Origin of the sequence: Aureimonas sp. AU40 (assembly GCF_001463785.1) — a bacterium.
Classification (GTDB): Bacteria; Pseudomonadota; Alphaproteobacteria; order Rhizobiales; family Rhizobiaceae; genus Aureimonas.
In genome coordinates, this window is record NZ_BBWL01000027.1 from 1 (window position 1) to 55690 (window position 55690).

At 67.2% G+C, this 55690-nt stretch carries 53 protein-coding genes and 2 tRNA genes (1 of these 55 cut by a window edge); 34 read left to right on the top strand and 21 right to left on the bottom strand.

Features of this window, described 5'->3' with window-relative positions:
* From ybgF to serA, 8 genes are all read left to right on the top strand, one after another.
* A partial coding sequence (gene ybgF / locus AUL32_RS08450) for a tol-pal system protein YbgF (RefSeq protein WP_082659421.1) occupies positions 1-600 on the top strand: 600 nt, incomplete at its 5' end.
* Positions 600-2045, top strand: coding sequence for a tRNA lysidine(34) synthetase TilS (gene tilS, locus AUL32_RS08455; protein ID WP_062113678.1), 1446 nt, complete (start codon positions 600-602; stop codon positions 2043-2045). The genes ybgF and tilS, both read left to right, overlap by 1 nt.
* Positions 2045-3982, top strand: a complete 1938-nt coding sequence (ftsH, locus tag AUL32_RS08460) for an ATP-dependent zinc metalloprotease FtsH (RefSeq protein ID WP_061977869.1) — start codon at positions 2045-2047, stop codon at positions 3980-3982. The genes tilS and ftsH overlap by 1 nt, the downstream gene beginning before the upstream one ends.
* Before the next feature lie 222 nt (positions 3983-4204).
* Positions 4205-5554, top strand: a complete 1350-nt coding sequence (glmM, locus tag AUL32_RS08465; RefSeq protein WP_062113681.1) for a phosphoglucosamine mutase — start codon at positions 4205-4207, stop codon at positions 5552-5554.
* Between the two features lie 216 nt (positions 5555-5770).
* Positions 5771-6568, top strand: coding sequence for an outer membrane protein (locus AUL32_RS08470; RefSeq protein ID WP_062113683.1), 798 nt, complete (start codon positions 5771-5773; stop codon positions 6566-6568).
* Positions 6569-6786: 218 nt separating this feature from the next.
* Positions 6787-7572 carry an outer membrane protein gene (locus tag AUL32_RS08475; RefSeq protein ID WP_062113685.1) on the top strand — a complete coding sequence of 262 codons (786 nt, stop codon included), beginning with the start codon at positions 6787-6789 and terminating at the stop codon, positions 7570-7572.
* Positions 7573-7773: 201 nt separating this feature from the next.
* Positions 7774-8949, top strand: coding sequence for a phosphoserine transaminase (locus AUL32_RS08480; RefSeq protein WP_061976713.1), 1176 nt, complete (start codon positions 7774-7776; stop codon positions 8947-8949).
* 203 nt (positions 8950-9152) lie between these two features.
* Entirely contained in the window at positions 9153-10745 is a 1593-nt protein-coding gene (gene serA, locus AUL32_RS08485; protein ID WP_062113687.1) for a phosphoglycerate dehydrogenase, read from the top strand.
* 73 nt (positions 10746-10818) lie between these two features.
* On the opposite strand, the gene AUL32_RS08490 is transcribed toward serA, so the two are convergent.
* Complete coding sequence (locus AUL32_RS08490; RefSeq protein ID WP_062113689.1) at positions 10819-11742, bottom strand: DMT family transporter; 924 nt, start codon at positions 11740-11742, stop codon at positions 10819-10821.
* 311 nt (positions 11743-12053) lie between these two features.
* On the opposite strand from AUL32_RS08490, the gene AUL32_RS08495 reads away from it, so the two are divergent.
* Positions 12054-13346: an adenylosuccinate synthase gene (locus tag AUL32_RS08495; RefSeq protein ID WP_062113691.1), complete on the top strand. Its 1293-nt coding sequence runs from the start codon at positions 12054-12056 to the stop codon at positions 13344-13346.
* Positions 13347-13587: 241 nt separating this feature from the next.
* Positions 13588-15612: a hypothetical protein gene (locus AUL32_RS08500; RefSeq protein WP_062113693.1), complete on the top strand. Its 2025-nt coding sequence runs from the start codon at positions 13588-13590 to the stop codon at positions 15610-15612.
* Between the two features lie 237 nt (positions 15613-15849).
* Here AUL32_RS08500 and recQ read toward each other — a convergent pair whose 3' ends face one another.
* From recQ to AUL32_RS08515, 3 genes are all read right to left on the bottom strand, one after another.
* On the bottom strand, positions 15850-17727 hold the full coding sequence (gene recQ, locus AUL32_RS08505; protein WP_062113696.1) for a DNA helicase RecQ: 1878 nt from the start codon (positions 17725-17727) through the stop codon (positions 15850-15852).
* Between the two features lie 145 nt (positions 17728-17872).
* Positions 17873-18784, bottom strand: coding sequence for an RNA polymerase sigma factor RpoH (gene rpoH, locus AUL32_RS08510; protein ID WP_061976707.1), 912 nt, complete (start codon positions 18782-18784; stop codon positions 17873-17875).
* 234 nt (positions 18785-19018) lie between these two features.
* Entirely contained in the window at positions 19019-20086 is a 1068-nt protein-coding gene (locus tag AUL32_RS08515) for an RluA family pseudouridine synthase (RefSeq protein WP_061976706.1), read from the bottom strand.
* Between AUL32_RS08515 and AUL32_RS08520 the strand changes: the two genes are divergently transcribed.
* The 4 genes from AUL32_RS08520 to AUL32_RS08535 all read left to right on the top strand — a co-directional run bounded on the left by AUL32_RS08520 (position 20085) and on the right by AUL32_RS08535 (position 22340).
* Positions 20085-20450 carry a DUF6476 family protein gene (locus AUL32_RS08520; RefSeq protein WP_062113698.1) on the top strand — a complete coding sequence of 122 codons (366 nt, stop codon included), beginning with the start codon at positions 20085-20087 and terminating at the stop codon, positions 20448-20450. The two genes, AUL32_RS08515 and AUL32_RS08520, sit on opposite strands and share 2 nt — an antisense overlap.
* 50 nt (positions 20451-20500) lie before the next feature.
* A tRNA-Glu gene (locus tag AUL32_RS08525) sits at positions 20501-20575 on the top strand.
* A 743-nt stretch (positions 20576-21318) separates the two neighbouring features.
* On the top strand, positions 21319-21768 hold the full coding sequence (locus AUL32_RS08530; RefSeq protein WP_082659423.1) for a YbaN family protein: 450 nt from the start codon (positions 21319-21321) through the stop codon (positions 21766-21768).
* Positions 21769-21950: 182 nt separating this feature from the next.
* Entirely contained in the window at positions 21951-22340 is a 390-nt protein-coding gene (locus AUL32_RS08535) for a response regulator (RefSeq protein ID WP_061976704.1), read from the top strand.
* On the opposite strand, the gene AUL32_RS08540 is transcribed toward AUL32_RS08535, so the two are convergent.
* Complete coding sequence (locus AUL32_RS08540; RefSeq protein WP_062113702.1) at positions 22323-22856, bottom strand: metallophosphoesterase family protein; 534 nt, start codon at positions 22854-22856, stop codon at positions 22323-22325. The two genes, AUL32_RS08535 and AUL32_RS08540, sit on opposite strands and share 18 nt — an antisense overlap.
* Positions 22853-23575, bottom strand: coding sequence for a DUF2161 domain-containing phosphodiesterase (locus tag AUL32_RS08545; RefSeq protein ID WP_244497746.1), 723 nt, complete (start codon positions 23573-23575; stop codon positions 22853-22855). The genes AUL32_RS08540 and AUL32_RS08545 overlap by 4 nt, the downstream gene beginning before the upstream one ends.
* Positions 23576-23738: 163 nt before the next feature.
* Here AUL32_RS08545 and AUL32_RS08550 point away from each other — a divergent pair, with 163 nt between their 5' ends.
* Positions 23739-24560 carry a TrmH family RNA methyltransferase gene (locus tag AUL32_RS08550; protein WP_062113704.1) on the top strand — a complete coding sequence of 274 codons (822 nt, stop codon included), beginning with the start codon at positions 23739-23741 and terminating at the stop codon, positions 24558-24560.
* Here the strand turns inward: AUL32_RS08550 and AUL32_RS08555 are convergent.
* Complete coding sequence (locus tag AUL32_RS08555) at positions 24499-25596, bottom strand: hypothetical protein (RefSeq protein ID WP_062113706.1); 1098 nt, start codon at positions 25594-25596, stop codon at positions 24499-24501. The genes AUL32_RS08550 and AUL32_RS08555 overlap by 62 nt on opposite strands.
* Positions 25597-25801: 205 nt before the next feature.
* On the bottom strand, positions 25802-26398 hold the full coding sequence (locus AUL32_RS08560) for a DUF1134 domain-containing protein (protein WP_062113708.1): 597 nt from the start codon (positions 26396-26398) through the stop codon (positions 25802-25804).
* Between the two features lie 299 nt (positions 26399-26697).
* Between AUL32_RS08560 and chpT the strand changes: the two genes are divergently transcribed.
* Both chpT and AUL32_RS08570 read left to right on the top strand, forming a co-directional pair.
* Positions 26698-27333 (top strand): histidine phosphotransferase ChpT, encoded by a 636-nt coding sequence (chpT, locus tag AUL32_RS08565; protein WP_061976699.1) that lies wholly within the window; start codon positions 26698-26700, stop codon positions 27331-27333.
* 112 nt (positions 27334-27445) lie between these two features.
* Positions 27446-27817 (top strand): response regulator, encoded by a 372-nt coding sequence (locus AUL32_RS08570; RefSeq protein ID WP_062113711.1) that lies wholly within the window; start codon positions 27446-27448, stop codon positions 27815-27817.
* 168 nt (positions 27818-27985) lie between these two features.
* Here AUL32_RS08570 and ctrA read toward each other — a convergent pair whose 3' ends face one another.
* Positions 27986-28681 (bottom strand): response regulator transcription factor CtrA, encoded by a 696-nt coding sequence (gene ctrA, locus AUL32_RS08575; protein WP_019996509.1) that lies wholly within the window; start codon positions 28679-28681, stop codon positions 27986-27988.
* Positions 28682-29056: 375 nt separating this feature from the next.
* Between ctrA and AUL32_RS08580 the strand changes: the two genes are divergently transcribed.
* Positions 29057-29419: a flagellar FliJ family protein gene (locus tag AUL32_RS08580; RefSeq protein ID WP_061976697.1), complete on the top strand. Its 363-nt coding sequence runs from the start codon at positions 29057-29059 to the stop codon at positions 29417-29419.
* A 285-nt stretch (positions 29420-29704) separates the two neighbouring features.
* Here the strand turns inward: AUL32_RS08580 and sciP are convergent, their stop codons facing one another.
* Positions 29705-29995 (bottom strand): CtrA inhibitor SciP, encoded by a 291-nt coding sequence (gene sciP / locus AUL32_RS08585; protein WP_026358527.1) that lies wholly within the window; start codon positions 29993-29995, stop codon positions 29705-29707.
* Positions 29996-30249: 254 nt separating this feature from the next.
* Here sciP and mnmA point away from each other — a divergent pair, with 254 nt between their 5' ends.
* The gene (gene mnmA / locus AUL32_RS08590; protein WP_062113712.1) at positions 30250-31404 is read left to right on the top strand and encodes a tRNA 2-thiouridine(34) synthase MnmA; all 1155 of its coding nucleotides are present in this window, start codon (positions 30250-30252) and stop codon (positions 31402-31404) included.
* 15 nt (positions 31405-31419) lie between these two features.
* Here the strand turns inward: mnmA and AUL32_RS08595 are convergent, their stop codons facing one another.
* Positions 31420-32370, bottom strand: a complete 951-nt coding sequence (locus AUL32_RS08595; protein WP_062113799.1) for a Gfo/Idh/MocA family protein — start codon at positions 32368-32370, stop codon at positions 31420-31422.
* Between the two features lie 173 nt (positions 32371-32543).
* Positions 32544-32620 (bottom strand) — tRNA-Met (locus tag AUL32_RS08600).
* A 251-nt stretch (positions 32621-32871) separates the two neighbouring features.
* On the opposite strand from AUL32_RS08600, the gene AUL32_RS08605 reads away from it, so the two are divergent.
* The 7 genes from AUL32_RS08605 (at position 32872) to AUL32_RS08635 (ending at position 40962) form a co-directional block, all read left to right on the top strand.
* Positions 32872-33471, top strand: coding sequence for a DNA-3-methyladenine glycosylase (locus AUL32_RS08605; protein WP_062113714.1), 600 nt, complete (start codon positions 32872-32874; stop codon positions 33469-33471).
* Positions 33472-33882: 411 nt separating this feature from the next.
* A complete protein-coding gene (locus tag AUL32_RS08610; protein ID WP_062113717.1) occupies positions 33883-34845 on the top strand; it encodes a DMT family transporter in 963 nt (320 codons plus the stop codon).
* A 112-nt stretch (positions 34846-34957) separates the two neighbouring features.
* The gene (locus AUL32_RS08615) at positions 34958-35809 is read left to right on the top strand and encodes a DUF2793 domain-containing protein (protein ID WP_062113718.1); all 852 of its coding nucleotides are present in this window, start codon (positions 34958-34960) and stop codon (positions 35807-35809) included.
* Between the two features lie 116 nt (positions 35810-35925).
* Positions 35926-37074, top strand: a complete 1149-nt coding sequence (locus AUL32_RS08620) for an anhydro-N-acetylmuramic acid kinase (protein ID WP_062113720.1) — start codon at positions 35926-35928, stop codon at positions 37072-37074.
* A gap of 158 nt (positions 37075-37232) precedes the next feature.
* Positions 37233-37736: a 2Fe-2S iron-sulfur cluster-binding protein gene (locus tag AUL32_RS08625; protein ID WP_082659425.1), complete on the top strand. Its 504-nt coding sequence runs from the start codon at positions 37233-37235 to the stop codon at positions 37734-37736.
* Positions 37733-38716 (top strand): FAD binding domain-containing protein, encoded by a 984-nt coding sequence (locus AUL32_RS08630; RefSeq protein ID WP_062113721.1) that lies wholly within the window; start codon positions 37733-37735, stop codon positions 38714-38716. Before AUL32_RS08625 ends, AUL32_RS08630 begins: the two co-directional genes overlap by 4 nt.
* Positions 38716-40962: a xanthine dehydrogenase family protein molybdopterin-binding subunit gene (locus tag AUL32_RS08635; RefSeq protein ID WP_062113722.1), complete on the top strand. Its 2247-nt coding sequence runs from the start codon at positions 38716-38718 to the stop codon at positions 40960-40962. Before AUL32_RS08630 ends, AUL32_RS08635 begins: the two co-directional genes overlap by 1 nt.
* A 60-nt stretch (positions 40963-41022) precedes the next feature.
* Here AUL32_RS08635 and AUL32_RS08640 read toward each other — a convergent pair whose 3' ends face one another.
* Entirely contained in the window at positions 41023-41994 is a 972-nt protein-coding gene (locus AUL32_RS08640; protein ID WP_062113723.1) for a sugar kinase, read from the bottom strand.
* Positions 41994-42920: a ribokinase gene (locus AUL32_RS08645; protein WP_062113725.1), complete on the bottom strand. Its 927-nt coding sequence runs from the start codon at positions 42918-42920 to the stop codon at positions 41994-41996. The genes AUL32_RS08640 and AUL32_RS08645 overlap by 1 nt, the downstream gene beginning before the upstream one ends.
* 200 nt (positions 42921-43120) lie before the next feature.
* Between AUL32_RS08645 and AUL32_RS08650 the strand changes: the two genes are divergently transcribed.
* The 3 genes from AUL32_RS08650 (at position 43121) to AUL32_RS08660 (ending at position 45415) form a co-directional block, all read left to right on the top strand.
* Positions 43121-44188, top strand: coding sequence for an NAD(P)-dependent alcohol dehydrogenase (locus tag AUL32_RS08650; RefSeq protein WP_062113728.1), 1068 nt, complete (start codon positions 43121-43123; stop codon positions 44186-44188).
* A gap of 84 nt (positions 44189-44272) precedes the next feature.
* Complete coding sequence (locus AUL32_RS08655; RefSeq protein ID WP_062113730.1) at positions 44273-44956, top strand: dihydrofolate reductase family protein; 684 nt, start codon at positions 44273-44275, stop codon at positions 44954-44956.
* 66 nt (positions 44957-45022) lie between these two features.
* A complete protein-coding gene (locus tag AUL32_RS08660; RefSeq protein WP_062113732.1) occupies positions 45023-45415 on the top strand; it encodes a winged helix-turn-helix domain-containing protein in 393 nt (130 codons plus the stop codon).
* Here AUL32_RS08660 and AUL32_RS08665 read toward each other — a convergent pair.
* The gene (locus tag AUL32_RS08665) at positions 45378-45848 is read right to left on the bottom strand and encodes a hypothetical protein (RefSeq protein WP_062113734.1); all 471 of its coding nucleotides are present in this window, start codon (positions 45846-45848) and stop codon (positions 45378-45380) included. The genes AUL32_RS08660 and AUL32_RS08665 overlap by 38 nt on opposite strands.
* Before the next feature lie 221 nt (positions 45849-46069).
* Between AUL32_RS08665 and AUL32_RS08670 the strand changes: the two genes are divergently transcribed.
* Complete coding sequence (locus tag AUL32_RS08670) at positions 46070-46474, top strand: helix-turn-helix domain-containing protein (RefSeq protein WP_061976683.1); 405 nt, start codon at positions 46070-46072, stop codon at positions 46472-46474.
* Positions 46475-46476: 2 nt separating this feature from the next.
* A complete protein-coding gene (locus AUL32_RS08675; protein WP_062113737.1) occupies positions 46477-46947 on the top strand; it encodes a DUF6456 domain-containing protein in 471 nt (156 codons plus the stop codon).
* Here the strand turns inward: AUL32_RS08675 and AUL32_RS08680 are convergent, their stop codons facing one another.
* Both AUL32_RS08680 and AUL32_RS08685 read right to left on the bottom strand, forming a co-directional pair.
* Positions 46948-47379 carry a SufE family protein gene (locus tag AUL32_RS08680; RefSeq protein WP_061976681.1) on the bottom strand — a complete coding sequence of 144 codons (432 nt, stop codon included), beginning with the start codon at positions 47377-47379 and terminating at the stop codon, positions 46948-46950.
* Positions 47380-47442: 63 nt separating this feature from the next.
* Positions 47443-48189: a DUF5330 domain-containing protein gene (locus AUL32_RS08685; RefSeq protein ID WP_062113742.1), complete on the bottom strand. Its 747-nt coding sequence runs from the start codon at positions 48187-48189 to the stop codon at positions 47443-47445.
* Positions 48190-48642: 453 nt separating this feature from the next.
* Between AUL32_RS08685 and AUL32_RS08690 the strand changes: the two genes are divergently transcribed.
* From AUL32_RS08690 to AUL32_RS08700, 3 genes are read left to right on the top strand one after another with little or no spacing between them, the layout of a single operon-like run.
* A complete protein-coding gene (locus AUL32_RS08690; RefSeq protein WP_244497753.1) occupies positions 48643-50280 on the top strand; it encodes a sensor histidine kinase in 1638 nt (545 codons plus the stop codon).
* Positions 50222-51073 carry a peptidoglycan-binding domain-containing protein gene (locus AUL32_RS08695; RefSeq protein WP_062113744.1) on the top strand — a complete coding sequence of 284 codons (852 nt, stop codon included), beginning with the start codon at positions 50222-50224 and terminating at the stop codon, positions 51071-51073. Before AUL32_RS08690 ends, AUL32_RS08695 begins: the two co-directional genes overlap by 59 nt.
* Before the next feature lie 10 nt (positions 51074-51083).
* Positions 51084-51431, top strand: coding sequence for a DUF1491 family protein (locus tag AUL32_RS08700; RefSeq protein ID WP_062113747.1), 348 nt, complete (start codon positions 51084-51086; stop codon positions 51429-51431).
* 381 nt (positions 51432-51812) lie between these two features.
* Here the strand turns inward: AUL32_RS08700 and AUL32_RS08705 are convergent, their stop codons facing one another.
* The 4 genes from AUL32_RS08705 to AUL32_RS08725 all read right to left on the bottom strand — a co-directional run.
* Positions 51813-52928, bottom strand: a complete 1116-nt coding sequence (locus tag AUL32_RS08705) for a hypothetical protein (RefSeq protein WP_062113749.1) — start codon at positions 52926-52928, stop codon at positions 51813-51815.
* 732 nt (positions 52929-53660) lie between these two features.
* Positions 53661-54254 (bottom strand): DUF1254 domain-containing protein, encoded by a 594-nt coding sequence (locus AUL32_RS08715; RefSeq protein ID WP_062113754.1) that lies wholly within the window; start codon positions 54252-54254, stop codon positions 53661-53663.
* Positions 54247-54834, bottom strand: coding sequence for a DUF1214 domain-containing protein (locus AUL32_RS08720; RefSeq protein WP_062113757.1), 588 nt, complete (start codon positions 54832-54834; stop codon positions 54247-54249). Before AUL32_RS08720 ends, AUL32_RS08715 begins: the two co-directional genes overlap by 8 nt.
* Before the next feature lie 61 nt (positions 54835-54895).
* On the bottom strand, positions 54896-55690 hold the 3' portion of the coding sequence (locus tag AUL32_RS08725) for a transglycosylase domain-containing protein (protein WP_062113760.1). It continues 1380 nt past the right edge of the window; only the last 795 of its 2175 coding nucleotides appear in the window; its start codon lies off the right edge, out of view; its stop codon occupies positions 54896-54898.

Sequence of the window (55690 nt, forward strand, 5' to 3'; positions counted from 1 at the left end):
GCCGCTCCGGCAGCCGCTTCGCCGCCTGCCGCCCGCGTCGCCTCCGCCGCGCCCGCCACGATGAGCGACGCCGCCGCGCGCCCGACCCCGGCCTCGACCCCCGCGCCGGGCGGCGACGAGATCGGCGCCCTGATCGGAACGGGCCTTGGCGCTTCGCCGGCCAAGCCCGCAGCCCCGGCGCAGGACCCCATGCAAGTCGCCTCGATCAAGGCCAAGGGCCCGGGCGATCTCTACGGGCTCGGCTACAATTACATGCTGTCGGGCGACTATGCGCAGGCCGAGCAGACCTTCCGCCAATACACGCAGACCTACCCCAATTCGAGCGACGCGCCGGACGCCCAGTACTGGCTCGGCGAAAGCCTCTATGCCCAGTCGAAATATCGCGAAGCAGCGGAGGTCTTCCTGAACGCGCAGAAGGCGCATCCCCAGGTGCCCAAGGCGCCCGAGATGATGCTGAAGCTCGGCATGTCGCTGGTTCATCTCGACAATCGCGAGACGGCCTGCATCACCTATGCCGAGATCAACCGGCGCTACCCCAACATGAGCGCCAATGTGAAGCGCAAGGTGCAGACCGAGGAAAAGACGGCCCGCTGCGGCTGATGGACGAGACGCCGGACCGGACAGGACCGGTCGACCCGCCGGGGCCATCGGCCCGGCTGCTTCACGAGGCGCTGACGCGCCTGCCGGCGGACCGCGCAAGCGCAGGCCTGCTTCTCGCCGTCTCGGGCGGACCCGATTCGCTGGCCTTGCTCCTGGCTGCCGCCGAACTGCACGCCGCCGGCCGGCTCGCCCAAGTCCATGTCGCGACCGTGGACCATGCGCTGCGTCCCGAAAGCGCGGCGGAAGCCGCAGAAGTCGCTCGCATGTCCGATGCGCTCGGCCTTTCCCACACTGTGCTCACGTGGCACCGGGACAGCCCGCTTGCCGGCAATCTGCCGGCCGAAGCCCGAGCGGCGCGCTACGCCCTTCTGGCGCGCGAGGCGCGGCGGGTCGGTGCCGGGGCGCTGCTCACCGCCCATCATCTCGACGACCAGATCGAAACCCATCTTCTCGCCAAGGCGCGAGGCGCGGCTGGCCCGGCGCTCGCCGCCATGCGGCCCTGGCGCGATCTCGAGCCGGGCCTTGTGCTCGTCCGCCCCTTCCTGAGCGTGCGAAAGGCCGCTTTGGTGGAAGCCGTTAGCGGACAAGGCATCGCGGCCGTGGACGATCCCAGCAATCGCGACCTGCGGTTTGCCCGCGCGCGGCTGCGCGAAGAGCTTTCCTCGCACGCCGATCAAACCCATCTGCTCCAAGCATTGGAAGACGCTGAAGCGCAACGCGCCCTTGAAGACGCGGCGCTGGCCGAGCGGATCGAGCGCTTAGCCTTGGCCGGGCATCTCTCGGTCTCGACGCTCGGCGAAGTCGAGCTCAGTCGCTCCGAACCCATCGACGTCAGCCTCCTGTCGCGGGCAGTCACGGCTACGGGCGGAGGTGCCTATCCCCCGGCACGCGGTGCGCTGGAGTCATTGGCCCATCGCGTGAGGAACGAGAGCGACGGCACGGCGACGCTGGGCGGAGCGCAGGTCACGTGGAGCAAGACGAGCCTTCACCTTCGCCGGGAATATGGGCGCAGCGGACCGCCGGACCTCGTCTGGCCGACCTGGGCAAGCCAGGCCTGTTTCGACGCGCGATTCGACGTCGAAGCCGGCGCTGAACCTATCGCGCGCCTCGTGGCCTATGGCCGATGGGGGAGGGGGCCGCTCCGCCATCGCACTCTTCCCGTTGGTGTGAACGAGGCGGGCGCCCTTGTCGCGGCCCATCCCGCGCTCCGCTGGAAACCGGGCGAAACCCCGTCGCCGCTAGCGGTTTGCAGCCGCGTCGGCTGGCGGCTTTGCGCCGATTTGGCGACCGAGGCGCGGACCGTGTTAACCGGCCGGCCCCAAAATGCCGCAAATCGCGGTGAACCTGTTGGCAAGGGGGTGGCGGACACCTACATTCGAGGGCAAGTCGAAGCCGCCTGCGTTGCGAGACGCGAGGTCGCCAGGGCGCATTTCCAGGACGGATGATGAACCAGAACTTCCGCAATTTCGCCGTTTGGGCGATCATCGCGCTGCTGCTGATCGCGTTGTTTCAGCTCTTCTCGAACGGATCGCAGACCGCGAATTCGCGCGAGGTGCCGTATTCGCAGTTCCTGTCCGACGTGGATTCCGGTCGCGTGCGCTCCGTGACCATCCAGGGCCAGCGGATTTCGGGCTCCTATACCGACGGTGCCAGCCCGTTCCAGACCTATTCGCCGGGCGACCCGCAGCTCGTCAGCCGTCTTGAGCAGCGCAACGTCCAGATCAACGCGAGCCCGCCTTCGGACAACGTCAATCCGATCTGGTCGATCCTCGTATCCTTCGGCCCCATCCTCCTGATCCTCGGCGTCTGGATCTTCCTGATGCGCCAGATGCAAGGCGGCGCGGGCGGCAAGGCGATGGGCTTCGGCAAGTCCAAGGCCAAGCTCCTGACCGAGGCGCACGGCCGCGTCACCTTCGCCGACGTGGCGGGCGTGGACGAGGCCAAGCAGGACCTCGAAGAAATCGTTGAGTTCCTGCGCGAGCCGCAGAAGTTCCAGCGCCTCGGCGGCAAGATTCCGCGCGGCGTCCTCCTCGTCGGCCCTCCGGGCACGGGCAAGACGCTGACGGCCCGAGCCGTTGCGGGCGAGGCGAACGTTCCCTTCTTCACCATTTCGGGTTCGGACTTCGTCGAGATGTTCGTCGGCGTCGGCGCCAGCCGCGTGCGCGACATGTTCGAGCAGGCCAAGAAGAACGCGCCCTGCATCATCTTCATCGACGAAATCGACGCGGTCGGCCGTCATCGCGGCGCCGGACTCGGCGGCGGCAATGACGAGCGCGAGCAGACGCTGAATCAGCTTCTGGTGGAGATGGACGGGTTCGAGGCGAACGAGGGCATCATCCTCATCGCGGCCACCAACCGGCCAGACGTGCTTGACCCCGCGCTTCTGCGTCCGGGCCGCTTCGACCGTCAGGTCATGGTTCCGAACCCCGATGTCGGCGGGCGCGAGAAGATCCTCAAGGTCCATGTGCGCAACGTACCGCTGGCCCCGAATGTCGATCTCAAGACGATCGCGCGCGGCACGCCGGGTTTTTCCGGCGCCGATCTCGCCAATCTCGTGAATGAGGCCGCGCTGATGGCGGCGCGCCGCTCCAAGCGCCTCGTCACCATGCTGGAATTCGAGGACGCCAAGGACAAGGTCATGATGGGCGCCGAGCGTCGCTCCATGGCCATGACCGAGGACGAGAAGAAGCTGACCGCCTATCACGAGGCCGGTCACGCGCTGGTCGGTATTTTCGAGCCGTTCAACGACCCGCTGCACAAGGTCACGATCATTCCGCGTGGCCGCGCGCTGGGCGTCACCATGAACTTGCCGGAGCGCGACCGCTACGGCATGCGCAAGAACGAGATGGAAGCCCGTCTCTCCATGATCTTCGGCGGCCGCGCGGCCGAGGAGATCATCTACGGGCTGGAGAACGTCACCACCGGCGCCTCCAACGACATCCAGCAGGCCACCAATATGGCCCGCGCTATGGTCATGGAATACGGCATGAGCGACAAGCTCGGCCGCCTGCGCTACCGGCAGAACCAGGAAGAGATCTTCCTCGGTCATTCCGTCTCGCAGCAGCAGAACATGTCGGAGGAGACGGCGCGCCTGATCGATTCCGAAGTGCGTCGCATAATCGAAGAGTCCGAGAACAAGGCCCGCCGCATCTTGCGCGAGCACATCAACGATCTTCACATCGTCGCCAATGGTCTGCTCGAATACGAGACCCTGTCGGGCGACGAGGTGCGTGATCTCCTGGCCGGCAAGCCGCTGGCCCGCGACATGGGCGACGACACGCCGCCCTCGCGCGGCTCGGCCGTCCCGAAGGCCGGCTCTTCCAAGCCGAGCGGCCCGCGCGACGACACGGATGGTGGCCTGGAGCCGCAGCCGACCGCCTGAGGCGATCGCGGGCATATCGAATGAGAGGCGGGCTCCGGCCCGCCTTTTTTGTGAGAGGCCTTGCCGGAGGGGCGGCGAGGACGCTACGCGGCCCAAAAAACGGCGCGGCGGCTGATTGGTTTACCGGCGCGAGCCGTTCGGCAGGCGGCCCGGCTGGGGCGTTCGAAGCCTCCCGGCCGACCCATCCGCAGGCCCGAGGAAACAGAGATCGAGGGGATCACCATGGCGAAATCCTATTTCGGGACGGACGGCATTCGAGGTCGGGCCAACCGCCATCCGATGACACCCGAGATCGCGATGAAGGTCGGCATGGCGGCGGGCCTTGCCTTCAAGCGCGGGAACTACCGCCATCGCGTCGTGATCGGGAAAGACACGCGCCTGTCCGGCTACATGCTGGAGCCGGCACTATGCGCGGGCTTTACGGCGGTCGGCGTCGACGTGCTGATGCTCGGTCCCATGCCGACCCCTGCGGTCGCCATGCTGACGCGCTCCATGCGCGCCGATATCGGCGTGATGATCTCGGCGTCGCACAATCCATTCGAGGACAATGGCATCAAGCTTTTCGGCCCCGACGGCTACAAGCTGTCCGACGAGCTGGAAGCGGAGATCAACCGTTTGATCGACGAGGACCTGACCTCGCGCCTCGCCTTCGGCGACCAGCTCGGCCGCGCCAAGCGCTATGATGATGGCGGGCGCGATCGATATGCGGAATTTGCCAAGCGCACGCTGCCGCGCGACCTGTCGCTGGATGGCGTGAGGGTCGCCATCGACTGCGCCAATGGCGCGGCCTATCGCGTGGCGCCGGACGTGCTGTGGGAGCTCGGCGCCGAAGTGGTGAAGCTCGGCGTCGAGCCGAACGGCACCAATATCAATCTCAACTGCGGCTCCACCAGCCCGGATGCCCTGCGCGCCAAGGTGCGCGAAGTGCGCGCCGATATCGGCATCGCGCTGGACGGCGATGCCGACCGGGTGCTCATCATCGACGAGCGCGGCGAGATCGTGGATGGCGACCAGATCATGGCAGTGATCGGCGAGGCCTGGTCCGAGGACGGGCGCCTGGCGGCTGGCGGCGTGGTCGCCACGATCATGTCCAATCTCGGCTTGGAGCGCTTCTTCAACGACCGGCAGATCCAGCTCGCCCGCACCAAGGTCGGCGATCGCTACGTCGTGGAGCACATGCGCGAGCATGGCTACAATGTCGGCGGCGAGCAGAGCGGGCATATCGTCCTCTCCGATTTCGGCACGACCGGGGACGGGCTCGTGTCCGCTCTGCAGGTCCTGGCCGTGGTGCGCAAGGCGGGCGGCACCGTCTCGGAGGTCTGCCGCAAGTTCGAGCCCGTGCCGCAGATCCTCAAGAACGTGCGCTTCGGTGGCGGCACGCCGCTGGAACTTCCAAAGGTGCAGGATGTCATTAATCTTGGGCGCGAGCGGCTGGGCGATACCGGCCGCCTCGTGATCCGCCCCTCCGGCACCGAGCCACTGATCCGCGTCATGGCCGAGGGAGACGACGCCCGTCTCGTGGCGGATGTGGTGGATGACATCTGCGACGTGCTGCGCCGCGCGGCCGCCTGAGTCCCTTCTTTGTTGGGTGAAACGGAAGCCCTATCGTCAACGTACGAGGGCGTCACTTTCGCAAAACGACGCTCGCAAAGGGTCGACTGTTGCGGATAGGCAACGGATTTGGCCATTGCGTTGGGGAAGGTAACTTTGGATTAAGCATTAATCTTTAGATTTCGATCGATCGCGGAACCCAAGCCGCTGACTGTTCGAAGTCTGGAGATCTTTGATATGAATCGGCTTGTCGTTGCCGTTCTGGCGGGCGCCTCTCTCTTTCCCATCGCGGCCAAGGCGGCCGACATCATCGAGCCGATCCCGGTGGTCGAGGAAACGCCGGCCGACTATAGCGGTTGGTACATCCGCGCCGACGCGGGCTATGTCTTCTCCTCGGAGACGGACGGCTCGTTCCGTTATTTCGACGCCTATAGCGGCAATTACGGCGACGAGTTTCGCTATTCCTCGATCGAGCTGAAGGACAGCTACAGTCTGGGCGCCGGCGTCGGCTACCGCTGGGCCGAGCACTTCCGCACCGATCTCGCCGTCGATTACTACGATTTCGACGTCAAGGGCCGCAGCGACTGCCCCTATTCCGGCGGTAGCGGCTGCCGGTTCAACGACAGCTCGAAAGCCGATCTCTGGACCGTCATGGCCAACGCCTATGTCGATCTGCCCTATTTCGGCCCGATCACGCCCTATTTCGGCGCCGGTATCGGCTTCGCCAATGTCAGCTACGGCGACATGCGCAACGAGATCTGCTCGACCACCTGCGGCGATCCCAACAACTATCTCGGCGTCCACGAGGGCGAGGACAGCTGGCGTTTTGCCAACTCGCTCATGGCCGGCGCGAGCATCGACCTGACCCACTCGCTGGCGCTCGACGTCGGCTATCGCTGGACGCACGTCTACGAAGGCAAGGCCTTCGCCTTCGACGCGCAGGACCGCGCCGCCGGCGCCTCCGGCATTCAGGGCCGCGACAACGGCTTCGATATCCACGCCGTTCGGGCCGGTCTGCGCTACTCCTTCTTCTAAGCGCCGTCCCTGCGGCCCGCTCGGGGCCGGGATAGTTGCACGCATCCATGGCCGCTCTTCCCCCGGGAAGGGCGGCCTTTTCGCGTTAAGCCTAATGAGGGCTCAGGGTTAAGAAACAGGGTTAACCCTGCGTTAATCATCCTGCGGCATGGTTAATGCGAGGAAGGCGGCATCTGCGATCCGCTTTCGTGGCTTTTACCGTTTCGAGGCCGATCGCGATGACCTTAAAGACCCTTCTCCTTTTGGGGGCTGCGGCCCTTTCCCTGCCTACCATGGCGTCCGCCGCCGACATGGGTCCGATCTACCGCGAGGCCCCCGAACTCGTGCCCGTCGAGATCGGCACCGGCTGGTATCTGCGCGGCGACGCCACCTACGACTTCAGTTCCGACCTGGAAGGTTCGCGCACGCTGCGCACGCCCTTCGGCGCCACGACCGAGTCTTATCGCGATGCCAGCCTGGACGAGACGTTCGGCGGGGGCGGCGGCATCGGTTATCGCTTCACCGACATGCTGCGCGCCGATGTGACCGCGCGCTACTCCCAGCCCGACTTCAACGCGCGGACCGATTCGTCGATCTTCTGCGGCGTCGGCTGCACGGTCCGCGATCGCGGCGACGCCGCGATGTGGGACGTGATGGCCAATGCCTATGTCGATCTCGGCACGCTCGCGGGCTTCACGCCCTATGTCGGCGGCGGCGTGGGCGCGGTGCATCTGAGCTACGACAAGCCGAGCCTCGAGTTCTGCTCAGCACTCTACTGCTCGACCGCCCCGACCAAGGGCGAGGATTCCTGGCGCTTCGCCTGGTCGCTCTCGGCCGGCGTCGCCTACGACCTCACCAAGAACCTCGCGCTCGACATCGGCTACCGCTATCTCAACGTCGAGAGCGGCGACAACTACAAGCTGGCTGGCGCGACGGTCGGCCTGCCCGGGCAGACCGGCATCGGCTCCGACGACGGGTTCGACCGGCACACGATCTCCGCCGGCCTGCGCTACAGCCTCTGGTAGGCCGGGCGTATCTCCAAGTTTTCAGGATCGGGAAGGGCCGGGGAAACCCGCCCTTTTCGCGTTCAGACGCTTGGGCCGGAGGCTCCTCGCGGGCGCGCCGCCTTCATCACGATGTCACTTGACTGCGCGACGAACTGTCCCTATCCCCGTCCGTGGGACACGCCTCCCCAACGAGGCGCTTCTATCTGTGAGGATAGCTACATGGCTGACGCCACCAAGCCGACCACGCGTCCGGCAAACCCCCGCTTTTCCTCTGGCCCCTGCGCCAAGCGTCCCGGTTGGACGCTGGAAGCCCTGAGCGACGCCGCTCTCGGCCGCTCGCACCGCGCCAAGCTCGGCAAGACCAAGCTGGCACAGGCCATCGAGGACACCCGCGACATTCTTCAGGTCCCTGCGGACTACCGCATCGGCATCGTTCCGGCCTCCGACACGGGCGCCGTCGAGATGGCCATGTGGTCTCTGCTGGGCGCCCGCCCGGTCGACATGGTCGCCTGGGAAAGCTTCGGCTCCGGCTGGGTGACCGACGCGGTGAAGCAGCTGAAGCTGACCGACGCCCGCGTCCTCGAAGCCGGCTATGGCGAGATCGTGGATTTCGCTGAGATCGATTTCGACCATGACGTCGTCTTCACCTGGAACGGCACGACCTCCGGCGTGCGCGTGCCGAACGGCGACAAGATCCCCGCCGACCGCCAGGGTCTGACGATCTGCGACGCGACCTCGGCCGCCTTCGCGCAGGACCTCCCCTGGGACAAGCTCGATGTCGTCACCTTCTCCTGGCAGAAGGTGATGGGCGGCGAGGCGGCCCACGGCATGCTGATCCTCAGCCCGCGCGCGGTGGAGCGCCTGACCACCTACAAGCCGGCCTGGCCGCTTCCGAAGATCTTCCGCCTGACCTCGGGCGGCAAGCTGATCGAAGGCATCTTCAAGGGCGAGACGATCAACACGCCCTCCATGCTCTGCGTCGAGGATTATCTGGACGCGCTCCAGTGGGGCAAGTCGGTCGGCGGTCTGGAAGGGCTGAAGGCCCGCGCCAACGCCAATCTCGCGGTGATCGAGCGTTTCGTCGAGGCCAATAGCTGGCTGGGCTTCCTCGCCAAGTCCGCCGAGATCCGCTCCAACACCTCGGTCTGCCTTCAGTTCACCGATCCGGCGCTGACGGCCCTGCCGAAGGATGCTCAGGACGCCTTCGCCAAGGGCGTCGCCTCGCTTCTGGAGAAGGAGGGCGTCGCCCTCGACATCGGTGCCTATCGCGATGCGCCCGCCGGCCTCCGCATCTGGACCGGCGCGACCGTCGAGACGGCGGATGTCGAGGCGCTCATGCCCTGGCTCGCCTATGCCTACGAGACTCAGAAGGCGACGCTGGCCCAGGCCGCCTGACATCGTCCAACCCTGGACGGCCCCTTCCGAGGTGAAGGGGCCGGGCGCCCGGCCATGAGCCCGGCGCCTCGAAGCTGACGGCGCGCGACGCGCCGTCCGCCCCCGGCTCGCATTCTCTTCTCCGGTTTCTCGTTTTTCGCTTCGCCCGTTGCCGCGTTCGGCCGGCGCGATCCGCACCCGATCCGCACCCAAGGACCATTCCCATGGCACCCCGCGTTCTCGTTTCCGACAAGCTGTCCCCTACCGCCGTTCAGATCTTCAAGGATCGCGGCGTCGAGGTCGACTATCTGCCCGACCTCGGCAAGGATAAGGACAAGCTGCTCGAGGTCATCGGACAGTATGACGGCCTCGCCATCCGCTCCGCGACCAAGGTCACGGAAAAGATCATCGACGCGGCGGGCAAGCTGAAGGTCATCGGCCGCGCCGGCATCGGCGTCGACAATGTCGACATTCCGGCCGCCAGCCGGAAGGGCATCATCGTGATGAACACGCCCTTCGGCAATTCCATCACCACGGCCGAACACGCCGTCGCCATGATGTTCGCGACCGCCCGTCAGCTGCCCGCCGCCGACACCTCCACCCAGGCCGGCAAGTGGGAGAAGAACCGCTTCATGGGCGTCGAGATCACCGGCAAGGTGCTGGGCGTCATCGGCTGCGGCAATATCGGCTCCATCGTCGCCTCGCGCGGCGTCGGGCTGAAGATGAAGGTCATCGGCTTCGACCCGTTCCTTTCGGAAGAGCGGGCGCGCGACATGGGCATCGAGAAGGTCGAGCTGGAGGATCTCTTCAAGCGCGCCGACTTCATCACGCTGCACACGCCGCTGACGGACAAGACGCGCAACATCATCGACGCCAAGGTGATCGCGACGATGAAGAAGGGCGTGCGCATCATCAACTGCGCGCGCGGCGGCCTGATCGTCGAGAAGGACCTGGCGGACGCGATCAAGGCCGGCCATGTGGCGGGCGCGGGCATCGACGTGTTCGAGGTCGAGCCGGCCACCGATAGCCCGCTCTTCGGTCTCGACAACGTCGTCTGCACGCCGCATCTCGGCGCCTCCACTACGGAAGCGCAGGAGAATGTCGCCCTGCAGGTGGCCGAGCAGATGGCCGACTATCTCGTGAACGGCGCCGTGTCGAACGCGCTCAACATGCCGTCCATCACGGCCGAGGAAGCGCCGATCCTGACGCCCTACGTGAAGCTCGCCGAGATCCTCGGCTCCTTCGCCGGCCAGCTCACCGAAGAGGCGATCGACGGGATCGAGATCGTCTATGACGGCGCGCCGGGCACGATGAACACCCGCGCCCTGTCGGCGGCGGCGATCGCCGGCCTTCTGAAGGCGCAGGTCCAGACCGTTAACATGGTTTCCGCCCCGCTCATGGCCAAGGAGCGCGGCATTGCCGTCTCCGAAGTGCGCCGCGACAAGACCGGCGTGTTCGACGGCTACATCATGGTCACGGTGAAGACCAAGAAGCAGACGCGCTCGGTGGCCGGCACGACCTTCTCCGACGGCAAACCGCGCTTCATCCAGATCAAGGGCATCAACATGGAGGCCGATGTCGGCCGCTACATGCTCTACACCGCGAACAAGGACGTTCCGGGCGTGATCGGTGAGCTCGGCACCGCCTTCGGCCGGGCCGGCATCAACATCGCCAACTTCCATCTCGGCCGCGACGAGCAGGGCGGCAACGCCATCGCCGTGATCTATCTGGACGGCCCCTTGAGCGAGGATTTCCTGAACGAGATCCGTGGCCTCAACGCCATCGGCCAGGCCAAGATGCTGACCTTCGACGTCTGATCCGTCAAAGGATCGGCACAAGCCATGAGAGGGCAGGGCGGGAAACCGCTCTGCCCTTTTTGCTATGCGCCCTTCAGCCCGCTGGCTTGGGGCGGGTGGCGACGCGCTGGTTCCGCTTGCCGAACTCGGCCAGCATGATGCCGCCCAAAACCAGCGTCAGCGAGACGACGTGGTAGGCGAAGAGCGGCTCGCCAAGCACCGCGACCGCCAGCAGCGTGCCGAAGATCGGCACGAGATTGACGAAGAGATTGGCCCGGTTCGCGCCGATCATCTCGATGCCGCGAATGTAGAGGCTCTGCGAGGCGATCGAGGCGAGGAGAACGGAGAAGACCAGGACTGCCCAGCCCTGCGCATCCGGCCATTGCGCATGGCCGAGCGCGGCTTCCGCCAAGGCGATCGGCGCTGAGGTGAAAGCGGCCGCGAGTGAGATCAGGAAGATCGAGCTGATCCAGTGAACCGTCGGCTTGCGCGACAGGAGGATGGTATAAGCGCCGAAGCAGAACACCGCGACGACCATCAGCGCGTCGCCTTCGTTCACCTCCAGATGCAGGAGAGTGGAAAACGCGCCATGTGCCGCGGTAAGCAACACGCCGACCAGGGTCAGGCCGAAGCCGACGAGCTGGAGCGGTGTGGTGCGGGCGCGAAAGATCGCGAACATGCCGACGAAGACCACGAGCGGCATGGAGGATTGCACGATCATGGCGTGGATCGCGGTCGTGTAGGAAAGCGCGAGATAGAAGAGCGAGTTGAACGCGGTGAAGCCGAGAAAGCCGATCAGCAGAAAGTACCCCCAGCGCCCGCGCAGCGCCTCCCGGTCCCGCTTGAGATGCGGCCGCACGAAGGGCAGGAGCACCAGCACCGCCATCGCCCAGCGCAGGAAGGTCATCAGCATGGGCGAGACATGGCCGACCGCGAGCTTGCCCGCCACCGCGTTGGCGCCCCAGATCAGGGCGGTCAGTCCGAGAAGGACATAGGGGTGGCCAAGGCGGGAGAGCATGGAAGGTCTTTCATTGCGACGGGACGGCGATCGAAGGAGCGGCGCCGGTCTCTCTTAGACCCGTTTCCGCCCGCCGCGAAAGGCAAGTCGGCCTGACGAAAGCCGGACGCGGCCAAGCCGCTTCGTCCTCCACAGATCCGGCTGGCTCGGCCGGGAAATATCCCGCCTCCACCCTCGCATGTCGGGCGGGGCTTCATTATAGTCCGGCCGAATTTTGCGTCGGACCTTTCGCGGGTCCGCGTGTTTTGGCGCGTCCCGGCCCTGTGGCGGGACTTGCGCGAAACGGGCCTTCGGGCTGCCAAGGAGCATTCATGGCAAACGTCGTCGTCGTCGGGTCGCAGTGGGGCGACGAGGGAAAAGGCAAGATCGTGGACTGGCTTTCGGAGCGCGCCGACGTGGTCGTGCGCTTCCAGGGCGGCCACAATGCCGGTCACACGCTGGTGGTGGACGGCGTCTCCTACAAGCTCTCGCTCCTGCCGTCCGGCGTCGTGCGCTCCGGCAAGCTTTCGGTGATCGGCAACGGCGTGGTCTTCGACCCGCATGCTTTCGTCGCCGAGAAGAAGCGGATCGAGGCGCAGGGCGTCAAGATCGGCCCCGAGACGCTGCGCATCGCCGACAACGCCGCGCTGATCCTCTCGCTGCACCGCGAGCTGGACGCGGTGCGGGAAGCGGCCGCCGCCGGCACCAAGATCGGCACGACGGGGCGCGGCATCGGCCCGGCCTACGAGGACAAGGTCGGCCGCCGCGCGCTGCGCATCATGGATCTGGCCGAGCTCGACGTGCTTCCCGAGCGGATCGAGCGGCTGCTCGCCCATCACAATCCGCTGCGCCGGGGCCTAGGCCAGCCGGAAGTCTCGGCCGAAGCCATCCTGGAGGAGCTGACCTCGGTGGCCGCCGAGATCACGCCCTATATCGACCGGGTCTGGCGCCTTCTCGACGAGCGCCGCAAGGCGGGCGACCGCATCCTGTTCGAAGGCGCGCAGGGCACGCTGCTCGACATCGACCACGGCACCTATCCCTATGTCACCTCGTCCAACACCGTGGCGGGCCAAGCGGCGGCGGGTTCGGGCCTCGGCCCCTCGGCGGCCGGTTTCGTGCTCGGCATCACCAAGGCCTACACGACGCGCGTCGGCGAAGGCCCGTTCCCGACCGAGCAGGACAACGAAGTCGGCGAGTTCCTGGGCACCAAGGGTCACGAGTTCGGCACGGTGACCGGGCGCAAGCGCCGCTGCGGCTGGTTCGACGCGGTGCTCGTGCGCCAAGCGGTGGCCATCAACGGCATTCACGGGTTGGCGCTCACCAAGCTCGACGTGCTCGACGGAATGGACGAAATCCGCATCTGCGTCGGCTACGAGCTGGATGGCGAGCGGATCGACTATTTCCCGGCAAGCCTCGGTGCGCAACGCCGCGTCGTGCCGATCTACGAGAGCTTCGAGGGCTGGAAGGGCACCACGGCAGGCGCCCGTTCCTGGGGCGATCTTCCCGCGCAGGCGGTGAAGTATGTGCGCCAGATCGAGGAGCTGGTCGGCGCGCCCGTCACGCTTCTTTCGACCTCGCCCGAACGCGACGACACGATCCTTGTCCGCGATCCGTTTCAGGATTAAGGAAGGGTTGATTCAAGGTCTCCGCGCCGTCTGACGGTTCGGGTGAAGCAGTCGGGCACGGCGCCCCGGCGGTTCCCTCGGTAGGCTCCCCCGCGGAGCATCGACCGAGGCCGGCCGCTTCGGGGCGCGAGAGTGTGGGCCATGGCCCGGCATTCGGGGGCGGATCGGCTCCCGATCCGCGACGTTTCCCTCGATGGTTCGCGCGACGCGGAGCCATATAGCTTAGCGAGTGCAGCCATCCATGGCGAACCTGACCGCCGTTCTCCGTAAGACGATCGACGGATTGCCCAATGCCTCGCCGCAACTGCGCGCGAAGGTCTACGAAAAGGCGCGGGCGGCGATCACGCGGCAGATCGAGGCCGCCAATCCGCCTTTGGACGACCATGTCGTCGAGGCGCGCTACCGCGTGCTGGAAGACGCGATCCGCGAGACCGAGGCGCATTACGCGCCGCCGCCCGAACCCGCCGAGCCCGAACCCGCGCAGGCTGAGCCGGACACGTTCGCACCGAGCCAGGTCGAAGAGACCGCGCCCGCCGAACCGCCGCGAGAGGCCGCCCGCCCTGCGCCGCCCCCGGCGCAACTCCCCGAGCCCGACGCCTGGACGCCGCCTCCGCCGGTCCCGCCCCGCACCTTCGAACCAGGTCCTGTTTCGCCGCGTTCGCTCCTGCGCCAGACGCCGGCCACCCCTGGCGAGTCCGCCGCGCCAAGCGAGCCGAGCGATGGTTGGTCCGCGCCCGTGCGGTTGGACGAGCCGCAGGCGCCCGCTGTTTCGGGCCAGAGCGAGCGCACGCCGCAGCCCGCTTTTCCGCGCGCGACGCCGACCACCCGCCCACCCGCGACGCCCGCTTTCCCGCGCGTCTCCACGAACGAGCAGGGGGGCGTGGTGCGTCCGGGCGAGCCCACGCTGGACCGTCCCGCCGTGCCGAGCCGTGCACCCCTGACCGCGCCGGAGCACGGTTTCGTGCCGGAGCGCAGGCCCCTGCCGCCGGGTGCCGCGCCGCCCGCCACTCAGGGCGCGGCGGGCGACGACGCGCCGCGTGTCGGCGAGGTCGGTCCCGCCGAAGCGCCAACCGATCCGATCGGCAACCGCCAGCTTCGCCCTGCTACAATCTCGCAGCGCACGTCCGCGCGCGAGCCGGCGAACCCGGGCTCGTTTGCCGGCATTCCCGAGCCGGATCTTGCCGCGCCGCGTTATCCCGCGCGCCGCGCGCGATCCAAGGATCGCTCGCGTCTCGGCCTCGGTGTCGCGGCCGTCGCAATCGTCGCCCTGGCCGCCGCCGGCTGGTTCTATCTCGACGACATCCGCTCGCTCGTGACGGGCGGCGGCTCGACGCAGGTCGCCACCACTTCGCCGGGCACGACCGATCAGGGTGAGCCGCCGGCAACCGTGCCGGGCGACCAGACGCCCGCGACCGCCGCCGCGCCGCAGGGGCAGGTGACCGACACCGCGCCGGGCGCAGCGGCTCCTGCCGCCGGCGGCGTGCGTCCGCGCCAGTTCACGCAGCGCCTTCAGGCTGACGGTAGCGAAGTGGACGAAGGGCCCGGCGCCAATGCCGGCAACGCCTTCGAAGAGGGCACCAATGTCGTCGCCGCCGAAGTGAACCCGGCGCCCGCCCAGTCCCGCGACACGCCGCCCGCCACCACGCCCGCCACGCCGGCCACGCCGGAGGCCACCACGCCCCCAGCCGCCGCCACGCCTCCGGCGCAGGCGCCGATCGCGGTCGGACAGCGTGCGGTTTTCTACGAGGAGCGCTCGGCCGATCGCGAAGGCACGCAGCAGGACGGCAACGTGGTCTGGAGCTTGGTGCGCGAAGCGCCCGCCGAGGGGCAGCCGCCCGAGCCCGCGATCCGGGGCGTGGCGGAAATCCCCTCCACCGGCATGAAGATGACGATGACGATCCGTCGCAACGCCGACGAGACGCTACCCGCCAGCCACGTGATCGAGATCATGTTCGACACGCCCAACGGCGCGCCGGGCGGCGGCATCGAGAATGTCCAGCGTTTGGCGCTGAAGCCGACGGAGCAGGCGCGCGGCGAGCCCCTGATCGGCATTTCCGGTAAGATCTCGGACGGGTTCTTCATCATCGCGCTGAACGATCTCGAACAGGCCATGCGCACCAACCTGTCGCTACTCGGCCGCGAGGAATGGATCGACATTCCGCTGGCCTACACGAGCGGCCAGCGTGCGCTCATGTCGGTCGAGAAGGGCATTCCGGGCAGCCGCGTCTTCAAGGAAGCGCTGGACGCCTGGGCCGCCAAAACTTGAGGATTGCAAATCCTCGCATAGAGAAGCCCGCCAATCGGCGGGCTTTATTGTGTTCGACACCCCGGCTTGAGAAACGGTTCGACAACTCGGCGGTGGAGACCGTCGGGTGGCGTTTCATCCGTTCGCGAGGCGCCGAACTTGCGTGATGGAGAATGGCATCGGCGAGGATTGCCAACGGTCCAGGCGGGAGTGCGTAAAGGCGACGTCGGACCGACCCGGCCGACCTCTCAAGCAAGTCTAAGGCATTTGCTCCTGCGCCTCGCGCAGTGTGGCAAGGAACATCTCGCCGTAGCGCTCCAGCTTGGCGGCGCCGACGCCCGGCACCTTTCCCATCAGGCGCAGCGTGCCCGGCCGAAGCTCGGCCATGGCGCGCAGAGTCGCGTCGGAAAACACCATGTAGGCCGGCAGGCTCTGCTCGCGCGACAGGCGCGAGCGCAGCTTGCGCAGCGCCTCAAACAGGAAGGCGCTTTCCTGGCTCAGCCCCTCCGTGACCGGCGCGGAGCGGCGGAACTCGGTCGCCTTGCGGGTGCGGTCCTTGCGCAGAACGACGCGCCGCTCCCCCTTGAACACGGCGCGCGCGCCCTCGCCGAGATAGAGCGCGCCGAAGGATTGATGATCCACCAGAAGCAGGCTCGCGGCGGTCAACTGGCGCGCCACCGAGTTCCAGGCCCTGGCTTCGAGATCGCGCCCCTGGCCGAAAACGGGGATCGTATCGTGCCCGTTCTGGCGCACCTTGTCGTTGGCCTTGCCGGTGAGAACGTCGATGACATAGGCGAGGCCGAAGCGCTCGCCCGTGCGGTACACGGCGGCCATGAGCTTCACCGCCGCGTCGGTCCCGTCCCAGGTTTCGACCGGCGAAAGGCAGGTGTCGCAATTGCCGCAGCGCCCGCCATAGCTCTCGCCGAAATGGCGCAGGATCGCGGCGCGCCGGCAGTCCGGCGTCTCGCAGATGCCGAGAAGGGCGTCGAGCTTGCCGCGCTCGACGCGCTTGATCGCGTCTTCCGACCCGCCCTCGTCGATCATCCGACGACGCTGCACCACGTCCTGCAACCCGTAAGCCATCCAGGCCTCGGCCGGCTGGCCATCGCGCCCGGCGCGGCCGGTCTCCTGGTAATAGGCCTCGACGGAGGAGGGCAGATCGAGATGGGCGACGAAGCGCACGTCCGGCTTATCGATGCCCATGCCGAAGGCCACCGTCGCCACGAGGCAGAGATTCTCCTCGCGCAGGAAAGCGTCCTGATTCTTGGCTTTGATGCCTGAATCCATGCCGGCATGGTAGGGCAGGGCATAGATGCCCTGCGCGTTCAGCCATTCCGCCGTCTCCTCCACCTTGCGGCGGGACAGGCAATAGACGATGCCACTGTTTCCCTTGTGCCCCTGAAGGAACTGGAGAAGCTGCTTGCGGGCGTTGTCGCGCTCGACGATGGCGTATCGGATGTTCGGCCGGTCGAAGGACGTGGCGAAGACCGGGGCTTCTTCCAGGCGCAGCCGCTCGGCGATGTCGGCCCGCGTCGCGGCGTCCGCCGTTGCCGTGAGCGCGACGCGCGGCACGTTGGGGAACTCGTCGGCCAAGCTCGCCAGTTCGCGATATTCCGGCCGGAAGTCGTGGCCCCACTGGCTGACGCAGTGTGCTTCGTCGATGGCGAAAAGCGCGATGTCGAGCCGGGCGAGGCTGCGGCGGAAGCCCTCGGATGTCAGGCGCTCGGGCGTGACATAGAGAAGATCGATCCGCCCCGCCGTCAGCTCGCGCCAGACTTCGCTTCGCTCATCCTCGCTCATGGCCGAGTTCAGCGATGCCGCGCGCACGCCGACCTGACGCAGCGCCTCCACCTGATCGCGCATCAGCGCGATCAGCGGCGAGACGACGACGCCGGTGCCGCGCCGGCAGAGCGCGGGAACCTGATAGCAAAGCGACTTGCCGGCGCCCGTCGGAAACAGAACCAGCGCATCGCCGCCCGCGACGATCTGCTCGACTACGGCTTCCTGCTGGCCCCGAAAGCTCGCGTGGCCGAACACGGTCTTCAGAACGTCGAGGGGCTTGGGGCGGTCGCTGTCTCCGGAGAAGAGAGCGGCGGTGGCGCTGGATCGCGCCGGGGCGCGTCCGGTATCAGGCATTGGAAAACTCCGCATGTCGCGAGCGGAATGTCGGGGATCGGTCCCCGGATCGCAAGCGCTGGACGATCGATTGAGGAGCCGAGAAGCCCAATAAAAAAGCCCCCGGCGCGAGCCGGAGGCTTGGGATCAGTATGGCGCGATGCGGTCAGGCGGTGGCTTCCGCCACCACGCGCAGCTGGCGCCGAGCGGCCTCGGCCGTATCCTTCACAGCCTTCTGCACCTTCTCGAAGGCGCGCACCTCGATCTGGCGCACGCGCTCGCGGCTGATGTCGAACTCACCGGACAGAGCTTCCAGCGTGATCGGGTCCTCGGCCAGACGCCGCGCCTCGAAGATGCGGCGCTCGCGGTCGTTCAGGACGTTCATGGCCGAGCGCAGCATGCCGCGCCGCTGATTCATCTCGTCCTGCTCGACCAGGACGTCTTCCTGGTTCTCCGACTGGTCCACCAGCCAATCCTGCCACTCACCGCTTTCGCCCTCGGTCGCGCGGATCGGCGCGTTGAGCGAGGCGTCGCCGGAGAGGCGGCGGTTCATCGAAACGACCTCCTCCTCGCTGACGCCGAGCTGTGTGGCGATCTGGTGCACCTGATCGGGGCGCAGATCGCCTTCGTCCAGGGCCTGGATGCGGCTCTTCATCTTGCGCAGGTTGAAGAACAGGCGCTTCTGGTTGGCCGTGGTGCCCATCTTCACGAGGCTCCAGGACCGCAGGATGTATTCCTGGATCGAGGCCTTGATCCACCACATCGCATAGGTCGCCAGACGGAAGCCGCGATCGGGATCGAAGCGCTTCACCGCCTGCATCAGGCCAACATTGCCTTCCGACACGACTTCGCCGATCGGCAGGCCATAGCCGCGATAGCCCATCGCGATCTTCGCCACGAGGCGCAGATGGCTCGTTACCAACCGATGTGCCGCGCCACGATCGTCGTGTTCGGCGTAACGCTTGGCCAGCATGTATTCTTCTTGCGGCTCCAGCATGGGAAACCGACGAATCTCGTCGAGGTAGCGCGCCAGACCGCCTTCGCCCGACGCAATGCTCGGAAGATTGGCTCTCGCCATATGGGAACCCTCCTTCTCAGAGACGAACGCTCGGACCCGAGCCGATCGCCTGCCGAACTGCCCGAAAGGCGCAGCTCGCTCCAACCCGATATGGTGATGCGAAAGCCGCATTGCACGGCCAATTCGCGGCGAAGACGATTACAAATCGTTCACCTGGCGTTGACGCTCGGAGCGGGTCGGTTCGAGTTCGCGGCGATCCGCTGTCCGTCCAGGTCGGCGCTTTGCCGGCCTCGATCAGCTGTCGGGGGTGAAATGCCGAAACGCTTCGACAAGTTCCTCCAGATCGTCGGGAAGTTCGGTTTCGAACTCCATGCTCTCGCCCGTCGTCGGATGCTCGAAGACGAGGCGGAAGGCGTGAAGCGCCTGGCGCGGGAAGGCGGCAACCAGTTCGGCGGCCGAGCCCAGCTTTTTGGCCTTGGTCTTGAAATGCGCGCCGTAGGTTTCGTCGCCGATCAACGGATGGCCGATATGGGCCATGTGAACGCGGATCTGATGCGTGCGCCCGGTTTCCAACACGCAGGCGACCAGCGAGGCTGAGGTATTGCCTTCGCCGTAGCGCTCCAGCACCTCGAAATGGGTGATGGCATGGCGCGCGTCGGCGCGGCCCGCCGGCACCACTGTGCGCTTGGTACGGTCGGAGTTGGAGCGGCCGAGCGCGGCGTCGACCGTGCCGATCGGGCGGGAGGGAATGCCCCAGACCACGGCCTGATAGGCGCGCTCCATGCGCCCGTCCGCGCCATGGGCGGCGAACTGCGCGGCGAGCGAGCGATGGGCCAGATCGTTCTTGGCGACCACCATGACGCCGCTCGTGTCCTTGTCCAGCCGGTGGACGATGCCGGGCCGGCGCACGCCGCCGATGCCCGACAGCGTGTCGCCGCAGTGGAAGAGCAGCGCGTGGACCAGCGTGCCCGTCCAATTGCCGGGGCCGGGATGAACGACGAGGCCGGCCGGCTTGTCGAGAACCACGAGGTCGGCATCCTCGTAGAGAATGGTGAGTGGGATGTTCTCGGGCTCGGGATCGGGCGCCTCGGGCTCCGGCATCTCGATCGACACCGCTTCTCCCGGCTGCATCTTGCGCTTGGGGGAAAGGGCGGCGACGTCGTCGACCTGAACTTGACCTGCCTCGATCAGGGACTGGATGCGCGAGCGCGACAGGTCGCCCTCCAGCGCCTGCGTCAGAAACTGGTCGAGCCGCTTGCCGGCATCATCCTCGGACACGAGGAAGCGGCTTGCGCCCGCTTCCGATCCGCTTGTACCAACAGCCGGAATGGGAACCTCCAATTTTCCGAACAGGACCGACATGACCGACGAGACGGGTGCGCAGCCCCCCCTGGACCCGGCCTTCGAGAAGATCCGGCGCAAGATGGTGCGGCTTCTGGCGCTGTCGATCGCCGTGCTTTTCGTCGGCCTTATCGCGGTTCTGACCGCTGTTGTCTATCGCAGCGCCGGGCCGGCCGTTTCCACCATCGCCGACGGCGGCGCCCCGATCACACTGCCGGCCGGCGCGCGCGTTCTGGAAACCAGCCTTGGCGAGGGCGCCATTCTGCTTCGGGTCGCAACCGGCGATTCGGAGGAAATCCTGCTCGTGGACCGTCCTTCCGGCCGTATCGTTTCGCGCTATCCGCTGGTTTTCGGCCAAAACGAGAAAATTCCATCCGCTCCATAAAAGCGCTTGCAAGCCCCGATCGGCGCGGCTATACACCCAATCACTGGTTCGCGCCCATCGTCTAGCGGTTAGGACGGCGCCCTCTCACGGCGCAAACAGGGGTTCGATTCCCCTTGGGCGTACCAGTAGTTTTCTTGAAAATTGATGTGATATGTAGCGCGATCTTAGTCGCGCTTTTTCGCGTTGACGATACCCATCGCCCTATGGCTCTGCGCGATTTTCCAATCGTGCATGAGGGTGACGCGTGATGAGCGGGATATTCGGCCAGCCGTCATGCCGGGGGACCACAACGTGCTAAGCCCCGGCCGGTCGGACTTGGCGCTGTGGAGATGAAGCGGATCGGGCGGCCGGTGCCGCCTGATCCGAGGATCACAGCCGAGCGCAGGAAGCCGACCCAGGTCGGCGTTTCCAGCGAGCCCGCGTCTTAGCGTTGGTGCGTCTTGGCAGCCACCTTCACGGGAACGGCTTTGGGCCGCGCCGCATGCGCAAGGGCCGACACACCGAGAAGCGCGGTGGCGGTGGCGAGAAGGATCAGCTCCATGTCGGCGTCCTTTTTCGAATGCCCGTCCCGGATGCGAGGACGGCGCTGCGAATCACAAGTTAACGCCGCCCAGAGGCGCCGTCTCCCTCTATTTGGGCATCCGGCTCGTTCCTTTTTAGACGGGGCACGCAAAGTTGCGGGGGACCAAAAGTCGCGGTGAAGCAGCGGTTGCGAAATGGGCTTGGGAACGAGACGGGGGCGATGCGCGTCTTTGCCCTATGTTCGACCGCCTGCAACGTGACGCCGCCCATGTTCGCCAGCCCCTTTATAAAACCAAGCGGCCTGCGTCTTACGCGGCGAACCACGTTGGCCGGGAGGGGAGCGGGCATGGTACGGGAGACGACCCTGCTTGATGGGCGAGGCGAGGGCGCGGACCGGTTCGAGACATGCGACCCGTCGCGGCGTCCACCACCCGGCCGCGCAGCGCGAGCGGTGTATCGAGCCTTGGGCTTTCTGTTCCTCGGTCTTGCGATCGCCGGCGTGGTTCTGCCGGGCCTGCCGGCAACGCCCTTCGTGCTCCTTGCCGTCTGGGCCTTCGGGCGCGGTTCACCGGAATGGGCGGCGCGCGTGGAGCGCGATCCGCGATTCGGGCCGATCCTCGTCAACTGGCGCGAGCGGCGGGCCGTGCCGCGCCGGGCCAAGGCGCTGGCCATCTTGTCCATGTCCGCGAGCTTCGCTCTGCTCGTTTATAGCGGAGCGCCTGATCTTGTTCTGCTGGGGGTCGGCATCATCCTGCTTTGCGTCGCGACCTATCTCCTGACGCGGCCTTCGGCATGAGCGGGAAACGGGTGGCTTGCGCCGACCTGCGCGATCCTCTGGTGGTCGATTGTTTCCAGGCCAAAGGACGATTAGGAAGGAGGCCGCATGGAGCCTTCGAGCGCCCAGCCGCTAACTTAACCACGAATCTCGCTGTCTTCCCCGCCATCTGAACCAGAACCTCGTCCGTACATTCATCCACCATGGCCCAGTGTTTCGATCCCAGCCAGTTTGCCGTTCTCGTGGTCGAAGACGAGCCGCTTCTTCTATGGGACGCGGTGGACCTGATCGAGGACGCCGGGTTCAAGGCCTATGCGGCGTCGAACGCGGACGAGGCGATCCGCCTTCTGGAAAATCATCCCGACATTCGCGTGCTGTTCACCGATGTCGACATGCCGGGCTCGATGGACGGTCTGAAGCTCGCCCGCGCGGTGCGCGATCGCTGGCCGCCCGTCTCGATCTTCGTCGCCTCCGGCCATATCAAGGTGACGAAGGAGGACCTGCCGGAACACGGGCTCTTCTTCTCCAAGCCCTATCCTCCGGCTTCGATCGTCCGCGCGCTGCGAGAGGTCTCGCTAAAGGCGGGTCTCTGAGCTCGTCGCCTCGGCGCTTTTGCGCCGCCGCCGCGAGACGAGGATGTCGGCCAGCGTGACAGGCCGAAAACGAAACACGTCCACCCCGACATCGTACTGCCCTGGGATCGGCGTCAACCGGCCATGCGAATGGCCGTGCAGGTCGAGCGCGCCCTTGCCGCTGCCGTTCCAGGTGCGAAAGGCGTAGTGGCACAGCACCAGTGCTCGGCCCTCCACCGTCAACTCGCGGTAGGAGGAAACGCTGCTCCAGCCATCCAGCGCAAGCGTCGCCTCGTCGTCATTGTTGCCGGCGACCAGATGCTTTCGTCCATGGAGCTGGCCGAGACGATCGGCCTTCTGGGCCGGCGAGCCGCGCGCGAAATCCCCGAGATGCCAGACCTCGTCCTCCGGCCCCACCGCCGCGTTCCAGGCGTCGGTCAGGGCCGCGTCGTGCTCGGCCAGGGTCGCGAAAGGGCGCTTGTCCAGGCGCAGGACGCGCGGATCGGCAAAGTGCGTGTCGGCGGTGAAGAAGATCATGGCTCGCTCAACGCCTCGGCCGACGCTTCGCTGCGTGCCTCAGGGCGGGGCTGGGGCCAGCGTTCCAGAGCCTCGAAGCCGGCGGGCGTCAGCGTGTAAAGGCCGCGCGCGGGATTGGCGAACCAGCCGTAGACATTGCGGCGCAGGATCGCCAGGGCGCGGGGGCAGGCGGGGCGCAGGTCGCGCGGCCGGCTCGCGCCCGCGGCCAGCGCGGCGGCGCAGCGCAGCGCCTCCTGCCGATAGGCGGTCATGACTGGGCGACGCGAGCCGCCGCCCACCGCCGGATCGCCCTCGCGCCGGCGGTGTTCGGACACGAGCTGCGAGCGCCGCTTGGGGTTCTTGCGGGGGCTGGGCGAATCCGGCGACAGGAGCACCTGAACCCTGTCCGAGCCATCGACGCCGAGCAGCCCGAAGCCGAGGCGGCGGCACAGATCGCGAAAGCGCCGGTCGCCCTCGCGGCCTTTGCCGCGCGGCGAGAGACGCGCGGCGAGCCAGACCTCGTCCACCGCCGGGGCGCGGTCGACGCCTTGCAGGACGAGTTCGAGGTTGAACTGCAGCTTGAGTTCGCACACGACCACGAAGGCCGGCTTGCCCTCCTTCAGGGCCAGGAGATCGCAGGCACCGATCTCGCCCTTCACGTCGAAGCCGAGCGTTTCGAGAAAGCGTTTGACGGGAAGGTAGAGCGCGGTCTCGCCGGCTGGGATCGGGACGGTGGACATGGCGCCTCCCATACAGGACAAGGCGAGCCGGCGCATCGGCTTTAAGCGCGACGCGGGAGCACATCCTTCGAAGCTCGGCGCCTCGTCAGAACCAAAACTGCTCCTCGTCGGGCCCTCCGCCTCCGGCGTGTGAACGGTCTCCAACTCCGCAGGACGCGCCCTCATGACCGATCCGATCGTGATCCTCGACCCGACCGATCCGCGCATCGAGCCGTTTCGCGACGTGCGCGACCGGGATCTGCGCGGACGCCAAGGCTTCATCGCGGAAGGCAGCGTGGTGTTGGACCAATTGGCCCGTTCCCGCTCCTTTCGCGCCCGTTCGCTTCTGATCCTCGAAAACCGCTTGGCCGGGCTCGAAGCGCGGCTCGCCGCCTTCGGCCCGGACGTTCCGGTCTATGTCGCGGGTGCAAAGGTGTTCGATGCCATTGCAGGCTTTCCCGTGCATCGCGGCGTCCTCGCCTATGGCGAGAAGGTGGAAGGGGCGGGCGGCGAGGCGGAGTGGGATCGGCAGCTAAGCGACATCAGAGACCAGGGCGGCCTCGTTCTCGTCGCCTGCGGCCTGTCGAACCACGACAATATGGGCGCTCTGTTCCGCAATGCCGATGCGTTCGGCGTCGGCGCCGTGCTGCTCGACGGGGCGGCCTGCGATCCGCTTTATCGCAAGGCCATCCGTGTTTCGGTCGGGTCCGTGCTGACCGTTCCCTTCCTGCGAATGGGGACCCCAGCCGCCATCCACTCGCGCTTGGCGCATCTCGGCTTCGACTGCCTGTTCCTCTCGCCCGCCGGCAAGATCGCGCTGCACGCACTGACGGGACACCGGCCCCGCGCGCTGTTCCTGGGGACAGAAGGAGAAGGGCTCGACCCCGCGCTTATCGAGAAGGTTCAGACGCTACGCATCGGCATGGCGCCGGGGCTCGACAGTCTCAACGTCGCGACTTCGGCCGCGATCGCCCTCCACCATTTCTTTTCGCTGCGCCCGGACTAGGGCGTTCGGCTGGGCTTGCAGGGGCAGTCGGCGCGGCGGGCGCGGGCGTCTCCGCCTCGCTTTCGGTCGGTGCCTCTGACTGCGGGCCGTCGCCGGGCGGCGTCGGCGCATCCGCCAGAAGGGCGCGCACGCGCTGGGCGAGACTAAGTCCGCCGTTCGGGCGCGGGGGCTCGGGCGTTTCGATCAAGGCTCTCAGCGGCGACTGCGCGCCTTCCGCCTCGATCTCCTTTTGGATGACCCTTGCCGCGATGTCGCTCATGCGCTCGCGGATTTCTGCATTCTCGTTGCCGTCCGCCGGAGCCGGCGTCTCCGGCTCTCCCGTTCCCGGCTGGCTTTTCAGCACCGCGCGCAGGCGCTCGTTGCCGCTCCGGCGCGGGTCAGTGCCCTCCGCGCGAACGGGCGGGGGGGTGATTGCGATTTCTGGCTTGGGTCGGCCGGTGTCCGCCACCCGGGCGTCGGGCTTGGGCGCGGGGGTGCGCGCCAATCGCAGCATGTCTTCCAGCTGCGCGATCCGCCCGTCGGCGAGCGTGATGCGCTGGCGCTGCTCTTCGGCGCGCTCCTTCAGCGCCCGGTGGCGCAGCGTGAAGGCTTCGAGTTCGTCGGCTCGCGCCTGCAGCCGGCCGCGCAGCTCCTGGCGCGCCTGCACCAGCTCGTCCCGTTCCGCCACCACGGCACCGAGACGTTCCTCGATCTGCTCGATGCGCCGGTCGCGCTCGGCCAAGGTCTCTTCCAGCTCCTTGCGACGCGCCAAGAGATGGCCGTTTTCCAGGATCACGCGACCGGCCTCGCCGCGCTCGCGGGTCGCCTGCTCGCGCAGGTCGGCGTTGCGACGCTCTTCCCGCCGCAGCGAGAAGGCGGAGGTGGCGCGCACGAGGTCCATCTCGGCGCGGATCTCGTTGACGCTGGTGGGGATCGTCGCGTCGAAGGCGCGCCGGGCGAGGCGCTGCGCGCGCCGCCAGACGAGCGGCACGAAAAGAAGCGCGATCAAGGTGGCGGTGAGGGCGCCGAGAAGAAAGATAAGGGCCGTCGCGATCATCAAAGTCCCAGCGCTCCCAAGCGCGGAAGCGGCCCAGCGAGAACGGGACCGACGCTCCATGCCGACGGCCGCGAAGCGGCCGGACCCGGCTCGCGGCTTCTACGCCAGAGGCGGCCAACCTGCCTAGCCTCGATGCGCGCCGCGCCCAGTCTCCGGCCTATATGGTCGCGATCCCGGCTTCGGGTAGCGGCGCGCGAGCGCCGCGTCAGAACGGGTTCCAGGTCGGCGCGGGGGTCAGCTTGAGATAGCCGATATTGACGCCCAGCCGGGCGCCGACGCCGGTGCGGATCGGTACGATCGTGACGGAGTCGCGCTGAAGGAAGGTCATGCCGACGCCGCCCACGAGATAGGCGCTGCCCGACACGCCGGCATACCGGCCGTAGAGGCCGCTGACGGCGGGCAGGTCGTAGACCAGCATCATGGTGCGCGCGCCGTCGCCGCCCGCGTCGAGCCCGACCGAGGGGCCCTGCCAATAGACCTTGTGCTCGCCGGCGTTCTTGGTGAAGAGCGTGCCCTCGCCGAAGCGCAAGCCGCCGATAAAGGCGCCCGAGCCTTCTTCGCCGAGAATGTAACCGTTCGGCAGGCCGCGCTGCTGGAAGGCGCGCTCCACGGCGGTGGCGATGCCGCCCGATGTCGCGCCGAAGAAGCGGTGCCCTTCAGTCACGATCTCCTGCATCGAGTAGCCGCCGGACTGCTGCTGCTGCTGCGCGCTCGCGGGCGCGAGAGCCGGCGGCGCCAGAACGGCTCCGAGCGTGAGAAGGGCGAGCGACAGGGGGCGGATCTGCCGAAAGAGGCGCTGCATGGATCGTATCCTTGGGAACGAGCGGGCGCGCGCGGCTGCGCTTTTGAAATCGGAGCCTAGGTCCGCCATGGTTGACGAAATCCTAAGATGCGAAACAAAAACCGCTAGATCGGCCGACGCTGACAGGGTGGCCCGGTTTCCGCGCCCAAGCGGTGCGGAGCGAGGCGTGAATTCTGTTGCTCTTACCGCACGCGCGCCCGCGAAATCGGCGCCGGGCGCGATCCGGCCTCGCGGGGCGGCGATGTCCATGTTAGGCGCGCAGTCAGACAATTTTAACGACTAGGACGAACGGAGCCTCGATGACGACCCTGCCCGACTTGTCCGCGCCGGATCTGGCCGCGCTGCTTGCCAGCCGTCTGTGCCATGACATCATCTCGCCTGTGGGGGCGGTGCAGGCCGGTCTCGAGCTTCTCGACGAAATGCCGAACGATCCGGAGGCCATGGCCCTGGTGCGGCGTTCCACGCAGAGCGCGGTGGCCAAGCTCCAGTTCGCCCGCATCGCCTACGGCTCGTCAGGCTCCACCGTCGCGCAGATCGACATGGGCGATGCCAAAACCGTGGCCGAAGGCTTCATGTCCTTCGAGAAGGCGGAGCTTAGCTGGGACGGGCAGCGGGCCTATGTACCCAAGAACATCGCCAAGCTGGTTCTCAATCTCGTTCTGATCGCCAATGCCTCCGTGCCGCGCGGCAAGCGCGTCGAGGTGAAGGTGGAGGAGCTGGAGCCGCGTCTTCGCATCACCGTGACCGCGAGCGGCAAGCCGCTGCGCGTTCCCGCGACCTTCCGGGCCCTGCTGGCCGGCGAGACCCTGGCCGAGCCGATCGACGCGCATGGCGTCCAGCAATATTACACGCTGCTCCTGGCGCAGGAATGCGGGGCCAAGGTCACGCTCGCGCTGGAAGACGAGACCGCGATCCTCACCGTCGAGCGGGACTGATCGCTCAAAAGCGCGGGGAGGGAGTAACGCTTCCTTCGCCGCGTTTGGCAACCGAACAAAAAGGCGCCGCGCGTAGGGTCTGGCTCATGACCGCCGCCCGGAGCCTCGCGCCATGCCGTCCTGCCTCGTTATCGACGAGAACAACATCGTCCAGAAGGTCGCCAACCGGATTCTGTCCGGCCTCGATATCGAGACGGTTGCCGTGTCCGGCCTGCGGGAGGCCGAGGCCATCCTGGGGATGAAAAAGACCCGGTTCGACCTGGTTCTCCTGTCCGCGACCATGCCGGACACGCCGGTGGACGTGGCCTTGCGCACGCTGCGGGCGGGCCCTGTGGGCACGGCGCCCATTCTCGTGTCCCTCGTGGAAGCCAATCTGGGGCTGATGACCCGCTCCAAGCGAGCCGGCGCCTCGGGCTTCCTGTTCCGCCCCTTCGACCGCGCCAGCCTGTCGGCCTGGGTCGAGCCCTTCCTCGTCGCCGCCTGACGGGGAGGGAGGCGAACGAGATCACTCCCCATTTGCCTCAGAATCGTCCGATATGTCGTAGGAGCGTTCGAGTGCTTATGGCCGGTTTGATCGTCTGATCTACGGACATGAAGAAGCCCGCGGCCGGAGGTCCGGCGCACGGGCTTGTTCGGTGTCGGTCGCCTCGGATCAGGCGGCGCGCGTGTCGGCTTCCGGCTCGCGCAGGACGTAGCCGCGACCCCAGACGGTCTCGATGTAGTTCTTGCCGTCGGTCGCCGTCGCCAGCTTCTTGCGCAGCTTGCAGATGAAGACGTCGATAATCTTCAGCTCTGGCTCGTCCATGCCCCCATAAAGATGGTTGAGGAACATTTCCTTGGTGAGCGTGGTGCCCTTGCGAAGCGAGAGAAGCTCCAGCATCGCATATTCCTTGCCCGTGAGGTGCACGCGCTGTCCGTTAACCTCGACTGTCTTGGCGTCGAGATTGACGGTCAGATCGCCGGTCACGATCACCGACTGGGCATGGCCCTTCGAGCGACGCACGATGGCGTGAATTCGCGCCACCAGCTCGTCCTTGTGGAAGGGCTTGGTCATGTAGTCGTCCGCGCCGAAGCCCAAGCCGCGAACCTTGTCCTCGATTCCAGCCATGCCGGAGAGGATGAGGATCGGCGTCTTCACTTTCGCAAGACGCAGTGTCCGCAAGACTTCGTAACCCGACATATCGGGAAGGTTCAGGTCAAGCAGGATGATGTCGTAATCATACAACTTGCCGAGGTCGACACCTTCTTCGCCCAGATCGGTCGTGTACACGTTGAAGCTTTCGGACTTCAGCATGAGTTCGATGCTTTGCGCGACGGCGCTGTCATCCTCGATCAAAAGAACGCGCATCATCTATTCCTCTGCGTCAGCCCAGTCGATCGCCTTGAAACCGACAAGGTTGGAGTTCGTGCCCTGATGGATCGAAGCTTGGCACTGAATGGTTAACAATCGCTTCAATTTCTGGTCCCAGTTCGAACTGTTGTAGTGATGGAAGCTTAAGTTCGGCGGGAGTTGCCCTGAGGTCACAGTGCGACAACACGGGCATGCAAGAAGGGAAGCGTTTGAACCGTTCGATTTACTGAGCCTTAAATCCTCGCCGCATATGATTAACGGCGCGCGTAAACAGGTGGTTAAAGCTAGCCAGCGAGGCTTGCCCGAAACCCCCTCTCGCGACGCGGCACGGGGCTTCATGTCGAGAGGTCCTAGGGAACAGGAGAGTGAACCGTGAAGCCGAAACGTGAGAACCTCATGCGACTCAGTCGTTTCAAGGTGACGGAAAAGCGGCGTCAGGTCGAGCAGCTTCAGCTCATGCTGAACGAGTTCGAGCGCATGGCGTCCGAATTGGACGCCCAGATCGCGAACGAGGAGAAGAAGGCGGGGATCACGGATGTGACCCATTTCGCCTATCCCACCTTCGCCAAGGCGGCTCGCACGCGGCGCGACAACCTGATGAACTCCGTGGGCGATCTGCGCATCCAGATGAACGCCGCCCGCATCTCGCTGGAGGAAGCGGAAGCCGAGTTCGCCAATGCCGAGAAGCTGGAACAGCGCGAATCGGTGGACGACCGGCGCCCCGCCGTCGCCTGACGGCGGTCCTCGGGCTCGCACGCGGCGGCCCGGCCGAATCAACACCCGAAAAGGCCCGGCGCGCAGGCGCACGGGCCTTTTGCGATTCGGGGCTGCGACACGCGATTCAAGGCTGAAGCAAGGCTTCGATCCTAGAACGAATCGAAGCCAGCGCCCGCGCCAGGGCGGCGTCGCGAGTCGCTCGCGGCTCCGCGCAAAGGTTGAGGGGGAAGGGCGCACACAAAAAGGACCGGCTTTCGCCAGTCCCTCGATGCGGTCGTTCTCGATTCCGAATGACGCAATCTTCTAGTGAAGATCGGCCTTCTTTCGGTATTCCTGGATCTGCGTCGTGCGTAGGCCTGCCAGGCCGTGACTGTCGATCGATACCTGCCATGACAGGAACTCTTCCACGGTCAGCGTATAACGCGAGCAAGCTTCGTCGAGGCTGAGAAGGCCGCCCCGAACCGCCGCCACGACTTCCGCCTTGCGACGAATGACCCAGCGCCGCGTGTTGGACGGGGGAAGATCGGCGATCGTCAGCGGGCTACCGTCCGGACCGATAACGTATTTTACTCTTGGTCTAACCTGATCGGTCATTGAACTCTCTACACTCACGCAAAGACCTAATCGCTGAACCGAAGTTAGCCCTAAGCTTCTAAAAAATCCGCTAAACCCCTTGAAAGACTTTGATAAGAGGTTGTTTCAACTCCGCCGTGCCGCAAAACGCGGCGGCGCGATGGCAGAGCGAGGCGAAAAGCCATGCAGCATCATACGGTTGGCAGGACGGTCCATAGGGCTTACATACGCGCTTTGACCGGCTGCCTCGCCGGGGCTATCGCAGAGTCTTCGCCATGTTGAACAGTCTCGATCTTCCGAAGGCGCCCGCCGATACGCGCGTCGTCGTCGCCATGTCCGGCGGCGTCGATTCGTCCGTCACCGCCGCGCTTCTGAGCGAGCAAGGCTACGACGTCGTGGGAATCACCTTGCAGCTCTATGACGGCGGCGCGACGCCCAAGCGCGCCGGCGCCTGCTGCGCGGGGCAGGACATCGCCGACGCGCGGCGCACGGCCGAGATTCTCGGCATTCCCCATTACGTTCTCGACTACGAGGACAAGTTCCGCCAGTCGGTCATCAATCCCTTCGCGGAAAGCTATCTGGCGGGCGAGACGCCAATTCCCTGCGTCGCCTGCAATCAGACGGTCAAGTTCCGCGATCTCCTGGCCACCGCTCAGGATCTCGGCGCCGACGCGCTGGCGACCGGCCATTATATCGAGTCGCGTCCGAACGGCACCGGCCGCAGCCTCTACCGCCCCGCCGATCTCGACCGGGACCAGAGCTATTTCCTCTACGCCACCACGCAGGCGCAGATCGATTTCCTGCGTTTTCCGCTGGGCCGGTTGACCAAACCCGAAACGCGCGAGATCGCAGCGCGCTTCGGGCTTGGCGTCGCGTCTAAGCCCGACAGCCAGGACATCTGCTTCGTCGCCAACGGGCGCTACAGCGACGTCATCGCCAAGCTGAAGCCGGATGCCGGCGCGCCGGGCGATCTCGTTCATGTCGACGGGCGCCATCTCGGCCAGCATTCCGGCATCGTGAACTTCACGATCGGCCAGCGGCGTGGCCTCGGCATTTCCTCGGCGGAGCCGCTCTATGTCGTGGGCATCGACGCGCGCAGTCGCACCGTGACCGTCGGGCCGCGCGAGGCGCTGGCGACGCGCCGGCTGGCTCTGCGCGAGGTGAACTGGCTGGGAGCCGAGGGGTTCGAACAGGCGGCCGCCGCCGAGAGGCCGCTCTTCGTGAAGATCCGCTCCACCCGCCCGCCGGCGCCCGCGCGGCTCGTCGCCGAAGGGGACCGGATGCTGGTGGAGCTCGCCATGGGTGAAGAGGGCGTGTCGCCGGGGCAGGCCTGCGTCTTCTATGCCGGCGAGGGCGCTGGGGCCCAGGTGCTTGGCGGCGGCGTCATCGCCCGCACCGAGCCGGTCTCGGCTGCCGTGCGGGCGGCCTGATCGTTTTGCCTGCCTTCAGGCGGCGCGGGGCGAGGCGAGATTGAGAAGGCGCACCGTTTCCACCGCTTCCGCCGCCCCGGTGCGGGGCTGGGCGCGCGTTTCGATGCAGTGGATGAAGTGGCGCAACTCTCGGTCCAGCGGCAGGCCTGGCTCGGTCGGCTGGTAGTCCGCGTCGGCCGAGCGGAAGCCGAAATGCGCGCCCTCGCGCCAGACCTCGTGCGCATAGAGCGCGAGCTTCTGCCCTTCGGGCGCGAGATCGTCGAAGGTGATCATGCCCTTGGTGCCGATCACCGAAAAGCGCCGGTCGCGATAGGGCGAGATGCGCGAAACGTGGATCTCTCCGGTAAGACCGTTGGCGAAGCGCAGGCCGATATCGGCCGCGTCGGTCTCGTCGCTCAGCACCGTGCGCCGCAGCGTTTCCACCGTTTCGGGCGGCGAGCCCGCCATGTGAAGCACCAGCGAAAGATCGTGCGGTGCAAGGTCCCAGACGGCATCCATGCCGAGGAAGCGCCCGAGCCCCATCCGCGTCGAGACGATGTGCCTGACGTCGCCGATCCGTCCCTCGCGCACGAGGGCGTCGAGCGCCTCGAACACGGGGTGGAAGCGCAGGACGTGGCCGACCATCAGGAGCCGGTTCTCCGCCTTGGCGACGCGGGCCGTCTCCTCGGCGTCGGCAAGATCCAGCGCGATCGGCTTCTCGATCAGGACATCCTTGCCGGCGCGGAAAGCGGCGCGGGCGGTCGGCCCATGGAGGCGGGGCGGCAGGGCGAGGACGACGCCGTAGATCGCAGGGTCGGCCAGAATCTCTTCCATGGAGCGAGCGGGGATCTCGAACCGCTGCGACAGGCCTGAGGCGCGCTCGGCGTTCCCCTCCGAAATCGCGGCCAGCGCGCCGATCTCCTTCAGGGTGCGGACATGGTTCTGTCCCCATTGCCCACAGCCGATCACGGCGATTCGCGTTGTCATCGTCAAGGTCCCCATGCGCTTCTCGTCATGCCCGATGCGGCAAAGGACACGCCGAGTCGGATGTGTCTCTAATGACCGCCGCCAGCCGATAAGGCCAGAGGCCGAACGGCTTTCGCAACGGCGATCCGGCGCGAGGATAAGGCAAGCGAGGGAGGATGTCGGATAAGGTTTGGTGGTGGCGGTGGGTGGACTTGAACCACCGACCTTCGGGTTATGAATCCGACGCTCTAACCGGCTGAGCTACACTGCCATTCCAAAACGGGCGGCTACGAGGCCACCGACTTTCGAGCGGCGCTAGTCCAAACTCGAAAGAGCCCGTCGCCTTGCGGCGTAGCGAGCATGGGCGCGATATACGAAGGGCGAACGGCGTCTGTCAAGAGCCGCACGCCGCCTCGGCGCGGGAAACGGGTTGAATCACGAGGCGAAAGCCGGCGAGAAGGGAAGGGTGCTCGCGCTCCGTTCACGCTCGAACCCTCCGTCCCGCTTTCTCCCGGTTGCTTCATGATCCAGCCTCTTGGCCCTGCTTCCCCCTTTCCGGCCGACTGGTTCGGGCTCGACGCGGTGACGCTCGCGCAGCGGCTGATCGGGGCGGGGCTTTATCTCGACGGCGTCGGGGGCCTGATCGTGGAGACCGAAGCCTATCGGCGGGACGATCCGGCCTCGCACAGCTTTCGCGGGGCGACGGAGCGCAACCGCGCCATGTTCGGCGCAGTGGGGCGCGCCTATGTCTATCGCTCCTACGGCATCCACTGGTGCCTCAACATCGTCTGCGATGCGGGGGAGCCCGGCAGCGCGGTCCTGATCCGCGCGCTGGAGCCCAACGCCGGGCTGGAGGTGATGGCGGCGCGGCGGCGAACCGCGGCGCCGCGGCTGCTCTGTGCCGGCCCCGGGCGACTGGCCGAGGCGCTGGGCGTGGACCGCTCCCACGATGGCGCCGATCTCCTCGCCGCCCCGTTCTCGATGACGGCGCCGAACGGGCCCTTCGCGCTTTCGGCCGGCCCGCGCATCGGCATCACGAAGGGCGTCGATCATTCCTGGCGCTTCGGCCATGCCGGCTCGCGCTTTCTCAGCCGGGCCTTTCGAACCGGCGAGCCGGGCTGAGCTGAGAGCCTGTTTGGAAACTCGGTCGGGTCGGGCCGGCGGTTCTTTTTCGCCGTCACCCCAGGGCGAGACGTGCCGCGCAAGCGCGGCAGTGCTGCGCAAGCGCATCAGAGCCGCGCGGGCGCGGCAGATGTATCGCCCGTCCGCATGGACCGTTGCCAATCCTCGTCGATGCGCCTTCGCATCACTCAAGTTTGGCGGCTCGCGACACCCAAAAATCCCTCGCCGCCCCTCCGCCGCCGAATTTCCAAACAGACTCTCAGCTCTTGCCTGGGGGAGTGGCGGGATAAGATGGCCGGTTACGAAAGTCAGGTCGTGCCTGGGCGCCAATTTCGCTTGGATCGGCGCTGGGGTCGGTATACGCGCTGGTCGTGCCTGTTTCCGAGGCATGACCCGCGCGGATCGCCCTCCATGACCAGCCAGTCGCTCCCTTCCCGGACCTCTTCCAGCGCCGTTCTGGGCGTCGGATTCATGCTGCTCGGCGTGTTTCTCTTCGCGGTGAACGACGCGATGGGGAAATGGCTGGTCAGCACCTATACGGTCGGTCAGGTTCTGCTTCTGCGCAGCATCGCGGCGCTCTTGGTGGTCGCGCCCTTCGTGCATCGCGAGGGCTGGGCGCGGGTGCTCCGCCCGCATCGCCCGCGCCTTCAGCTGCTGCGGGCCCTGGGCTCGACGCTGGAGGTGGGCTTCTTCTACTGGGCCTTGAGCTACCTGCCGCTCGCCAATGTCATGACCTTCTATCTCGCGGGGCCAATCTATGTGACCGCGCTCTCGGCGCTTATCTTGAAAGAGCGCGTCGGCTGGGTGCGCTGGAGCGCGGTTCTCTGCGGCTTCGTCGGCGTTCTCGTGGCGCTGGGCCCCGATCTTGCCAGCGCCGGCTGGCCGGCAATGATCGCGGTGGCGGGCAGCTTATGCTATGCGCTTTTGATGATCTCGACGCGCATTCTCGCCAAGAGCGGGGAGGTGACGCTGATCGCTTGGCAGACCACGGCGGCGCTGATCGGCGGCGCTATCCTCGCGCCGGTCGGCTGGGTCAATCCGAGCACCTTCGATCTCGGCTTTCTCTGCCTGCTCGGCGTCGTGTCGATGATCGCCCATAGCTGCGTCAACCGCTCGCTGCTGATTGCGCCGGCCTCCGTCGTGGTGCCCTACCAGTACACGCTGATCGTCTGGGCGATCCTGTTCGGCGTGGTGCTGTTCGGGGAGACGCCGAGCGTTTCGCTGCTGGCGGGCGCTGCGATCATCACGGCATCCGGCGTCTTCATCTTCCTGCGCGAGCAGCGGCTGAGCGTCGCCACCACGGCGCGGGGCGCGGCTTCCGCCTCCGGCGCGCCGGACGCCGTGCAGATCGTGGAGGAGGCCGACCAGCGCTGAGGACCGGGGAGGGCGGCGACGTTTATCCCCGATCTATCCCCGATCTTTCCCCGCCCTGGTGCGGTGCTCCTACGCTCGGCGCATTCCTCAATCCGAACGGAAAGCGCCGCCTATGTCCCGCTCGCCTCGCCTCGATCTGCCCTTCGTGCTGCCGCAGCAGGCGCAGAAGCATCTCACGGTCAACGACGCGATGCGTCGGCTCGACGCCATCGTGCAGACGGCCGTCTTCTCTGCCAGCACGGTGAGCGAGCCGGCCGCAGCGCGCGCGGGCGATCTCTATATCCTGCCGCCCTCCGCCACTGGCGCTCGCTGGAGCGCGATGAAGACCGGCGCGCTGGCTCTGTTCGAGGATGGCGCCTTTGTCGAGATGGCTCCCGTCGCGGGTCAGATCGCCTATGTCGTGGACACCGGCGCGTTTCTCCTGTTCGACGGCGCGAGTTGGACGGACCGGCCGTTCCGGCCAAGGCAGGCGGATCACTTCGCGGTGAACGCCGATCCGTCCGACGCCAACCGACTGACGGTCGCGGCCGACAGCGAACTTCTGACCCACGATGCGCGCACGCCCGGCAGCGGAGACGCGCGCAAGGTCATCAACAAGGCGGGATCAGCGCGCACCGCCTCGGTGGTATTCCAGTCCGCCTTCTCGGGCCGCGCCGAGATCGGCTTGGCCGGCAGCGACGATCTGACCATTCGCGTCTCGGCGGACGGCTCGGCCTTTCGCGACGCCCTGCGCATCTCGGCGGCCAACGGGCGCGTCGCGCTCGGCCGGGCCGAAGCGCCGGTCTGTGCGCTGGATGTCGGCGGGCCGGTGCGCGTGGCGAGCTATGCCAGGAACGCGCTTCCGTCCCCCGCTGGCGGTTCGGGACAGATCGTCTATGTGTCGGACGAGGCTGGCGGCGCGGTTCTGGCCTTCAGCGATGGTTCGGTCTGGCGCCGGGTGACGGATCGCGCGCCCGTGAGTTGACGGCGCCCGTTCGCCCGAGGCATTGCGCTGGGCTTGACCGGATGGTCAGCCTGGCGCGAACCCTGTCGTGCGATAGCCGAAACAAACTCGAAGACGATTCGATACGGGGAGCAAGCATGGCGATCTGGGCGATCGGTCTGATGACCGGAACGGTGCTGGACGGCAATGTCGACATCGCCATGCTGCGCACGGACGGCGAGACGATCGAGGAATTCGGCCCGACCCTGCTCGCGCCCTATCGGCGCGACATCCGGCCGCTTCTCAAGGAAACGCTGGCCGAGGCCGCCGAATGGGGCTTCAAGGGCGCCGAGCCGGAGATCTTCGACGAGGCCGAACGCGCCCTGACCCTGGCGCAAGCGGAGGCAGTCGCCTCGCTCATGGAAGACGAGGGCGTGTCGGCCGGCGATATCGGCGTCGTCGGCTTTCACGGGCAGACGGTGCTGCACCGGGCGCGGAGCCCGGAGCGGCTGGGCGCGACGCGCCAACTCGGCGACGGCGAGCTGATGGCGCAGAAGCTCGGCATTCCCGTGGTCTACGATTTCCGCTCGGCCGACGTGGCGGCGGGCGGGCAGGGGGCGCCGCTGGCCCCGCTCTATCACCGCGCGCTTCTGCGCCGCATCGGCGCGGGCGAGGAGACGGCCTTTCTCAATCTCGGCGGCGTCGCCAACGTCACCTGGGTGGCCGACGACGGCACGATGCAGGCCTTCGACACCGGCCCGGCCAACGCGCCGCTGAACGACTGGATGGGCCGGCGCATGGGCGCCGAGATGGACCGCGACGGCCAGTTCGCGGCCAAGGGTCATGTGGACGAGGCGCGGCTGGAACAGCTTCTGGCCAACCCCTATTGCGTGCGGCCCTATCCGAAATCGCTCGACCGCAACGATTTTTCCGCCAACATGGCCGAAGGTCTCTCGACCGAGGACGGCGCGGCGCTGCTGACGGCGGTGACGGCGGGCATGGTCGGTCGGGCGCTCGACCTCCTGCCGCGTCGCCCGACCCGGATCGTGGTGGCGGGCGGCGGGCGGCGCAATCCCATCCTGATGCGCGAGATCGCCCGGCGGGCGCGCGTCGAGGTGGAGGACGCCGATGCGCTGGGCCTTCGCGGCGATACGGTGGAAGCGGAATGCTTCGCCTATCTCGCCGTGCGCTCGCTGCGCGGCATGCCGATCAGCTATCCCACCACGACCGGCGTTCCCGAGCCGATGACCGGCGGCCGCCTTGCCCTGCCGAGCGGGCGCTCACTGCCCGACATCGACGAGAGCTGAGGCGATCCACCGGACTTTTAGCTCCCCAGGCCAGCAATCCGTTCCGCTCCCGGCTATTCATTGCCTATGCGTAAAATCGCGCGCGGCGATTTTCATGCACCCAACCCGCTCTAGCTGCGTTGTCCAATCTGGAAACGTTACAAGGAGCGGCATCGGTCATGCGACTGAACGTCAACGGAGCCGACCACGAGTTGGATCTCGACCCCCGCACGTCCCTGCTCGACGCCTTGCGCGAGCATCTGGAACTGACGGGCACGAAGAAGGGCTGCGACCACGGCCAGTGCGGCGCCTGCACCATTCTGGTCAACGGCCGACGGATCAATTCCTGCCTGACGCTCGCCATCATGCACGAGGGCGACGCCATCACAACGATCGAGGGCCTGGGCGCCCCTGGCCACCTGCATCCCATGCAGGAGAGTTTTCTCCATCATGACGGCTACCAGTGCGGCTACTGCACGCCGGGCCAGATCGTCTCGGCGGTCGGCATGCTGGGCGAGGCGAAGGAGAACTGGCCGAGCCATGTCTCCGACGCGCTCGACGGCACGGTCGAGCTGAGCGACGCGGAGATTTCGGAGCGCATGAGCGGCAATATCTGCCGCTGCTCGGCCTATCCCAACATCGTCGACGCGATCCGCTCGGCCAACGGAAAGGGCGCGGCATGAGGCAGTTCGATTACGTCAGGGCCACCAGCCCGAACGAGGCGGCCCATGTCGCGGCCGAGGCCAGCACCAAGTTCATCGCCGGCGGCACCAATCTCCTCGACCTGATGAAGCTGCAGGTGGAGGTGCCGACGAAGCTCGTCGACATCAGCCGGCTGGCACTGAAGACGATCGAGGAGGTGGACGGCGGCCTTCGCATCGGCGCGCTCGTCTCCAACAGCGATCTGGCCGCCCACGAGCGGGTGCGGCGCGACTATGCCGTTCTGTCCCGCGCGCTCCTGGCTGGCGCCTCCGGCCAGCTGCGCAACAAGGCCACCACCGGCGGCAATCTCCTGCAGCGCACGCGTTGCGGCTATTTCTACGAGACCACCAGCCGATGCAACAAGCGCGAGCCGGGGTCGGGCTGCGACGGGCGCGAGGGCTTCAATCGCATCCTCGCCGTTCTCGGCACGTCCGAGGCCTGCATCGCCACCCACCCGTCCGACATGGCGGTCGCCATGCGGGCGCTGGATGCCGTGGTGGAAACGGTGAAAGCCGACGGCTCAGCGCGCGAGATCCCGATCGCCGAGCTGCACCGCCTGCCGGGCGGCACACCCCAGATCGAGACCAGTCTGGAACCGGGCGAGCTGATCACCGCCGTGCGCCTGCCCAAGCCGATCGAGGGCACGCATCTCTATCGCAAGGTGCGCGACCGCGCGTCCTACGCCTTCGCGCTGGTCTCCGTCGCCGCCGTGGTGCGGGTGGAGGGCGGCAAGATCGCCGACGCGCGGCTTGCCTTCGGCGGGCTCGGCACCGTGCCCTGGCGCGACGCGGCGGTGGAAGACGCCCTGAAGGGGCAGGCGCCGAGCGACACGCTGTTCGCCAAGGCCGCCGACATTTTGCTGCGCGAGGCCAAGGGCTTCGGCGACAATGATTTCAAGCTGGAGCTGACGCGCCGCACCTTGCCGGCCGTCTTGCACGAAGCGACGAGGGACCAGAGCTGATGGATACGTTCAATCTGAAGATGAACGAGCCGGTCGGCGAGACCCGGCTCGACGCGGGCGTGCAGAACGTCATCGGTAAGGGCATCGACCGGTTCGAAGGCCCGCTCAAGGTCTCGGGCCAAGCACGCTACGCCTATGAGACCATGCACGGGGCGAATGTCGCCTACGGGCATCTCGTCACCGCCGGCACCGCCGCGGCCCGCATCAAGCGGGTCGATGTGATGGCCGCGCTCGCCAAGGCGGGCGTGCTCGACGTAATCTACGAGGACGGCGGACCCCGCGCCTCGGCCGACGCGAGCGACCCGATGCCGGCCCCGATCAAGGGGGCGGTCGTCCATTACGGTCAGCCGATCTGCCTCGTCGTGGCAACCAGTTTCGAGATCGCGCGCGACGCGGCGCGATTGGTGGAGATCGAGTACGAGAAGACCGAAGGCGTGTTCGATCTCGCTGCCGAACAGGGCAAGGCCTACGAGCCGCCCAAGGGCTCCGGCGCCATGCCCTCGACCGTCACGCGCGGCGACTTCGACAAGGCCTTCGCCAAGGCCGAGATGCAGTTCGACGCGACCTATACGACGCCGAGCCAGAGCCATTCGGCGATGGAGCCCCATGCCGCGGTCGCCGACTGGAAGGACGACGAACTGACGCTTTATGGCTGCTATCAGCTGGTCTCGACCAATGTCTCCCAGCTCGCCAAGGCGCTCGGCATCTCGGCCTCGAAGGTTCACATGGTGAACCGCTATATCGGCGGCGGCTTCGGCGGAAAGCTGGGCATCGGACCCGAGAGCGTCTTCGCGGCGCTCGCCTCGCGCCGCCTTGGCCGGCCGGTCAAGGTCGCGTTGACGCGCCAGCAGGTCTACCAGGCGACCTCGCGCCGCTCCGACACGATCCAGCGCGTGCGCCTGGGCACCGATAAGAGCGGGCGCATCCAGGCCATCGCCCACGACACGATCACCAGCAATTCGGAAGGCGACGAATTCTTCGAGCCGGCCGGCATCTCCACCGTCTTCCTCTATGCCGGCGAGAACCGGCAGATCACCCACCGCAAGGTCAATCTCAACCTGCTTCTTTCCTCCTCCATGCGCGCGCCGGGCGAGGCCGTGGGCATGCTGGCGCTGGAAAACGCCATGGACGAGATGGCGGAGCAACTGGGCCTCGACCCCGTCGAATTCCGCAAGCGCAACGAGCCGGAGGTCGATCCGCAGGACGGCTTGCCCTTCTCCTCGCGCATGCTGGTGGAGTGCATGGACGAGGGCGCCCGCCGCTTCGGCTGGAAGGAGCGCCGCGCCAAGCCCGGCACGCGCCGCGAGGGCGAATGGCTGATCGGCATGGGCATGGCCGCCGCCTCGCGCCTCAATCAGCTTCAGCAAGCGTCGGCCCGCGTGACGCTGCTCGGCAGCGGTCGCGCTACGGTCGAGACCGATATGACCGATATCGGCACCGGCACCTACACGATCCTCCAGCAGATCGCCGCCGAGATGCTGGGCCTGCCGCATGAGAATGTGGACGTGATGCTGGGCGATTCGCGCCTGCCGCAGGCACCGGGCTCCGGCGGCTCCTGGGGTGCGAACTCCTCGGGTTCGGCGGTCTACACGGCCTGCGAGGGTATCGTGGAGGCGCTGGCCAAGAAACTCGGCGTAAAGCCTGACGAGATGACGCTGAAGGACGCCACGGTGATCGCCGGCAACCGCCAGACGCCGCTGTCGCAGGTGCTGTCCGACGGCCCGATCGTGATGACCGGCAACTTCAAGCCGGGCAAGACCGCGCAGAACACCCATCAGGCGAGCTACGGCGCGCATTTCTGCGAGGTCGGCGTCAATGCCGTGACGGGCGAGGTGCGGGTGCGCCGGATGATGACCGTCGGCACGGCGGGGCGCATCCTCAACGAGAAGACCGCGACCTCGCAATGCTATGGCGGGCAGATCTTCGGCATCGGCGCGGCGCTGACCGAGGAACTGGTCGTGGACGTGCGCAGCGGACTGCTCGTGAACCACGATCTGGCGGAGTATCATGTGCCGGTGAATGCCGACATTCCGCAGCTCGAAGTGGTTCTCCTGCCCGAACGCGACCGTGCGGCGAGCCCGCTCGCGGGCAAGGGCATCGGCGAGCTTGCCATCTGCGGCGTCGGGGCGGCGGTGACCAACGCGATCTACAATGCCTGCGGCGTCCGGGTGCGCGACTATCCCATGACGCTGGACAAGATCCTGGCCGGGCTGCCGGCCAACGGACACCGGATCGCGGCGGAGTAGGCCGCTCATTCAAAGAGAGTGAGAAAAGGCGCCGGCCCGTCCGGCGCCTTTTTCGTTGGTTCAGGCGGTTGCGGCCAACGGCCCGCCGGCCCACCAAGTCGCCTCGCGCGAGACGATGGCGCCATATTCGCCGATCACGGTGCTCGCCATGCGATGGCCCGCCTCCGCCGCCTGCTCCAGCGTGCCGCCCGACAGAAGAGCGGCCAGCGCCGCGCCGTTGAAACTGTCGCCCGCCGAGGTCGTGTCCACAATCGCAGGCGCGGCAACGCCCGCGATCTCGCGCAGGCCCGACGCATCGCCCAGCAAGGCCGGCTCGCCGCCGGACTTCACGATTGCGCTGGTGGCGCCGAGCGAGAGGAGACGCTGTACCGCGCCGCGCGCGTCGGCATCGCCATAAAGCGCCTGCTCGTCGTCGAGGCCGGGCAGGCTAAGACTGGCATTGGCATGCGCCCGGGCGATCGTCTCGGCCGCTTCGTCCTTCGAAGCCCAGAGGCGGGGGCGGTAATTGCCGTCGAAGGCGACGATGCGGCCGGCGGCCTTCATGCGGCCGGCGAGCGCCAGAAGCCGCTCGCGGCCCTCGGGCGAGAGGATCGCCAGCGAGATGCCGGAATAGACCAGCCCGTCGAACCCTTCGAGTTCGGCCTCCAGCGCCTCGTCGCGCCCTTTCGCGAACAAACGCCGCGCGGCCGAGGTGGAGCGCCAATAGGAGAAGGAGCGCTCCCCCTTGTCGTCCCGGCTGATGGCGTAGAGGCCGGTCGTTTCGCCCTTGGCGATCTCGACATGCCCGGCCTTGACCCCTTCGCCCTCGATAAAGCCGGGAATATCGAGCCCGAACGGATCGTCGCCGACCCGCGTGACGTAGTGAACCTCCGCGGCGCCCGTATCGCCGAGCGCGCGGCGGCAATAGACCGCCGCGTTCAGCGTGTCGCCGCCGACCGTGCGGCGCATCGTGCCCGGCTCGTCGCCCGGCCGATGGTAGAGTTCGATCATGCACTCGCCGAGAAAGGCGATGCGAGGTCGGCGTGCGGACATCAAGCGTGGCCCTTCGCCAGGAAGCTGTCGATCGCCTCGGTCTTCGGCATGGCGCTGCGCGCGCCGAAGGAGAGGCAGGCGAGCGAGGCGGCCGCGACGGCGCGCTCCGTCGCCTGCCCGAGGGACAAGCCCGCGTCGAGCCCGGCGGCCACGACGCCGCAGAGCGTGTCGCCCGCGCCCGTCGTGTCCACAGGCTCGATGCGCGGCGCGCGGAAGCGCTCCGTCGTGCCGTCGCCGCCAGCGACCAGCGCGCCGTCGCCGCCGAGCGTCGCCAGAACCGTCAGCTTCGTCTCGGCCGCCAGCCGGTCTGCGAGATCGTCGGCGTCCGTGCCGGCGACGGAGAGGATCGCAGCCGTTTCCGCCAGCTCATGCTCGTTGACGATCAGGACGTCGCTCGCGGCCAGCAGCGCGCGCAGCGAGGCCGAATCGACCCCGGCGGGCACGGGCGCGAGATTCAGAAGAACCCGCACGCCGCGCTCGCGCGCCTCGCGCGCCGCGATCAGCGTTTCCTCGAAGGGCAGTTCCATCTGCAGGACGAGGGCGGATGGAGAAGAAGCCCAGACCGGGGCGAGGTGCGAGGCCTCGGCCAGCCGGTTGGCGCCACTCGCCACCGTGATGGCGTTCTCGCCATCGCTTGCGACGGTGATGAAGGCGCAGCCCGTCGCCTCCGAGACGCGGGCGAGAGCGGAGGTGTCGATGCCTTCGCGCTTGAGGGTTTCCGCCTCTTCCTCGCCGAAAGCGTCGCGCCCGACCGCGCCGACGAAGAGCGTCTCTGCGCCCGCCCGGGCTGCGGCGGTCGCCTGATTGGCGCCCTTGCCGCCGGCCATGCGCTCGTAGCGCGGCGCGAGCACCGTCTCACCCGGCTTGGGGATCGCCTCGACCCGGCAGACCAGATCCACGTTCAAGGAGCCGAAGACGACGATCATGGGTGAGCTTCTCCCGATTATGCCGCCCGATCCCTAGACAACAACGATTCCCGCCACAAGCTTGCAGACATCTGTGAGGTCGGCCGATGGACGCGGTTCCGTAAGTCCTCCTGCGTTTTGACTGGTCGAGCCGGCCGGGCGCGTTATAACTCGCGCGCGATCCAATTTCGCTTTGCGGATTCGCCTGAAGGGATTGAAGCATGACACCGAGCTATGGTTTTGCCTGCACCGAGGCCGGCGCGCCGATGAAGCCCTGGAGCTTCGAGCGCCGCGATCTGCGCGAGGACGACGTCCGAATCGAGATCACGCATTGCGGCGTCTGCCATTCCGACATCCATCAGGCCCGTAACGACTGGGGCTGGGCGAGCTATCCGTTGGTGCCCGGCCACGAGATCGTCGGCCGCGTAGCCGAGATCGGTTCGGCCGTCTCCGGCTACAAGGTCGGCGACAAGGTCGGCGTCGGCTGCATGGTGGATTCCTGCCAGGAATGCCCCTCCTGCGCCGATGGCCTGGAGCAATACTGCGAAAACGGCATGACGCAGACCTATGCCGACAAGGACCGCCGCGACGGCCAGACCACCTATGGCGGCTATTCCGACCAGATCATCGTGCGGGACAAGTTCGTCCTGCGCATGCCCGAGAGCATCGATCTCGCCGCCGCCGCGCCGCTGCTCTGCGCCGGCATCACCACCTATTCGCCGCTCAAGCATGCCGGCGTCGGCAAGGGACACAAGCTCGCCGTGGTGGGCCTCGGCGGTCTCGGCCATATGGGCATCAAGTTCGGCGTGGCGCTCGGCGCCGAGGTGACGCTGTTCACCCGCTCGCCCGCCAAGGAGGCCGAGGCGCGCGCGCTCGGTGTGACCAACGTCATCCTGTCGACCGACGAGGCGCAGATGAAGGCGGCGGCCGGCACGTTCGACTTCATCCTCGACACGGTGCCCGTGCCGCACGACCTCAACCCCTATATCTCCACGCTGAAGCGCGACGGCACGCATATCATCGTCGGCGTGATCGGTCCGCTGGACCCGCCGGTCAGCGGCGTAAACCTCATTCTCGGCCGCAAGTCCGTGATCGGATCGCTGATCGGCGGCATCGCCGAGACGCAGGAAATGCTCGATTTCTGCGCCGAGCACGGGATCGCCTGCGATATCGAGACGATCAAGATCGCCGAGATCAACGAAGCCTTCGACCGTACGGTGAAGGGCGACGTCCATTATCGCTTCGTCATCGACATGGCCTCGCTCGCCGAGACCAAGCAGGCGGCCTGACCGCTCGCCGACAATCGCGAATCAGGGAACGCCGGCCTTCGGGCCGGCGTTTTCGTTTCGTCTCCAACAATCGAAAGCTCTGCCGTGAAGCCTCATATCGTCTGCCTGATGATGACCTCCGTCGACGGACGCGTCCTCACCGAAGGCTGGGCCATCGACGCGCCCTCCGACATTTTCGAATCGGCCCATGACGAGTTGAAGGGCGATGCCTGGCTCGTCGGCCGCGTCACGATGGAAGAGGATTTCGATGCCGGCGGCGAGTGGGAGCGGGGCCTTGCCACGGGGCCGATCGAGCGCACCAATTGGTATGCCAAGCCGGACGCCGGCCAGTTCGCCATCGCGCTCGACCGTGCCGGCAAGCTGAACTGGAAGCGCAACGAAATCGACGGCGAGCATTTCGTGGCGATCCTCAGTGAGGACGTGCCGGACGATTATCTCGCCTTTCTGCGCAAGCAGGGCGTCTCCTATGTCTTCGGCGGAGCGGGAGAAATCGACTTTGCGAAGGTGATGGACACGCTGGCTCGCGATCTCGGGATCAAGCGCCTGCTTCTCGAAGGCGGCGGCGGGGTCAACGGCTCGGTTCTGAATGCCGGGCTGGTGGACGAGATCGTCCAGTTCGTGCTGCCGCTGACCGACGGGCGGCCCGACGCGCCGAGCCTGTTCGACATTCGGCCGGACTGGCGCGGCTCGCGCAAGCTCATGCTTCTTTCCTGCGAGGCGGACGAGAAGGGCATCGTGAAGCTGCATTACCGCGTAGAGAATCGCTGACGGGCTACCGGGGCTCGCGGCAGGTTCGCCTTTTCGCTAGGAAAGGCGAGGCCACGCGAGACCGACATGGACGACCCGACCCAGCCCAAACCCAGCCACGCCTCTCCGATCACCCGGCTGCGCTTCGTCTTTGGGGAGAAGCGCATCCTCGGCCCCGGCCGCGTCGATCTTCTAGAGGGGATCGGTGCCACCGGTTCGATCGCCGCCGCCGGGCGGCTGATGGGCATGAGTTACAAGCGGGCCTGGACGCTGGTGGAAGAGCTCAACGCCACGTTCGACGCCCCGCTGGTCGAGATGCACCGGGGCGGAGCGGGCCATGGCGGGGCGCAGCTGACCCCGCTCGGGCTTGAGATCACCGAACGCTATCGGCGGATGCAGGCGGCGAGCGACGGGGCGATCGCCGCCGATCTGGAAGAACTCGTCAGCAGGCTGCGCCAAGGCGGCGAGATGGCGGACTAAGCCGCTCCTCGACCCCTGCTGGCCGTGCCACCCTCGTTCGAAAACGCCCGTTCAATTCGCGACCCGACAGGGGTTTCTGCGGCGTCGGAACGGGCGGGGCCTTCTGATCTCCGTGCGGGACAAGGGCGTTCAGCGCCCGGCGCAGCGCGATATGGCGCCCGAGATCATAGCCTACTGAGCGCCGCCGCGCGGCGCGCACGAGCCGCCTGTTCTCCTCCTCCAGCCTCGACACCAGACCCCGGCGATCGGCCGGCCCGAGCGCCGAGAGGCTGGTCTCCTCAGCCGTCAGAAATCCGAAGCGCCGGGCGAAGCCGATCGCCGCGCTCTCGTCGCTCGCGCCGGCTCCGAGGGAACGCGCGGCGAAAATCTCGGCCGACAGGCGAAGCTGCGCCTCGAAACGGTCGAGCGCGGTGGGGGCGGGATGGTCGAGCATGGGGGCATTCCTCGAATGAATGGGAGCTTCGAGGGTGCGGCTGGCCCGGGAGCGGGGGACAGATTCGGGGAAGTTTCGCGCGAGGCTTGTGGAAAAGCCGGCATCAAACCCTTGGGCGGCAGGGGTTTGAAGATAGAACAAAAAAAGAACAAATAAGAAAACATTCCTACATGGCCGGACGGGCCGTATCTTGTCGCCTGGTGACCGAAACGAGGACCTTCATGTCTCCCCATCCCTATCGGCCGAATCAGGGTCCCCGGGCGCATCCCTGTTTCGTGCCCGTCTCGCCCACGCAGCGCCGGCTGCAGTGCCATGTGGCGTGCGAGATCGTGGCGGCCTTTCTCGGCATCTCGGCGCAGGACATGCTCTCGCGGCACCGTGCGCGGGCCGACATCGCCCATGCCCGGCACACCGCGATCTATCTCGCGCATGTCGCCTTCCAGCTTCCGCCGCTTCTGGTGGCGGAGGGGTTCGGGCGAGACCGATCGAGCGTCGCCTACGCTCTGCAGCGGATCGAGGACCAGCGCGACGATCCCGATTTCGACCGGCTGCTGACGCGGATGGAGAATCTGGCCAAGGCCTGCCGCCGGCTTACCGTGCCGAACGAGGATGGAGAAGGGATATGAGCATGGCGGCAAGAAGCATCAGCGACGAATCGCCCTTGGCGCGGCTGGCAACCCGGCGCGGCACGGATGGCCAGCCCTGGCTCACCGCGCCCGAGGCGGAGGCGGGCGAGCGCCTGCGGCGGGACTGGACGCGGGGCGCGATGATGCCGCGTGTCACGCAGAGCTGGGACGGGCTCCCCGGTTCGGGGCGCAGCCGCTCGTCGGGAAACGATCTCGGCGATGCGGCGCTGGACTGCCGCAAGCGCGTCGGCGCCGCGCTAACGGCCGTGGGGCCGGAGCTTTCAGGCGTGCTGGTCGATGTCTGCTGCTTCCTGAAGGGGACGGAGCAGGTCGAGCGCGAGCGGCAATGGCCAGTGCGCTCGGCCAAGCTCATGCTCAAGGCCGGTCTTGGCGCGCTGGCGCGCCATTATGGCCTGATTCATCAGGCGGGCGAGGGGAGGGGCGGGCTGCGCGGCTGGACGGCGGAGCCCTGATCAGGCGGCCGCTTGCGCCTCCAGCGCGGTCTTCGCGTCGCGCTGGATGCGGGCCACCATGGAGCGCAGACCGTTGGAGCGCTGCGGCGTCAGATGCTCCTTGAGCCCGAGGCTCTTGAAGATCGTCTCTGCGTCGGTCGCCAGGATCTCCGGCGCGCTGCGGCCGGAATAGACCGACAGTGCAATTGCGACCAGACCGCGCACGATATGGGCATCCGACTCGCCCCGGAAGCTGAGATGCGGGGGGGTCGCCCCGTCGCTCTGGCTGGTGAGCCAGACCTGACTGACGCAGCCCGGCACCTTGGTGTGCTCGTTCATATCGTCCGCCGGCATAGGTGGAAGTTCGCGGCCGAGTTCGATCACGTAGCGGTAGCGGTCTTCCCAATCGTCCAGAAGCTCGAAATCGCCCTGGATGTCCTCGATCGTCCTCATACCAGCTGATTCCTTCGGCCCGGCCCTGTTCAACCGCTCATATAAGAAGAGCGGGCGCGCTTGTCAGGCGCGCGGGGCGAATCGGGGGACGGGCGCGCGCTCCGGCGGTACGATGGCCTGGGGCAGCGGATGGGCCGCGTCGCGCGCGCCGCCCGCCATGGCCGGCATGCGGAAGGGCTTGGGGCTGCCGGGAACATGGTCCAACTCGGCGGGAAGCGCGGAAGCCGTGCGCGCCGGCTCGCTTGCGGTCTTCGCCGGCACGGGCTGGCGATAGGGCTGCGGCGCGTGAAGGGCAGTGGCCGGCGCGGGTCGCGGGGCGAAGCCGGCGGACGGCACACGCTCGGCCGGTGCGAAGGCGAGGGCGCGGGGCGCTTGCGCCGATCCCGGAGCCTTGGTGGTCGCGAGCATCGGAGCGCCATTGGGCGCTACGGCGCCGGTCGTCATCTCGCCTGCCGGGCGCGCGCCCGCCGGCCTGGCCGCGCCGGGCGGCGTATAGGCCTTGGGCGCCGGGCGCGCGTCGGCCGGCGGCTCGGGCGGCAGGCCCGCGACCTTCTCGCGGATCAGCCCGTAGCCGATCGCCGCGCCTTCGGTGACGCGTTGGGCGACGAAGCTCGCGGCGTCCCGCGCGGTGGCGCAGGCGGCCGGCGAGCGCTCGCAGAAGCTGCCGAGATCGGAGAAGGCCTGCTGCACGCCGTAGAGAAGCACAACCGGCGATAGGCCGGGCTCGTGACCCTCTTCCTTGTCGGACCGGCCCGGCAGGAAGAGCGCGACGAGGCCGATGAGAAAAGCGATCTTGATCAAGAAGCGCATGGACGGACGACCTGTAAGACCCTGTTCCGGTTGACGATCCCCGGACGCTCAGTTTGCCTCGAATTCGAGTCGAATTGCAGGGGGGCGTGAGCGATTGGAAGGGGATAGGGGCCGAAGATCGCCCCCCGGCGTATTTTCGACACAGGTTAAGCCGTGGAAATTTCATCCTTAATCGCTGGTTAACCATGAACCTAAAAGCGCCTGGGGATGGGCCACCCGGACGCCGATCGGCCGATCCCGTGCTGAGGTTTATGGCTTCCTTAAAAGGTTAAGAGCCAAGATCGGACCCATGTTGAATGACGGTACGGAGGTGTCATGACGACGCCGGATGCCCCGACCGAGACGTGTGGATCCATGATGATTCCATTGGAAAACGCGCGGAACGCAGGACATGCAGGAGTTCTGCGACGCGCGGGCAGGGCGTGGGCCGATCGGTGCCAGGCATTGATCGAAGTGCCGGGCGAAAGCCTTGCGGCCAAGCGTCGGCTCGCCTCGTTCTGCGGCGCGCTGGTTCTGGCCGGCCTCGTCTGCGCCATGGCCGCCCCGCTTCTGGGCGCGGCTGGGTTCGGCGTATCCGCGATCGCTTGTGCCGCCGTGCTCGGCTTCGGCGCGCTCGTCGCGGCCGTGGCTGTGGCGGCGACGGGCGAGACGGATTTGGCCGCTGCCGGCCTTTACTCGCTGGTGGCCGGGATGCTGGCTCTCCTGTCGGTTCGCGTCGACAGCTTCTGGCCGTTGCTTCTTCTGGCCGTCGGCCCGGTCGAGGCGCGGCTGGCCGGGCAGACGCTGCTGTTTCGCCTGATGCTGCCGGCCGTGTTTCTGGGCGCGGGTCTCGTCGGGTTCCTGTCGTTGCATGGCCTCGGCCCGAGCGACCAGGGCTTTGCCGGCACGACCCTCGCGCTCCCCGCCATCACCGCCTATGTGGCCCTCGTGCTGCATCGACTGGCCGTCCGCCCGTCGGACGCAAGCGGCGCCAAGCCGGCATTGGCCGCCCTGTCGCTCGACGCGGAAGGGCGCCTCATTGGCGGCCCCTCGGCCGGCACGGCCTTCAGTCAGCGCCTCCACCTTCTCGACCGCGTGGCCTTTCTGAAGACGCTCGACGCCATGCGCCTCGGCCAGGGTGAGACGGAGCTCGCGCTCCGCCTGCGCGGCGCAGAGCCCGGCGCGTTTCGCACCTGCCTCGTGACGCTGACGCCGATTCATTCGGACGAGGGCGCGCTTCTGCGCCTCGACGCCGCGATCCGCGAGACCGAAGGCGCTGCTGCGCCCGCTCTTGCCGAGGCCGCCGCGCCGTCCCGCACCGAGAGCGCCTTCCTAGCGACGATCTCGCACGAGCTGCGCACGCCGCTGAACGCCATCGTCGGTTTTTCCGAGCTGCTCGAAGGCGAGACCTTCGGCCCCTTCAACGATCCGCGCCAGAAGGATTATGTCGGCGTGATCCACCGCTCGGGCCTGCACCTGCTCGAGATCGTTAATGGCCTTCTCGACATGTCCAAGATCGAGGCCGGGCGCTACGACCTGACCATGGAGCCCTTTCCCGTGGCGGCCGTGGCGCTGGCGGCGGCGGAGATGGTCGGCTGCGAGGCCGATCGCAAGCAGCTTCGCCTCGTTCTGCGCACGGCCGAGCAGCCCGAACTCGTCACCGCCGACCGGCGCGTGTGCCAGCAGATCCTGGTCAATCTTCTCGCCAATGCCGTGAAGTTCACCGAGGAAGGCACGATCTGCCTCGGTGCGCGGATCGAGGGCGAGGATCTCGTTCTGCAGGTGTCGGATACCGGCATCGGCATCGCGCACGAGGATATCGGCCGCCTCGGCCGGCCCTTCGTCCAGCTTTCGCACGGCCCCAGCCGCCGCTACGAGGGAACCGGCCTCGGCCTGTCGCTCGTGCGTGGATTCGCCGAGCTTCACCACGGAACCATGGAGATCGAGAGCCAAGAGGGACGCGGCACCACCGTCACGGTGCGCATCCCGACCAATTGTGCCGAGCGCGCGCGCGTCGGTGAAACCCCTCCCGAAAACGTCGTAGCCCTGACCCATGCCCGCCAAAAAGCCAGTCTCTCCTCGCAAGCCTTCCCGACCCGCCGCTCGGCCTGAAAAGGCCGAAGGCCTGGGCGCGGCGGCCGGTCGCGCCGGAGCCCTCGCTCTTCTCGCGGGGGCGCGGATCGTCGCGGCCCGGCCCGTCCTGTTCGGCAGCCTCGCCCTGTTCTCGACGCTCGCGGGCGTCGTGGCGGACAATGCGCTGAACCGGCAGACCGGACGCCATCCGCACCCGATGCTGATGACGCGCGGCGCCGAGCCCTCGCGCCTCGCCTCGGCCCGCCTTTCCAGCCCGGCCGAGGCCGCCCCGGTGCCGACCGCGCGGCACGCGGCGACCCCGCCCGTGCCCTCCAACGATCCGCGCATCGTGCCCTTTCCCATGGTGCACGAGGCGCAGCAGCTGCTCGCCCAGCAGGGCTACTACAGGGCCGAGATCGATGGGCGCGCCGGACAGGCGACCGACATGGCGATCCGCGACTTCCAATCCGCCAAGGGCCTGAAGGTGGACGGCATGGCGACGCCGCTCCTCCTGTCGCAGTTGCGCCAGGCCGCCAACCCACCACCGCCGCTCGGCGACGATCCGATCGCCCGGCTGGCGAGCGGCGGCGGGGTCGATCCGGCCTCGACGGGCGGCATCGCGTCGGCGGGGGGAAGCGAATTGGTGCGCCAGATTCAGGCGCGGCTCGCGGAAGCGCGCGTCGCGGACCTGAAGCCGGACGGCATTCTGGGCGAGCGCACGCGCGCGGCGATCAGGACCTTCCAAGCGCTGGAAAGCCTGGACGTGACCGGCGAGCCGTCAGAGGAGGTGCTGGCGCGCCTCGGCGACAGCGGCGCTTCGGCCATGCGATGATCGGGCCACGATGCGCCTGACCAGCGAAATCTTCGTCGCGGCGCTAGTGCGCCGCGTCTTCGGCGACGGCGGCTTTGCGACTGTGGGCCGGCGTGGCGCGGAAGCGGCGGGAGCGATCTTCGTGGTCGCACGCAGCCGCAGCGGCGAGTTCCAGCTCTTTGGCCCCGCTCCGCAGACGCTGGCCGCGGAGGGCGGAGAACGCCGCTTCGTTCGCGAGGCGGCGCGCGACGAGGACGGCCTGTCGCAGCGCCTCGCGCGCGAGGCCAGGTTCGACCCGGATTTCTGGGTGGTGGAGATCGAGACCGAAACGCCGGAAACCTATCTTGAGGTGGTCAAGCCCGAGGGCGACGATCCCTGAACAGCCCGCAGTGCGACGTTGTCGAATCAGTCCGGGACCGGGAGCATGCCGCCTCAGAGGCTCTCCGAGAGCTTGGGGCCGTCCAAGCATAGGCCGATGTGCGCGGCCAGGGCTCGAAGACCCTGGGACAAAACCTACAAGCTGAGGATGGACGAGAGATCTCGGTCGCTCACAAGGAGTGGCATCAGTCGATGCCGACGCCTTAGCTCAAGCCTTCGAGGCGACGTGAGCGGCTAAACGAAATGGCAGCTGAAACTGCCAGATTTCGGCCCCGGTTTCTTGAGTGGCCGTGCCAGGCCTATTCTACAACTGATCTGCGATCTCTGCCGGCGGGCCATCGAGCCCGCGCGGCGGCTTTCCGATTCGTCGAAGGACGCCCGGTCAGCCCTTGGCTTCGCGGCCGAGAGGGCGTTCGGAGCGGCGGCCGAAGTCGCGGCGGGCGGGCTCGCCCTGGCGATAGGTCTCCGGCGATGTCAGCGGCTGGTACCGGGTGCCGGAGGCCGCGATCACGGCCCGGCAATCCTCGGGCTTCAGCGCGTTGTAGAAGCGCGCCATGGAATCGAAGGTCGCGACGTCGAGCCCGACCGAAGGCTTCATCAGCATCAGGATGCTCAAGGCATCCGCCGAGCTCGCCTTCAGCGCCCGAAGCGCGACGGCCAGCGTCTCACCGGACGGCTCGTCGATCAGGCGGGAAAGCGTGTCGGGATCGAAGCGGAAAATGTCGCTCAGCGTCTCGTAGAAGAGCACGTCCTCGCGGGCGAAGGCGGCGTTCATGAGATCGGGCAAGCCCGGCGCTTCGCGCTTGGGCTGACCCCGCCCGGCGGTGGCGAGGCGGCGCAGAAGCTCGCGCGCTTCGTCGGCGTTGCGCGGCGGCATGCGGCGCCCAGGCGAGGGCGCGCGGGCGTTGAAAGGGGTCTGCGACAGGAAGTCGGCGGCGAGCGAGGGCGCCTCGATCATGGGCTCAGGCTGGGGCTCGGGCTCGGCAGAGGATTGTGCGACTGCAGCGGTTGGCACGACGTCCGGAACGGCGGCGAAGACAGCGGCCGGCACGGGCGTCTCGGCGCGTGCTGCCTGTTCCGAAAGCGCCAGCGGAAGGGCGGCCGGCGGCTGCGCGCCGCGAGCGTCGCGGTTGCGCACGAGCTTGGCGATTCGCTCGTCCGGCGAAGAGGCTAGGGCGGCAAGGTCCGAGTCGCTCAGCGCCGGGCTGGACACGAGGAACGGCGCGGCGACCTCGACGGGGCTCTCCATCAGGAGTTCCACAAGCGAGCGCGGCACACGTTTGGCGTGAGACAGCGAGGCCGCGACGTTGCGCTTGGTCTCGTCCCGCGTGCGCCCCCAGAGGGGCACGACGAGGCGGCTGAGATCCTCCACCTGTGTGGCGCTCGGATTGCGCAGGGAGCCGAAGGTCGCAACGGCTGCGGCCACGACGGTGTCGAACTCTCCGAGGCCGAACTGACGTTCGAGGGATCGGAAGATACGCGGTGCGGCGTCCTTCATGGTGCTCCAGAAGCTACAGTGTGGCGGCCATGCAACCGTCAGGATTAGAGCAAAATTCTTAGCAACCTGTTAACCTTGCAAATGTGTAATCTTCCCTGTCGGAGGCAGTGGGACGCCGGGGCTGCAAGGCCCGCGCCAGCCTCGGACATCGCAGCGCCGACCGTCGGGTTGTTTCCCCATCGGCGAACCATAGATCGGACATTGGGACGGGAGGTTCGATGATCGAGCCCCGCGTATCCGGTGACTCCGTCGCAAGGCTGGGCGTCGTTGGAAGGAGTGGACGTCCGGCCAAACGAGAGAGGGGAAACACATGGCAGAGGTTCATCAACTCGTCCCGCCGCGACGGCCTTTCCTGGCAAGCCGGCAATGGGCCGGACCCGAGGGCGGAAACATCGTCATCCTGCCCTGCATTCGCCGCGAGCGGTTGTCGGAATTGCGGCCGCTGACGCGGGACGATCGGTCTCTGATGCGCCGGGTGTCGGTCGCACAGGACGAGCAGAGCGCTTAAATTGGGCGGACGGCGCCGGGCTTTCACGGCGTCGTCGGTAATGGTGGAGCGCGCCTCAGGGCGCTACCCAAAACCTCTTTGTGTCGGCCGATCGTCGGCTCTTTTCGGTGCCGGTGTCGTCGCGAATGTCTGGCCATGCCAAAGGTCTCGATGGCGTTTGGCGCCTCGTAGTTATCGAGGAATAACGCGCTGGCCCTTAAGCTGCCGCGCCGTCAAACAGCCTCTCAGGACGCGGGCGTGCCGGCTTCTTCCGCCGTCGCGGGGCGACAGATCACAGAGCGCGCGAAGCGATCCACGAAGGGACGCTCGCTTTCGGCGGAAACCAAGGCGCGGACGGTGAGATAGCCTTCCTCGCCGGTGACGGCGACCGGTACGGTCGGGATCGTGCTGGAGGAGCCTTCGATGCGCGCGAGGTCGAGCTGTTCGGCCGTGCCGACCAGAAGATCCAGCCGTCCTTCGAGCGCCACGCGCTCGCTGATCGAATAAAGATTGTCGCCGTTTCGCGCATAGATCGAGGCCGTCCAGAAGCGCGTCTTGTCGTCCGAGAACAGGCGCACCGGCCCATCCTCCACCGAGAAGCGACAGGCGACGTCGATGAAGGCGGGGTCCACGAAGACGAAGCCCGCCGGGGAGCCGGCGTGGCGATCGCCCTCCGGCTCGGCAAAGCCGATCCGCACGGTCGAGAAGGCTGGGCCGAGCCGCGACAGGCGGCTCCAGGCGTCGTTGTCGGCCTGACCGGGAATCGACAGGATGACGGCGATATGGACGATGCCCGCGCCGACGAGGCCGATCAGGATCGCCAGGAGAAGCTTACCCATTCGGTTGGCAATCCGTTCTGACGATATGGGGCATCGGGATGGGCGCGGCGCCGCTGTCGGTGCTGACCGGCGTGTCGTAGAAGGTGAGGGCGAGGATGTAGCCGCCGTCCCCCGCCGTCGCCAGCCAGTTGCCGGGCCTAGCCACCGGGCCGACTGCGATCACCGCCGCGTTGTCGTCCTCGCGCATCCAGTTCAGCGACACGAGATGATCGGGCCGCTCGCCGCCTGCCTCGATCAGGCGCCCGTCGAAATCATAGGCCGCGAGCGTCGCGATGCGCGCCGGGGGATAGGCGCCTTCCAGCCGATAGGAGCATTCGCGCCGGAGTTCGCGATTGTCGGAATCGACACGCGCGCGAAAGGCGACGCCTTCGCCAAGGCCCAGCGTCAGATTGCCCGAGCGGGCCTGGCGCGCCTTGGCATAGGGGTCGGCCGAAGGGGAGCCGGCCGTGCGGTCGGCATGCCAGGGGCCGACCACGACGATCTCGGTGCCCTCGAAATGGTCGATCATCCAGGCGACGGACAGCGTGCCGAGGCCAAGGGCGAGCCCGAAGGTGAGAAGGATCAGAAACAGAAAGCGCATCGCCCGCTCTATCGCCCCGAATGCCGCCGCGCGCCAGACCCCTCGAGGGGAGGGGCTCGCATCATGGGCTGGCGACGGGGCGGGCCGGCGGCACGGCGGAGGGGCCGCTTGCCGCCGCGAACTTCTCGGCCGGCACGGGCGGCGCGGAGAGAAGCATGTGCTCGACATCGGCCAGCACCTTCTGCGTGGCGTTGTTGACGAGGCTGGGGCGCGAGATGCGGGGGATTTCACCCTCGCCCTCCGCCTTGGCCACCTCGACCGAGCCCGGCGCGGGGATGGGATTGTCGATATAGGGGATGGGCCGTAGCTCCACGCCCTGGTGCGCCGCTTCCATGAAGCGCTGCCACGTCATGGCCGGCAGGCCGCCGCCGGTGAGCTTGTTGGTCGGCTTGAAACTGTCGTTGCCGTACCAGACGGCGGCGGTGAAATTGCCGGTGAAACCGACGAACCAAGCGTCGCGATAGCCCTGCGTCGTGCCGGTCTTGCCGCCGGCGCGGGTCATGGACAGGCGGGCGCGGCGCGCCGTGCCGATCTCGGGAATGCGCACGAACATCTCGTTCATGCTCTTCGTCGCCTGTTCCGACAGCACACGGTGGCGCGGCGGCAGGTTGAGGCGCGCGTCCCAAAGCACCGTGCCGTCGGCCAGCAGGATCTGCTCGACGGAATGGCGCTGCGAGGACAGGCCGCCCGCCGGGAAGACGGAATAGCCCGTCGCCTGATCGAGCACGGTGACTTCGTTGGTGCCGAGCGCGATGGTCTTGTCGCCGCGCAGCGGCGTCTCCACGCCGAAGGACTTGGCGAGCGCGGCGACCTTGCCCGGCCCCGTTTCCTGGCTGAGCTTGACGGCGACCGTGTT

What these genes read in the sequence shown, in the direction of transcription:
- AUL32_RS08640 (WP_062113723.1), bottom strand. Translation starts at nt 41,994, where the DNA reads ATGTCCGCACGCCGACCTCGCATCGCCTTTCTCGGCGAGTGCATGATC.
- serA (WP_062113687.1), top strand. Translation starts at nt 9,153, where the DNA reads ATGGCACCCCGCGTTCTCGTTTCCGACAAGCTGTCCCCTACCGCCGTT.
- chpT (WP_061976699.1), top strand. Translation starts at nt 26,698, where the DNA reads ATGACGACCCTGCCCGACTTGTCCGCGCCGGATCTGGCCGCGCTGCTT.
- AUL32_RS08500 (WP_062113693.1), top strand. Translation starts at nt 13,588, where the DNA reads ATGGCGAACCTGACCGCCGTTCTCCGTAAGACGATCGACGGATTGCCC.
- AUL32_RS08520 (WP_062113698.1), top strand. Translation starts at nt 20,085, where the DNA reads ATGACCGACGAGACGGGTGCGCAGCCCCCCCTGGACCCGGCCTTCGAG.
- AUL32_RS08560 (WP_062113708.1), bottom strand. Translation starts at nt 26,398, where the DNA reads ATGCAGCGCCTCTTTCGGCAGATCCGCCCCCTGTCGCTCGCCCTTCTC.
- AUL32_RS08700 (WP_062113747.1), top strand. Translation starts at nt 51,084, where the DNA reads ATGCGCCTGACCAGCGAAATCTTCGTCGCGGCGCTAGTGCGCCGCGTC.
- AUL32_RS08550 (WP_062113704.1), top strand. Translation starts at nt 23,739, where the DNA reads ATGACCGATCCGATCGTGATCCTCGACCCGACCGATCCGCGCATCGAG.
- ftsH (WP_061977869.1), top strand. Translation starts at nt 2,045, where the DNA reads ATGAACCAGAACTTCCGCAATTTCGCCGTTTGGGCGATCATCGCGCTG.
- AUL32_RS08645 (WP_062113725.1), bottom strand. Translation starts at nt 42,920, where the DNA reads ATGATCGTCGTCTTCGGCTCCTTGAACGTGGATCTGGTCTGCCGGGTC.
- AUL32_RS08620 (WP_062113720.1), top strand. Translation starts at nt 35,926, where the DNA reads ATGGCGATCTGGGCGATCGGTCTGATGACCGGAACGGTGCTGGACGGC.
- AUL32_RS08705 (WP_062113749.1), bottom strand. Translation starts at nt 52,928, where the DNA reads ATGAAGGACGCCGCACCGCGTATCTTCCGATCCCTCGAACGTCAGTTC.
- AUL32_RS08715 (WP_062113754.1), bottom strand. Translation starts at nt 54,254, where the DNA reads ATGGGTAAGCTTCTCCTGGCGATCCTGATCGGCCTCGTCGGCGCGGGC.
- AUL32_RS08660 (WP_062113732.1), top strand. Translation starts at nt 45,023, where the DNA reads ATGGACGACCCGACCCAGCCCAAACCCAGCCACGCCTCTCCGATCACC.
- AUL32_RS08570 (WP_062113711.1), top strand. Translation starts at nt 27,446, where the DNA reads ATGCCGTCCTGCCTCGTTATCGACGAGAACAACATCGTCCAGAAGGTC.
- AUL32_RS08555 (WP_062113706.1), bottom strand. Translation starts at nt 25,596, where the DNA reads ATGATCGCGACGGCCCTTATCTTTCTTCTCGGCGCCCTCACCGCCACC.
- AUL32_RS08470 (WP_062113683.1), top strand. Translation starts at nt 5,771, where the DNA reads ATGAATCGGCTTGTCGTTGCCGTTCTGGCGGGCGCCTCTCTCTTTCCC.
- AUL32_RS08630 (WP_062113721.1), top strand. Translation starts at nt 37,733, where the DNA reads ATGAGGCAGTTCGATTACGTCAGGGCCACCAGCCCGAACGAGGCGGCC.
- AUL32_RS08650 (WP_062113728.1), top strand. Translation starts at nt 43,121, where the DNA reads ATGACACCGAGCTATGGTTTTGCCTGCACCGAGGCCGGCGCGCCGATG.
- AUL32_RS08535 (WP_061976704.1), top strand. Translation starts at nt 21,951, where the DNA reads ATGGCCCAGTGTTTCGATCCCAGCCAGTTTGCCGTTCTCGTGGTCGAA.
- recQ (WP_062113696.1), bottom strand. Translation starts at nt 17,727, where the DNA reads ATGCCTGATACCGGACGCGCCCCGGCGCGATCCAGCGCCACCGCCGCT.
- AUL32_RS08495 (WP_062113691.1), top strand. Translation starts at nt 12,054, where the DNA reads ATGGCAAACGTCGTCGTCGTCGGGTCGCAGTGGGGCGACGAGGGAAAA.
- ctrA (WP_019996509.1), bottom strand. Translation starts at nt 28,681, where the DNA reads ATGCGCGTTCTTTTGATCGAGGATGACAGCGCCGTCGCGCAAAGCATC.
- AUL32_RS08515 (WP_061976706.1), bottom strand. Translation starts at nt 20,086, where the DNA reads ATGTCGGTCCTGTTCGGAAAATTGGAGGTTCCCATTCCGGCTGTTGGT.
- AUL32_RS08675 (WP_062113737.1), top strand. Translation starts at nt 46,477, where the DNA reads ATGGCGGCAAGAAGCATCAGCGACGAATCGCCCTTGGCGCGGCTGGCA.
- mnmA (WP_062113712.1), top strand. Translation starts at nt 30,250, where the DNA reads ATGTTGAACAGTCTCGATCTTCCGAAGGCGCCCGCCGATACGCGCGTC.
- rpoH (WP_061976707.1), bottom strand. Translation starts at nt 18,784, where the DNA reads ATGGCGAGAGCCAATCTTCCGAGCATTGCGTCGGGCGAAGGCGGTCTG.
- AUL32_RS08695 (WP_062113744.1), top strand. Translation starts at nt 50,222, where the DNA reads ATGCCCGCCAAAAAGCCAGTCTCTCCTCGCAAGCCTTCCCGACCCGCC.
- AUL32_RS08490 (WP_062113689.1), bottom strand. Translation starts at nt 11,742, where the DNA reads ATGCTCTCCCGCCTTGGCCACCCCTATGTCCTTCTCGGACTGACCGCC.
- AUL32_RS08545 (WP_244497746.1), bottom strand. Translation starts at nt 23,575, where the DNA reads ATGTCCACCGTCCCGATCCCAGCCGGCGAGACCGCGCTCTACCTTCCC.
- AUL32_RS08595 (WP_062113799.1), bottom strand. Translation starts at nt 32,370, where the DNA reads ATGACAACGCGAATCGCCGTGATCGGCTGTGGGCAATGGGGACAGAAC.
- AUL32_RS08665 (WP_062113734.1), bottom strand. Translation starts at nt 45,848, where the DNA reads ATGCTCGACCATCCCGCCCCCACCGCGCTCGACCGTTTCGAGGCGCAG.
- AUL32_RS08475 (WP_062113685.1), top strand. Translation starts at nt 6,787, where the DNA reads ATGACCTTAAAGACCCTTCTCCTTTTGGGGGCTGCGGCCCTTTCCCTG.
- AUL32_RS08680 (WP_061976681.1), bottom strand. Translation starts at nt 47,379, where the DNA reads ATGAGGACGATCGAGGACATCCAGGGCGATTTCGAGCTTCTGGACGAT.
- glmM (WP_062113681.1), top strand. Translation starts at nt 4,205, where the DNA reads ATGGCGAAATCCTATTTCGGGACGGACGGCATTCGAGGTCGGGCCAAC.
- tilS (WP_062113678.1), top strand. Translation starts at nt 600, where the DNA reads ATGGACGAGACGCCGGACCGGACAGGACCGGTCGACCCGCCGGGGCCA.
- sciP (WP_026358527.1), bottom strand. Translation starts at nt 29,995, where the DNA reads ATGACCGATCAGGTTAGACCAAGAGTAAAATACGTTATCGGTCCGGAC.
- AUL32_RS08605 (WP_062113714.1), top strand. Translation starts at nt 32,872, where the DNA reads ATGATCCAGCCTCTTGGCCCTGCTTCCCCCTTTCCGGCCGACTGGTTC.
- AUL32_RS08480 (WP_061976713.1), top strand. Translation starts at nt 7,774, where the DNA reads ATGGCTGACGCCACCAAGCCGACCACGCGTCCGGCAAACCCCCGCTTT.
- AUL32_RS08720 (WP_062113757.1), bottom strand. Translation starts at nt 54,834, where the DNA reads ATGCGCTTTCTGTTTCTGATCCTTCTCACCTTCGGGCTCGCCCTTGGC.
- AUL32_RS08530 (WP_082659423.1), top strand. Translation starts at nt 21,319, where the DNA reads ATGGTACGGGAGACGACCCTGCTTGATGGGCGAGGCGAGGGCGCGGAC.
- AUL32_RS08540 (WP_062113702.1), bottom strand. Translation starts at nt 22,856, where the DNA reads ATGATCTTCTTCACCGCCGACACGCACTTTGCCGATCCGCGCGTCCTG.
- AUL32_RS08615 (WP_062113718.1), top strand. Translation starts at nt 34,958, where the DNA reads ATGTCCCGCTCGCCTCGCCTCGATCTGCCCTTCGTGCTGCCGCAGCAG.
- AUL32_RS08625 (WP_082659425.1), top strand. Translation starts at nt 37,233, where the DNA reads ATGCGACTGAACGTCAACGGAGCCGACCACGAGTTGGATCTCGACCCC.
- AUL32_RS08670 (WP_061976683.1), top strand. Translation starts at nt 46,070, where the DNA reads ATGTCTCCCCATCCCTATCGGCCGAATCAGGGTCCCCGGGCGCATCCC.
- AUL32_RS08610 (WP_062113717.1), top strand. Translation starts at nt 33,883, where the DNA reads ATGACCAGCCAGTCGCTCCCTTCCCGGACCTCTTCCAGCGCCGTTCTG.
- AUL32_RS08635 (WP_062113722.1), top strand. Translation starts at nt 38,716, where the DNA reads ATGGATACGTTCAATCTGAAGATGAACGAGCCGGTCGGCGAGACCCGG.
- AUL32_RS08685 (WP_062113742.1), bottom strand. Translation starts at nt 48,189, where the DNA reads ATGCGCTTCTTGATCAAGATCGCTTTTCTCATCGGCCTCGTCGCGCTC.